We start from the raw sequence: 57,671 nt of genomic DNA on the forward strand, positions 1-57,671 counted from the left end.
GTGGAATCCATCCAGGCGACGTCGAAGCAATTGCTGGTCACTTTGGAAGAAACCCACAAAAACGTGGCGCAGCTATCAGATGTCAATGCCAAGAATGTCACGCAGCTGTCGGGCCAGATGGAAGGCCTGGCCACCGTGATGACCGAAAAGTCGAGACAGCTTTCCGAAGCCATCGACAACGTCATCCAGAAGTACGCGGCAGCCCGTTCGCCCGACGAGGTACTGAGGATCGATGTCTCGCCGGCAGTGGAATCCATCCGGTCTGTTGTCGACGCCCACGCCAAGGCGATCAGCGAGAACGCTGCCGATACCCGTGAGACTGCCAAAAAGGTCTTGGCGGGCATCGTGCCCTTCAAACAGACGGCCGCAAATCTGGCGAAACTTGCCACGGAGGTGACCGCCGCGACTGCTGCTCAGACGCAGTCGTCGGAGACGGTCACTAAGCTGACCTCGGTGGTGGAAGAAATCGTATCAGTGACCAAAGCCGCCAACGAAGCCCACACTGTCAGCACAGATAAGCTCTCCCAACTCATCGACGCGTCGACGGGACGTCACAGTGAGGCGAGGGCGGCTGAGGAGCAGAGCCGTCTTCGTGGTGAGCGGATCGAGCGCACCCTGTCGCAGCTGTCGGTCCAAGTGCCGTCCGAAGAGGTCCCATCCGCGGCTAACGATACGGTGGTGGAGAGCTCAATCACGTCTACGGTCGGCGACACCGAGGATGACAAGCCGCGCAAATCCTGGTGGCAACGATGACCCCGGAGAACGCCGGTCAAATCGAGACCAAAGGCTACAATCGCGGTCTTATCCTCGGCTTTACAATGGCGGAATCCCTGCTCTTGGTGGTCTTCTGCCTGCTGTTGGTTACGGCGGCCATCATCGTGAAGGAACGACACAGGGCCGATGATGCGATCAAGCAGCTATCGACGGTCACCGAAACCTCCCGCCAGCAGGATCGTCAGATCGACGAGCTCAAGGCTGAGGTTGCCGCTTTGACGAGTAGGCTCCCGGAAGCAGAGCAGGCCAATTACGACGAGGATTGGCGTGAGCTCGTCCTTCAGAAAGACACCTACAAGCGCCTCAAGGAGGTACTGGGCAAGAAGGACGCCGGCGACATCCTTGAGCGGGTTGAAACGCTGATGGTTGCCGAGCAAAAGGCTGCCGATCTTGAGAAAGCCAACGAACTACTCAACGAGCAGAAGCGTGATCTGGAAGCCAGGTTGGAGGCCGTGCTCAAGCAATTGCAGACCCGCGAGGCGGAGCTTGCCAAGCTCGGCGCTGCCGGAAAGCCGCACGAATGGCCTCCCATTATCAGCTTGACCGAGGCTAATGGCTATTTCTTCCGATCCGGGAGCGCGGAACTGTCCATGTCGTTCACCGATCAGCTGAATGGATCGATTTCGGACCAGATCGCCCAAAACCTCGAGAGGTACGGCGCTGATATCGTGGAGGTCATCGGCCACACCGACGAGCAGCCGATCTCGCGGCTCAATTCAAATCTCGACAAGAACTCCATCGACGTGTTGTCCGCGAAGAAGTCGATCAATTCTCTCGAACCTGCCGACAACGCAGGCCTTGGGCTCGCTCGCGCAATTTCGGTTGCCAACATCCTCAGGGCCAACAAATCCTTGTCGGGGATTACTGTGCTGCCACTCTCGGCCGCACAGCTCATCCTCCCCGGTGATACCTTGACGGTAGGGCAAGCCGGGAACGTCGAAACACGCCGGCGTATCGAGATCAGAATTCGGCGACGTGAAGCCGCGGTGCAGTAGGGCAATGGGGCAGAGAGATGCGGCGCAAACGTCGTTCGCGGAAACAGACCAAGCTGAGCCCAGGGATCGTCTTCCTGATTCTCTGCGTCGGGCTGGTCGCGGCAGTCTTCCACAAGCCGGAGACACCTGCCGATCCGCAGCCTAGCAGGATCGTTGAGAGCGGCGCAGATGACCCCAAGACGGAAGTCTACGAGGCCAATGCGAAGATATCTCCGACGGAGCAGGATAGTCAGCCAGCGCCATCCCTGCCTCCGCAGGCAACTGAGGCTGTCACTCGCTTTGTGAAGGGCAGAAAGGTTGCGCTCCGGGATGGGCCGGGGAAAACGTCGAGTATACTCGACCGGTACGACACCGGCCGAGAGCTGTCGGTCACGGGAAGCGATGGCGAGTGGTCGAAGGTGACGGACAAGCTGACACAGAGGGAAGGGTGGATTGCAACCGCGCTTCTTTCAGATGAGCGCCCGACCTCTCAGGACAAGGCGAAGCGGGACAAGAAGCCTGCCGCGTCATCGGACACGCCGCCGGAATCGAAATCTGTCGCTCCCTCGATCCCCCAGATTTCCGACTCCGTCGTCGCTCAACGGATAATCGCGGAATCAATCGCAATGTATCCTGGATCGTGTGCGTGCCCCTATAATACGGATCGGGGCGGGCGGCGTTGCGGTAAGCGAAGTGCCTACAACAGGGGTGGAGGATACGCGCCGATTTGCTTCGTTGGTGATGTTTCCGCGGATATGATCCAATCGTTTCGACAGCAGGCTAGCCGCTAGGAGCGAAATCTCGGATCGAACTGCGAATGATCCCTTACCGGCTTGCGGTCTTGATCGACCGACCAGAGGTCCGCAGCGGTATGAACTCGACGCGGCTGCCATTTGAGAAGAACACACCCGCGCGGCCTCCGTCTGTGGCTGGCGACGAGACCGGGACGAATATTCGGGCGGCTCGGTTTTGGGCTGTGATTAGGCTCGTCATCGCGAGGACTGCGCAAATCGTAAACATGGCTGCTCCAATCAGGAAAAGGTGCACGATTTCTGCCTATCGTTTGAGACCTCCAAACTGTAGGCGCGAGCCTTCCAGGCGTAAATTAAACGGAGGTTTAGCTCGCGGTCAGTTTAGGGAAGTGTCGTCGCGGTAGCCGCAGAGCTGTTGGATGCGTCGTCGGGTCGATGCTGTCCTGACGAGTGCGAAACGGTGAGAAACACATCCTCGATCATGCCCCCACGGGTTGAGGTCACCCAAAGGACATCGTCTACCCGAAATATCTCCAGGTCTCCGGAGACTTCCAGCATGACGTGTTCACCTAAGCGAGGAACGCCGGGGCTCGCATGCATCCCGAGGGTCTCTCCGCCAGAAATGAAATGAAGTCGAAAAGGCATGATGGTGCCGACTGTATTGACGGAGCTTGGATCGAGGTGCTCAAGGGTTCTAACCATCCAAGGGCGACGCCGCACCCCAAACTTGAGTTCACCTGACGACGCCATTGATCGTGCTATTTTGTCTCCGGTCCGCGGGCTGACCTGCCGGATTCACGTTTATGCAGCCGCCTGAACTGGCTATCTACAAGGTATAGTGACCGAGATCGTCGATCTTCTTTAACAATACGTCCCCAGCGAACGCGAATAACTCGCGGACTGGAGACCAATATGACTATCGATCGCAAACGTATTTTGGCTGGCGTTGTTGTTCCGGACACAGAAATTGTTCGGAAGGCTTTAGAGTATGCCGGGAAAATCTACGAGCCTTATCTGTTCAATCACGTCATGCGATCTTGGTTGTTTGCTGTGGCATTGGCCAGGATTCAAAACATCGACCACGATGAAGAAGTTGTCGCCCTCGGCACCCTTCTGCATGACGTGACGTTGAACACGTCTTTTCATGGGCCTCGCCGCTTCGAGGTCGAAGGAGCTGATCTGGCTCGAAGCTTTGCCTGGGAGGCGGGGGTTGTGGGGCATCGGGCGCAATTGATTTGGGATAGCGTTGCCCTTAACTCGACGCCGTCGATCGGCCTGTACAAGGAGCCCGAGGTCGCTCTGTGCACCGCCGGTATTTGTCTCGATGTCGTGGGCCTGCAGTATTCGCGGATTTCGGCAGTCGAGATGAGGGCGATCGTCGAGGCGTTTCCACGGCTCGGCCTCAAAAAGAAGATGACGACCTGCTTTTGTCACATGGTCGAGAACGCGCCGGAGACCACCTACGACAATTTCCTGCGCGACTTTGGGCAGCGGTATGTGACTGGTTACGCTGGCCCCTCATCGGTGGACTTCGTGATGGAAGCGCCGTTCGATAGCTAAATTTCGACGAGATGAACGCAGTGAAGAGGGTAGGCTGGGCAAGTTCAAGCACTCGTCCAGCCTAAAAAATCGTGAGTATTGCCGGGTCTTCTCCAGACAAAACCAACGTATAACTACCCCGCAAAACACCAAGCAGTATCCTCCAATCGTCAAGTACGCGGTCCTCCCCCGCCCAAGCGACTTGACCCTCCTCGGTACCCCTCATTGCCGAGGACTGCGGACGCCACGTCCGCACAGTGGGCCGTCTTCCCGCCGGAGACGGCCCCTTTTTGTGGGATTGGCGTTCCGACTAGAAACGGTACCTGACGGCGATTTCGACCGATCGTACAAACGGAGGACTGTAGAGTTTTCCGAGCCGCTCGCCGGCCTTCAGCTGGAGCGCGATGGCGCAGTTCGCCGACACGCAGACGTTACCCGGCACAATCACAGTCGATGCAGGCCGCGACGTTACATCGACGGTCCAACATTGCTTGGCGTCCACGTCCAACAGCATGAAACGCAGCTGAGAGTGCGGTTCCCATTCTGCCAGTCTTTCGGTTGTCCAAGACCAGGTGATGGATGCGATCCGGCTCGGAGCCGGTATTTGGAAGGTCGGGCACAGCGCGACGCCGTTGCTCCATTCCCCACCGGTCAAAGCCACTGGACCGGGGCCGTTTGCTGTCCATTTGGCTAGGCGGGCAGGCGTGCTGTCGTTTCCCCGTTTGATGGGGAAATTGCCAAGCGTCTCGAGGACGTTCTGTTCTTCGGGGGAGAGTGTGAGCGGGATCAACATGACAATACCGGACGTGAGCGTCGTCGAAACTATCGAGCGACACTTAATTTCGCGTATTCGCGCGGGGAAGATTTCTGTGAGCGCTACGAGACTGGATGCCGGAAAGTCTGCCTCTCCGGCATCCAATACTTCAGCGCTTGAGGTTCACGAGAACATCAAGGATGTCCGAGCCGGTCTGGAAAACCTTGGAGTTTGCAGTGTAGCTGCGCTGGGCCTCGACCATCGTCGTCAACTGATCGGCGAGGTCCACGTTCGAGCCCTCCAGTGATCCCGAATTGATGACACCGAGACCGTTCGTTTGCGGAAAGCCGGTCACCGTAACCCCCGATTCTCCGTTGGCCGCATAGACGTTGCCATTGAGTGGCGTCAGAAGGTCCGGGCTTGCGACCGTAGCAAGCGGGATGCGGTAGATCGGCTTGGGGTCGCCCGTCTTGTAGATCGCATAGACCGTTCCGTCCTTGTCGATCTTGATATCGGTGACCGCGCTGGGGGCCTGTCCGTTCAGCTGGCCGTTCCCCGAGAAGTCGGAGGCAACCTGACCCATTTTGCTGAAGTCCATATCGATCGTGTTCCCCGTTACGGGGTCTGTGATGGTGACGTCGCCGGTGCTCGTCTGCTTGCCGTTCTTGTCGAACGTCAGTGTCTGGACCGCCACAGCGTCGCTGGAGTAGGGGAACGGGCTCGTCCCTGCGGCCGCGTCAGCGTGGCGGAACATGGCAACTTCCCAGCTTGCGTCGACAGGAGGAGTTGCCGTCGGGTCGCCTGCGGAGGTCTTGGTGAAATAAAGGTCGTACATGACCGTGTTGCCGAGGTTGTCATAGCCGACGACCGACATCTTCTTCGTGTCCGCCGTCGTGTTCGACGGGTCGTTCGCGCTGGGAAGCGTGTCGGTTCCCGTCGGGGCGACCTTCGCGTTCGAATTCAGGTTTCCTTCGAATGTCCCGGCATCGGACGGACGAGCCACAAGGCCTCCGAGGTTGCGGATATTGATCGGAACAAGGCCATCGAAGCCGTTGACCACCACCGCCGGCGCACCGGATGTGTACGGGTAACCCATCAGGGTATATTGCGCCGAGTTCTTGAGGTTGCCGTTTTCGTCGGGAAGGAAATCGCCCGCGCGGGTCAAAACGGTGGTGCCGTCGTCGCCCTGTACGATGAAGAATCCGTCGCCTTTGATGGAGAGGTCACTGCCGGAGGTCGTTGCCGTATAGTTTCCTTCCGTCGTGATCGAATACCGCGTCGTGCTCTGGACCCCTCCCGAATTGTAGTTGCCGGATGAGCCAGGGACGACGAGAGTGGAGAAAGCGATCGAGGCGCTCTTGTAGCCGACCGTGTTCACGTTCGCGATATTGTCGGCGACCGTGCTGAGACGGTTCGCCTGGGCATTCATGCCGGATATGGCGGTTTTCATGCTGCCAAAAATGCTCATTGGAATTGCTCCTTAAATGTCGATTGGAATGCTTAGGTTCGGAGGTTGCGAAGGCGTTCCGCAAAGCCCTGATCGAGGTGTCCGACGCTTACGGGCAGCATTTTTGCGAGCCCGTCGTTGAGCTCGGTTTCGTTGACCCAGCCTTTGCCGCCGGTGTCGATTTCCGACCACCTTTTTTCATTCCCGGCCGTGTCGTTCGGACGGTCATTGAGTTCCGCAAGTCGCGCTTGGCCGCTCATGTACTCATCCTTTGTCACGCGTCCGTCCTTGTCGGCATCCGCCCAGTCGAGGGATTGCCGAGCCATGCGCGAATGGAAGTCGGCAACGAGTTGGCTGTCGCTTGCGGCAGGCGGAGCTTTTGTTTCGGAAGACGCGGGCAGGACCATCTTCTCGTCGTAAATCGACGGTGGCCTGCGGTTCGCTGTTGAAAAGACGCTGTAAATCGAATTGTCGGGCCCAACTTTCATGACGCTCCATTTCCCGTTGGTGGCGGTAGGTGGGCGCAAGCTGGGGCGATGGCCTTGCTTCAAACTTGCCAAAAACGGGTATTGCGTTGCCGCGTTACAACCGTAACCATTTGCGTATCTGGGGTTGCGGCTAGTCGCTTTCCTCGCGTCGTGATCGGCCACCAAACGAGGGTATAGCTGTACGGGCGGCAATGCTGGTGGCCTATTGCGATCCAAAAGAAGCAAGGGCAAAGACGATGACTCAAGGGAAGCTGACCACCGCCGCGGGAGCGCCGGTAGCGGACAATTTCAACATCGAGACGGCGGGACCCCGGGGGCCGGCGCTACTCCAGGACATCTGGCTTATCGAGAAGCTGGCGCATTTCGATCGCGAGGTCATTCCGGAGCGGCGCATGCACGCGAAGGGCGCGGGTGCCCATGGCACCTTCACGGTCACCCATGATGTCACGCGTTACAGTAAAGCAGCCCTGTTCTCTAAGGTCGGGAAAGAGACGCCGATATTCATTCGTTTCTCGACAGTTGCCGGCGAGCGAGGGGCGGCCGACGCGGAACGAGATATTCGTGGCTTTGCGATCAAGTTCTACACGGAGCAGGGGAACTGGGACCTGGTCGGCAACAACACCCCGGTTTTCTTCTTCCGCGATCCTCTGCGCTTTCCCGATCTCAATCATGCCGTCAAGCGCGACCCGCGGACAGGGATGCGAAGCGCCGAAAACAACTGGGATTTCTGGACGCTGCTGCCAGAAGCGCTGCACCAGGTCACGATCGTGATGTCGGACCGCGGTATCCCCAAAACGTTCCGCAACATGCACGGCTTCGGCAGCCATACGTTCAGCATGATCAACACTGCGAACGAGCGGCATTGGGTGAAATTCACCCTCAAGTCCCAACAAGGCATCGAAAACCTATCCGACCAGGAATCGACCTATGTCATGGGCCGGGATCGTGAGAGCCATCAGCGCGATCTCTTCGAGAGCATAGAGAACGGCGAGTATCCCCGCTGGAAGCTGTTCATCCAGGTGATGTCGGAAGATCAGGCCAAAGCGCACCGCCATAATCCGTTCGACCTTACGAAGGTCTGGCGACATTCCGAGTATCCGCTCATCGAAGTCGGGCTCCTTGAACTGAACCGGAACCCGGAGAACTTCTTCGCCGAGGTAGAGCAGGCGTCCTTTACGCCAGCTAACATCGTGCCAGGGCTGGGGTTCTCGCCCGATCGAATGCTGCAGGCACGCCTGTTCTCGTATGGTGACGCAGCTCGCTACCGGCTCGGCGTCAACCACCATCAGATACCCGTGAATGCGCCACGCTGCCCTTACCATTCTTACCATCGCGATGGCTCCATGCGGATTGACGGGAACTATGGGGCTCAGACGAGCTACGTGCCGAATTCGCATGGAAGCTGGGATGAGCAACCGGACTATCGCGAACCTCCGCTCGAGCTTTCCGGCGAGGCGCGTCGGTATGATCATCGCCTTGATGATGACCACTACGAACAGCCTGGCGACCTTTTCCGATTGATGACCGAAGAGCAGAAGGTCGCGCTGATCGAGAACACTGCACGCGCGATGACCGGGGTTTCGATGGCGGTGAAGGTTCGCCATGTCGACAACTGCCGGCGAGCGGACGTGGACTATGGTCTTAGGCTCGCGGCCGCGTTCGGTTTGGACACCCCGTAGCAACGCGAGATTAGCGTGCAGAGCTATGCCCAGGGTTCCCGGCAGGTATCAGGGGTGCAGCACTGCCGTCCAGGGGCGGCGGTCAGGTTGATTACGATCTGTGCCGTTGCCCCAACAACAAAGCGTCATGTGAGCCGGTGTGCCCGATCGTCTGTTTCACTTTTCGGAGGATGTGGCGATGCAAACTGATCAGACTGCCGAACATTCAGGGCGATCCTATGCCTTGCGAGGGCGCGTCCTTCTGGCGGACCCCGACATCGTGGCCACAGCTTCCATTGCCCGTCAATTCAGGGGGTGCGGCTATGCGGCGGTGATTGCGACAAGCTCGAATGAGGCACTCCAGATCGTTTCCCGGAAGAGCATCGACTTGGCATTGATCGAGTTGAAGTTCGACGATGGTGATTGTCTCGAGCTGATATCCGCAATCAGATTGCACAACCCGTGTAGCAGGCTAGTCGTGCACACCTGGTTTGCCGATGTCAAAGCGACGGTTGCGGTGGTCAAGGCTGGGGCGGACGATCTATTGCCAAAGCCGCTGAATGCGGAGTTCGTCGTGGAATTTCTCGTGAATGGCGATCGGTTGGCGATGTCGAGCCAGACGAGCTTACCCGATACCGAGAGCGTGAGACGCGCTCATATCGAAACGGTATTCGGATGGTCGGGTCGAAATGTTTCGCTTGCGTCCCGCCGCCTCTCGCTCAATCGCCGATCGCTTCAACGGCTCATGCAGCGATATAGAGAAACCGCGTAGATCGCCGGGCCGAGGTCAGATTACCCCAAGCCTCGTCGCTTTCGCGACTGCTTGCGTCCGATTGATAGACTCCAGCTTCTTCATCGCTGATTTCAGATAGTCGTTCACGGTGTGACTGGATAGGCAAAGGATCGCTCCGATATCTTCGCTGCTTTTCCCTGCAGCGGCCCAGAAGAGACATTCCGTTTCTCGTTGTGAAATGTCAGGCCGTAGCGGACGTCTTTCCGTTAACCGGGCCAGATATTCCATGGTCTCGAAGATGGCCTGGCCGATCGCCGCGTCATCGATTTCCGGGGACGGGGACGACATCACGAAGACATACTGCTGACGTGCCGACGTGAAGAGCGTGTAGGCGATGCTGCAAGGGAAGAAGCCACTCAGCGATCTCGTGACATCGGGTGGAGTTTTGATGTCGACCTCTCTGATCAACGCGATGGAGGACCTGAAGTGTCCGAGGAAGCTCCTTTCTGAACGTATGTCGACGTCGGCGTAACCCCGTAAAAACGCAGCTGGCCAGTTCGTCGCCACGATGTTCTCCACCAGTGGTGCGGTGCCACAGTTTGGGTACTGACAAACCAGAAAATGGGTAAAGCCTGACCTGGTGCAAAGCTCTCCGAGGCGGTCGCGAAAGGTCGCCTTCGCGTCCTCAACTACGGCCCTGACGCGAAATTCCATAGAGCACCCAGTTTTTGGCCGCCGCAGCAGCAACATGCGTTGGGTAGCCGTCTATGGTGCCGGTGCCATTTGACAACCTATACTCCCGTTTACTCGCACCTAAGCCATCCACGCGCGATAGGCGGCAAACCGCTCGGCCAGGAGATCGATGAACAATCGAACCTTTGCCGGCAGATACCTTTTGTCCGGATAGATGGCGTTGATCGCGAATTCGACGCCCCGGTGGCTGGGGAGGGCGTTTAGGAGACGGCCCTCGGCGAGGTCGTCGGCGACGATAAAACTAGGGGCAAGCCATAGAGCGTTGCCGCTCAGAGTGAGGTATCGAAGGGCTTCAGCACTATTGGAAAGTGCGGGGCCGCTCACGCGGACTTCGGTGATCTCTCCAAGCTCGTTCTCAAAACGCCACTCGTCTCCACCTGGATAATATGCGTACCTAAGGCACTGATGCTCGGTAAGGTCCTGGGGAGTGGCAAGCTGGGGGTGCCTCGAGAAGTAAGCTGGAGCACCCACGAGCAAGTGACGCCATGGAGTAAGTTTGCGTGCGATCAGCCCCGAGTCCGCCGAAGGGGTCGTCCGAATTGCCAGATCGTAGCTATCATCGATAGGATCGATCATCCTTTCGCCGCTGTCGAGATCGAGTGACACCTCAGGATACTTGGCGAGATACTCTTCAATTACCGGCATCAAAAAACGAACGATAGCTGCCGTGCAGTAGACTCTGATGATCCCGCGTGGTGACGACGTCAGTGCGCCTGCGGCACGATCGGCGTCGTCCAGATCGGCGAGTATCTGTGTGGACCTTTGGTAATAGACCCGTCCGGTTTCCGTGAGCGTGACCTTGCGGGTAGTGCGGTTTAGGAGGCGGACGCCGAGTCTTTGTTCAAGGCTTTGCACGTGGGTTGCCACCATGCTGACGGACATGTTCAAGCTTCGGGCTGCTGCTGAAAAGCCGCCGTTCTCAACCACTCTAGCGAAGACTGATAAGCTCGTAAGTCGGTCCATTGTGTATCCCCAGTCATTGCGGCGAGGGGCATCTTATTAGATTATCCGCTCACGGCGTATAGTCCTTGCGTTTAAGGCCGTATTAACCGGATGCAGGCCGTATGGCACTGCTCCTGACTCCCCGCGCAAAGCGCCCGGGTGAGTTTGCAGGAGCGCACCATGACCATACCAACCATTGATAACCGGACTGCGGTTGTCTTGATGGGAGTCTTCGCGGCAACATTGACCGACGCGATAGCCGGATCGACGTTGTCCTTCATCCGGTTTGACATGATGGGTGATGTTTATGCCTCCGCGGATGAGGCAGCGATATTCGATTACGGATACACGGCAGCGAAAATTGTTGGCTTCATCTTCGCTGCATGGGTGTCATCGGCACAGCCACTTCGGCCGCTTCTGTATGCGACGATAGCGATGACCGTGGCGTGTGCGCTGATTATCACGCCCCTGCCTCTTCACGCACTGGCTGCCTTGCGAATTGCCCAAGGTTTTGCGGGCGGCGTAGCGGTGGTTTCGGCCCAGACACTGCTCCTGTTTAGATTTCAGAAGTCGAGCCAGCCGTGGGTTCAGTTAATTTTTGCTCTCGGGGCTGTTGTCGTGCCGGCAACAATCACTCCCTTTGCACAAGGCTGGGCTCGCGATTTCTACAGGTGGGAGCTCGTCTTCGCGGCTGCGGTGGCTCTTGGGTTGATTGCATCTGTTCTGCTGACCTTCGCTACCCCTGACCTAGACGAGAGCCGGCCGTGTGCGCCTTTCGACGCTTGGGCTTTCGTCCTTGTGGCGATCGCGGCCGGATGTGCAACCTTCGTTTTTAGTCAGGGCAATCGATGGGATTGGATCGAGGATGCAACAGTTCGGATTTGTATCGCCGCCGCTGTTTCGGCTTCAATCCTCTTGGCCGTCTCGGGTTTTCGGCATCGGCTTGATGAATGGCCCGTAAGGTTTGGAGCTTTCGCAAATCCGGGATTTGCGTTTGGATTCATTGCGAGTTTTGCGGCTGGGTTCGCGTTGTTGGGAAGCAGTTTCCTGATCCCGTCCTTTGCCATCTCAATCCTGAGGTTAAGTCCAACTGACCTTGGTCGGCTACTGCTGCCCAGTGCCGCGACCTTCGCTTTCACGCTCGGGCTTACGGCATTTGCGATACGAAGGTTCCGAATCTCCCCCGTGTTGACCGTGCCATTTGGGATACTCGGGTTCATGACCTCGATGTGGCTCATGGGGAGCGGTACGAGCGCCAGTGGAATTTCGGAGCTTATGCCGGCGGTAGTGTTGCGAGGTGCAGCCCTTGGCTTCCTGTTCCTGTCGATTACGCTCGTCGCTCTAGCTGGTCTTGCGCCGCGTTTCGTTTCGTCTGGCGTCGCTCTGTTCAACCTCGGCCGAACTATCGGCGGACTCGCCGGGGTGGCGTTTTTACAGACGTTGATTGAACACGAGGCAATCCGTAACCGTGCAGTGCTCGCAGCACATGTAACTCCCGGCCGGCCAGAGGTAATCGAACGGCTACAACGGGCCGGTGCCTTGCTTTCGACTCACGGCCTGGATTCATCGGAAGCTGGGAGGGCTGCGGCATTGCTTCTGGGAAAACAGCTCATGAGGGAGGCAACCATGATAGCCTTCAACAAGGGATTCATGTCTGTAGCCATCTTTTTCCTATTCGCGGCTCCCGTCATCATCGGCTCGAAGATTCTAATAGGCCGAATTTTATCCGACGGTAGGTAAAGGGCAGGATCGTGCGGGATATCAGTCGAACAGGAGCTTGGTTTTCGGCATGCGTGTTCCCTCGGCGAGCTCTACCCGGCTGGAGACGGGCTCCGGATATTCCACAATCTGAGGAACGAATGATATTCCGCAAAGCCGGCTAATACCCGCCTCCCACAATCCGTATTTCGATGACATCGAAAACGGAGTTCAATCGATGAGATCACTTGAAGGCAAGGTCGCGATCATTACGGGTGGCAACAGTGGAATAGGCAAGGCTACGGCGAAACGCTTCGTGGAAGAGGGCGCGCAGGTCCTGATCACCGGGCGTCGCCAGGATGTCGTTGACGCCGCAGCTGCCGAAATCGGCGGAAATGTCGTCGGCGTCCGCGGCGACGTCGCCGAGATCGACTTCCACCACCGTCTGGCAGACATGGTGAAGGAGAGGTTCGGGGCGATCGACATCTACATGGCAAACGCCGGCGTCATCAACCTGGAGGGGTCGAAGACAGTCACCGAGGGCGAGTTTGACCGTCACTTCGATATCAACGCCCGTGGCGTCTTCTTCGGCGTCCAGGCAATCGAGCCGCTGATCCGAGACGGTGGCAACATTATCGTCACAAGTTCGCTGGCTGCCTCGAAAGTCCTGCCCCAACACACGGTCTATGCCGGCTCGAAGGCGGCCCTGGCTGCTTTTGCGCGCAATTGGGCACTGGAGTTCAAAGATCGTCGTATTCGGGTCAACATCCTAAGCCCTGGACCCGTCGGGACCGAAATCCTTGGTAAGCTCGGAGTCAGCGAGGTCGACCGCCCCGGCTTCGAGGCGCACATGGCTGGGCTGATCCCGGCGGGCCGTATGGGCCGCCCTGACGAGCTCGCGGAAGCGGCGCTGTTCCTCGCGTCGAAGGGAACCTTCGTCAACGGCGTGGAATTGATCGTCGACGGTGGCATGCACCTCACCTGAAGTAGAATCAATCGACCCGTCAGTTGCTGACGGGTCGATCCCAGTTCTCAGTTCAAGCCTTCGACTGCCATGGCCACTCTTACGGCGGGACGCGCACGCATCCGCTCACGAAGCGCCACCAGAGGTTTGGGTGTTTCGAGATCGAAACGTTCAGCCCAAAGGAGCATCACAAAAAGATAGCAATCCGCGGCCGTCAGATTTTCACCGAATAGGTAGTCGCCGGCGAGGCTGTCCGAAAGGAACTGGAGCCGTGTTTGAATGGCGGCGCGCGCTTCGGCCATTTCCTGATTGCTGCTGGAATGCCAAAGCGGCCGCAGGCTGCGATGCAACTCGGTCGAAATGTAGGCGAGAGCTTCGAGCAGTCGGGTGCGGCCCAGCTCGCCTCTCACCCCGAGCTTTGGATGGCGGGATGCAATCCAATCCAGGATTGCCACGTTCTCCGTAAGAATTTCACCGTTGTCCAGTTGCAGGGCCGGCACGTAACCTTTCGACGTCAGTTCGTTGTAGTTGCGGCCGGTCGCCGTAATCTTCGTGCTGAGATCGACTCTCTCGCGCTCATAGTCGACGCCAGCTTCTTCGAGGGCGATGTGGTCGGCGAGACTGCACGCGAGTGGGCAATAAAACAGCTTCATCGTGATGACTTTCGTCCTTCGTGGGATTGCGGCGACGGATCACAATTGAGGTCCGTATGACAGCGGGTCTATCGCTCTGTCCCACCGTAGCCAATTAAACGAGTGGTTGGGTTGCGGTGCTCGATGGGGAGCGCTCCGGCCCCGTGGAACGGAGCGTCCGCCTGTGGTAGACGCGGGGAATGGACAGCGATCCCACCCGAGAAGCACCGAGCTCGAATACCGTAAGACTTGCGCCGCAGCAGAAGCGAAGTCGCGAGGCGCGGGCGCGGATAATGGCTGCCGCTGAGGCCGTTCTCAGGGACGGTGGTGCCGACGGGTTTTCGATGGCTGCAGTGAGTGCCGCGGCGGATATGCCCATTGGGAACATCTACAGGCGCTTCGAGAGCAAGGACGACCTGTTGCAGGCAATCAAGGACGTTGTCTCGGGTCGTATCACAAATGGGATCGCCGAATGCCTGACCGCCAGTCGCCATGACACATTGCAGGAATTTTTTACCGCATTTGCTGGTGCCGTGGCGTTAATCTTCGCGCGGGATGAGCATCTGAACCGAACTCTGTATGATCCAAGGCTGGCAAATCTGAATCTTGCGAGGTCAGGGCAGGCGGCACGCTCTTCGATATTCGAGATTTTCCAGTCCGGCCTCGATGGATATCTCGTTGGTCTTGATGAGCGGGCGAAAACCCCCGTGACAAGGGTTTCGTTTTCAATCGTCATGAACGCGGCCGCTTTTAAGGTACGCGACAACGATCCGATCTCGGCCGGCATTTCATGGCCGGAGCTCGCGGCGGAATTCGGTGGCGCGGCATATTCCTACGTCATGTCGCAGCTCAAACCCACCAAATAAAGTCCGCTATACAAACCTCGGACGACACCAATATACTCGATATGCGAACGCGATTCGCATTCCGTTTAGGTGATCTATGAGCGATTTTGACGGGGTTGTTTGGACAAGTGGTCTCCTGACCTGGGTTATTGGCCAGGATGTCGTTCTCGCGGACGATATCACGTCGAAACTATTTGGCCTCGATCCCGATGAATGCGGAAAAGGCACTCAGATCGAGACGTTTCTAGCGCGGGTAATCGAAGCGGATCGGCCACGGGTCGCGAAAGAGCTGTACCGATGCATCGCTGAAGGATGCGACTATCTCGAAGCCTTCGAAGTTTTGTCCGAGGGCGGCCGCTCACGCCGCTTGGTAGCGAAGGGGTCTGCCGTCGGCGACGTATTGTTTACCTGCATCATAACGGAATGGACGGACTCCCGATCCGCGTTGGAGCGACTTTGTCTCGCTGCATACGAGGCTGCTCGACAGGCGAACAACGACATTGTTGCGTACCGCTTAATGCAATCCGTTGTGGCGCTTGAGGGAACAGGCACAAGAAGTTGTCTGCACTAATGGCATTTGCAAACTTTGGTTTGGGTTGAGCGGCGAGGTTCAGACGATCATTGCTCTGCTCGTCGTTAGAACAGGCCCAAAAGTCCCTTCCTGAATGATCCGCGCATCAGAGCGGTCGGTAGGGACTTCAAGACATCAAAGGAAAAACGAATGAAGAGATTCACACGGCTGGCGGTCGCGACTGGCCTCCTATTAGCGTCCTCTGTCATGGGACATGCGGCATCGCAGAAGCCGACGGTGGTATTGGTCCACGGAGCGTTTGCGGATTCATCAAGTTGGAACCGCGTGGTCACTCTCCTCGAAAGGGACGGGTATCCTGTTGTGGCTGTGGCCAACCCGCTTCGTGGGGTCAAGAGCGACGGCGAATACGTCGCCGGCATCGTCAAGACCGTGAAGACCCCGGTGGTGCTGGTAGGTCACTCCTATGGCGGTTCGGTCATCAGCGATGCCGCGGCTGGCGTTGGCAATGTAAAGGCGCTCGTCTTCGTGGCGGCATTCGCGCCTGAAAAGGGCGAGTCGGCCGTGGACCTGTCAGGCAAATTTCCGGGTAGCACCCTCGCGCCGACCTTGGCGGAGCCCGTGGTGCTGTCGGACGGCGAAAAGGACCTCTACATCGATCAGAGCAAATTCCCGGACCAGTTCGCAGCGGATGTACCAGCCGCTGCGGCTCGCCTCATGGCGGTAGCACAGCGCCCGATCACCGACGCCGCGCTGGGCGAGCCTGCCCCGGAGGCGGCTTGGAAGGTTATCCCATCGTGGTTCATCTACGGCGATGCGGACAAAAACATCCCGCCGAAAACCCTGCAGTGGATGGCGGACCGGGCGAAGTCCCGAAAGACGGTCGCGGTGGCCGGAGCATCGCATGTCGTGATGATTTCGCACCCGGGCGAAGTGGCAAAGCTTATTGAAGAGGCCGCTGCGGCGAATTGATAGTTCCGCGACTGAAGGCAGCCTGACCTGCCTTCAGTCGAACTCCCGGCAAATCGACGCGCAAACAGACGGACGGAGACCGAAGCATCAGATGCTGCAACAGACGGAAACGCCCGGCGCGGCAACGGTATTCATCGTCGACCATGACGACAAGACGAGGCTGTCACTGGTCAACCTCTTTCACCTGGCAGATGTTGTCTCGCAGAGTTTCAGATCAGGCGCGGAGCTGCTTGGCTCTGCTGATCTAGACGTACCAGGCTGCCTGCTCGTGGATATCCAACCAGGAGAGAGCAGCGGTTTTGATCTCCAGGAACGTTTGGCAGACCGAGCCTGTCTGCTGCCCATCGTGTTCACGACCGGCGAGGCGACCGTCCCGATTGCCGTCGAGGCGATGAAGCGCGGAGCGTCCGACTTCCTACCGAAACCCCTAGATGACGCGGCGGTCCTCGATGCCGTGTTCGGTGCCATTCGACAGAACTTGGTCGCACGGGCCCGGGCAGCCGAACGGGAAGCCGTTTGGCGGTCCATCGGAACGCTGACGCCGCGTGAACGTGAAGTCATGAAGTATGTCGCAATAGGTGACCTCAATAAGCAGATCGCCCATCGCCTCGAGGTGAGCGAGATGATGGTCAAGATTCATAGAAGTCGGATGATGAAGAAAATGGGCGCGGGTTCACTCGTCCAGCTGATCAAGAAACTCGAACTGGCTTACGGTAGGGCGCGCTGTTCCGACGCGCCTACGGCGACCGAGACACGAGCTCCATGACCGTCAACAGGTCGTTGTCGCCATTCCTTCCTGTCGACGCAGTCACGCTGAGAAGCAGGTAGGGCATGCCAGTTTTGGCGAGGGCGGCATCGACGTCCTCTATCTCGGCCTCGGTTTCGATGGCGACGAGGTGCTTCTCGTCGGACACAACGCTCGCGAACTGAAGGAGGGCGTACTTCGCATCGAATAACTCCCCATTCGGCAGGTACGCCACGAATTTTTGCAAAAGCCGCTCCTAAGGACTGTCTTCACACGGGGTGCCCAAACCTTTGTTTGGGAAGTTTCGAATATGGCACGGTGATAATTTCTTCGGCAGTCAACCGAAGGAGATTGAAATGCAAGTACTCAAGTATCCCGTCCTAGCCATGGTTTGGTTCAATGTGATCCTGGCCACATGGCTCTCTATCTACATGCTCTACGACCCGGAGGGCTGGTACTATTTCGTGCCCGGCGTGACCGACACCGGTTTTTTCAATCAGCACTTCATTCGCGACATCGGCATCATACAGGGCTTCATCGCTCTTGCCTTCGCAATCGGCACATTCAAACGCGAACGCCGTGTCGAGCTTTGGGCTGCCGCCACCCTCTGGCTGATCGCCCATGCCTTCTTCCATCTCTGGGAAGTCGCGGTGGGCATATGCTCGGCATCCGTGTTGGTCCGGGATTTCCCCGCGGTGAGCCTCCCGGCGCTCTTCGGTATCGCCGGTACGGTCTGGGCCTGCACGCAGTCCAAGTCGGTGAACAAGAAGCTTTCGCCGCTCCATATCTGAAGTCAGCTGCCGCAAATACCCGCCGGAGCCGTCGAGCTCCGGCTTTTTTATTGGTGAAGCGTCCTCGAGAGCCAGTCATGGTAGGTGAGCCTGCCGAGTGCTGCCGGCATCCTGGGAATTAGCCCTTCGGTGGGGACCGAGATGCCGAAGTATTGGGCCTCTGGATCGGACGTTGCAGGACGGTTGTCTTCGTTGACGGTCAGGAGTTCGCTCGCCAGATCGATCAGGTCGGCCGCTTCGGGTCCGCCAATTTCGACCACGGTATTGCTCGGGCTTTCACCAGCGAGTTTCGCCAGCCAGGATGCCGCCTCGTCGCCTGCAATCGGCTGCAGCCGAAGAGCTGGCAAGCGGATCGTACCGTTGTCCGCCGACGATCCTACGATGCCGCTCAGGAACTCGAAAAACTGGGTTGAGCGGACGATCGTGTAGGGGATGCCCGAGGCGCGGATCAGGTTTTCCTGCACGAGTTTTGCACGGAAGTAGTCGTTTTCGACGAGCGTCTCGGCACCCACAACAGAGAGAGCCAGGTAGTGGCCCACGCCGCTCCGCCTCGCGGCCTTCAATAGATTGCTACTGGACTGCTTGAAGAACGCGAGGGCATCGCCACTTCCGAATGAGCCGAAATTTGTAACGTCAATGATCGCGTCAGCCCCGTTGAAGGCCTCGTCCAGCCCTTCGCCGGTCAGGACGTTCACGCCGGTGCTGGTCGATGCCTGTACGACCTCGCGTCCGTCTCTTTCAAGAGACCTCACTGCTTTCGACCCCATCGTGCCACTAGCACCCACGACGACCACCTTCATGTCAAACTCCTTTCAAGCCTGGACGCGCAAAAATACAGCGTCGCGTTGCACGGGGCGACTAAACGAAGTTTTGGCTTGACCGCTCGGGTACATTGGTGCCGTGAATGTTCGGTGCATCCAAAATGCCAGTGTGAGGACACCTAAACCAAGGTTTATGGTCTCCTGTGATGGAAAGCGTGGTATATTAGCTGAGAGGGTCAAGCTTCCGGCGATGAGCACGGTCGAGTTTGGCAGGCCCAAGGCTGAAAGGCGGGTAGCATCATGCAAAACGCGAGCGTGAAAGCGGAAGCCACTGCTGAACCCATCGTCTACGTGGTGGACGACGACGAGAACATGCGGGACGCACTGCTCGATCTCTTCATGGTTACGAAACGACGCGCGTCGGCGTTTGCATGTGGCTCAGAGTTTTTCCGGATTGCAGATACCGCAGCAGCCGGCTGTGTGGTGGTCGATCTGAGAATGCCTGGGGAGACTGGGCTGGACTTACAGGATCGCCTCATCTCAATCGGCAGCAAGCTGCCAGTGATTTTCCTAACGGCGTTCGCCGACATTCCGACAAGCGTTCGCGCGATGAAGGCCGGGGCAACCGACTTCATAACCAAGCCATTTGCCAACCAAGACCTGCTGCAGGCCGTCGAACACGCAATCGAGCTGGATACCAGGCGACGGAATACAGACGCCGAGTTCGAACGGGTAAAGTCCCTCGCGCAGACCCTGACGCCGCGTGAAAGAGAAGTCATGGCGGCCGTCGTCAGCGGATTGATGAACAAGCAAGTTGCCTACGAGCTCGGCATCAGCGAAATGACCGTGAAGCTTCACCGAATGAGCGTCATGCGAAAGATGCAGAGCCGCTCGCTCCCCGACCTTGTCCGCAAGGCCGAATTGCTTCAGCGCGACTGAAATGTGCCGAGAAAGGCCGGGCCGCCCACCGCTCGGCCGCACATCCCAAACCTACGTTTAGCTATACGCTCCAGCGTATTCCCATAGACTCTTCGCAGGTCAGAAAATCATCAATCGGACGTTCAAGGACACCTTCCCAAGGCATTGGGTTGGTCATTTGTGCGGCTAATGCTGACCCCACGCGTCTGTCGCGCCGGCATTCGGCGGCGCTGTACACAGATCACCGCAATAGGAGCGAACAATGAAAATCGTCGTAATTGGCGGGACCGGCCTGATCGGTTCGAAACTGGTGAAGCGCCTTGAGGCAAAGGGTCATGAAGTGATTGCCGCGTCGCCGGCGTCGGGCGTCAACACGGTCACGGGCGAGGGGCTCGCGGAAGTGCTGAAGGGGGCGCAGGTTGTCGTCGATGTTGCGAACTCACCGTCGTTCGAAGACAAGGCTGTCATGGAGTTCTTCCAGGCGTCGGGTCGCAATCTCTTGTCGGCGGAGGCAGCCGCAGGCGTGAAGCACCATGTGGCCCTGTCCGTCGTCGGCACGGAGCGGCTTCAGGACAGCGGCTATTTTCGTGCCAAGCTGGTGCAGGAAAATCTTATTCGGGAGTCGAAGGTTCCTTACACGCTGGTTCACTCCACCCAGTTTTTCGAGTTCATGTTCGGCATCGCTCAATCCGGTGCGCAAGGCGATAAGGTTCACCTTTCTCCGGCGATGATGCAGCCGATCTTCTCCGACGATGTCGCGGATGCGCTCGCGGATGTTGCCGTCGGTTCCCCGTCGAACGGCCTGATGGAGATCGCCGGTCCGGAGCCTATCCGCATCGCCGATGCCGTCGGTAAGTACCTTCGTCAGATTGGCGACAAGCGCGAGATCGTCGTGGACGAGAAGACGCCCTACTTCGGTTCAATTCTCGATGACAAGACGCTGATGCCAGGGGCAGGGGTACTGCTCGGTCGCACTGCCTACTCTGAATGGGTCAAGACCGCGACGCCGCCGCCGGCTCGCTAATAGCAAGGCAACCATCAATCGGTTGCTGAACAGTTCGACGAAGCATGCGGGATCGCGAAAATATCGCGGTCCCGTTTCGTCGTATTTTGATAGGGCCACTAAGGCGACATCTCTCAGATCAAGCCGGCTTCCAGCTTGACCATCTCGCTGACGCGTCATTTCACCCTTCCGACACCAACAGCGGGCCGCAGGTCTGTGCGATGAGCAACGGTGGCCATTATGGGGGTGAGGGAGCGCACGCGGCTGGGTCGTAGCGCATAGTAGAAGAGAGCGCCCGTGACCGAGCGCTCTCCAATTCAGATTAAGCCTGTACGAACGCCAGAATGTCAGCGTTGATGACGTCCGCGTGGGTGGTAGCCATCCCGTGCGGGTAACCCTTGTAAATCTTGAGGGTTGCGTTCTTGAGAAGCTTCGCAGACAGCTCCGCGGAGTCGGCCACCGGAACGACCTGGTCGTCGTCACCGTGCAGGACGAGCGTCGGGACGTCGATGATCTTGAGGTCTTCGGTGAAGTCAGTCTCCGAGAACGCCTTGACACCGAGGTAGTGCGCGTTTGCGCCGCCGGCCATGCCCTGACGCCACCAGTTCTTGATGATGGCATCGACGGGCTGCACACCTTCGCGGTTGAAGCCGTAGAACGCACCGCCTGCCAGATCGTAGTAGAACTGGGAGCGATTGGCAGCGAGCGCAGCGCGGATTCCATCGAATACCTCGATCGGAAGGCCGCCGGGGTTCTCGGGTGTCTTGACCATGATCGGGGGCACTGCGCCGATCAAGACGAGCTTCGCGACGCGTCCCTTACCATGCCGGGCCGTGTAGTGGGCTGCTTCGCCACCGCCGGTCGAATGACCGACGTGGATCGCGTTGTGAAGATCGAGATGTTCCACGACCGCAGCCACGTCGGCGGCGTAATGGTCCATATCATGCCCTTCGCTTACCTGCGCGGAGCGGCCGTGACCGCGGCGATCGTGCGCGATGACGCGATAGCCCTTGCTGAGGAAGAACAGCATCTGGTTGTCCCAGTCGTCGCCGCTGAGCGGCCAGCCATGGTGGAACACGATCGGCTGCGCGTCCTTGGGACCCCAGTCCTTGTAGAAAATCTGGGTGCCATCGTTACTGGTGACGTAGAAATGCTCCCCGCCGGTCGCAGCCTGGGGCTTCTTTTTGCTCGCTGCTGCCACCGGTTGGGCCGCGACAGCGGCTGCCGCCGCCGCGAGCGTCAGTGTTCCCGCCACGACATTGCGCCGGGTTGCGCTAAGATTGGACTTATCCATCGTTACTCTCCAGAATGAAATCGTAGATGCTCCTGAAATCTTGATTAAATCAAGTATTTTCAAGCGGTTAAACCTATCACGATGGTCTGGGAGGGGTAACTTATACATACGTTATATCACCATCGCCATCGCCGTGAGGCTATCGGCGATTCAGGCTAGCCGGGAGCCCTCGCGTCCTGAGTCTCGCCTGGACGCAAAGCGCGGTACTGCGATCGAGGCCATATCGCTGGCGTTCGTTTCGCGCCATTCGTAAAGGTGCGCACCCTGTTGGTGGTCTTCGACAATGAGATCACGCTCGACGGCCAGGAAGAACTCCGCGTGAACCCGGTCGCTGAACCCGGCGAACAGCATGCGCTGCCTCCGCGGGGGCAGCCGCCGTTCGTGTAGTTCGATCTCGACGATCCCGATTGTTGCGTCCCAATGTGCGACGGACAGCGGATTTTTTTCGGCTAGGAGTGCGCGATCCGAATACGCGAATACCTCCGGAAGTTCGAAAAACTCGTCGATTTCTGCGCGGCCGATTTGCTCGTGATCTGGCTGCCATTCGTCAATCCGCAGCGGCCCCATATAGTGTTCGGACGACAAGCGGCCGTCGCGGACCACGTCACGGCACTTGTAGCCAAATCCGTTCTTACACAAGGCCAACTGCACATCCGCGCCGTCGAACTCGAACGGTCTGTCGCGGACGTGGTCAATGATGCGCTTTAACTCCCGCAGGTAGTGCGTGTACGAGGTGACTGCCATGTCATGACTCTCGGAGCATGCATCGGCCTTCTACCGGATTTCGGGTCGGGCAGCGGGCGGATGGTACGGTTGAACGGTTGACTGCGAACCACGCCAGACATGCGATCCATCGCCTGCCTGGGGGCGTCCAGCCTCCGAACCATAAGACCTCCAGGGCCGCCGTTTAAGCTATACGGAGGTTCGGGCTCTCAACATTACGCGCGCGTCCCGTGTCATCGCTTCGGGGTATTCCTGATCTCGATGGAGACGTCGCTGTCGAAGAGATACCCGGACCCCCTGACGGTTCGAACGAGCCGCGGGTTCGCTGGATCGAACTCGATTTTCCGTCGGAGGCGCAAGATCAGGGCATCAAGGCTGCGATCGAAAATCTCGCCTTCGTGTAGCCTGCTCGCCGTCAGAAGGCGGTCTCTGGAGAGTATTTTCTTCGGGTTGGCCAAGAAAACAGTCAAGAGATTGAACTCTGCCTTCGTCAACCCGATTTGCCCGAGTTCCGGATGAGTAAGCAATCGCTGGCGGATCGAGAGCTCGTATCCGCTGAAGCTATACGACCGACGCGCGCGCATGGGATCGGAGGCCAATTTGTCCCGCATGGCGGCCTTGAGCCTGGCTACCAGTTCGCGGTGGCCCACAGGCTTGCATATGTAATCACTTGCGCCGGCTTCGAGGCCAAGTACCTTCTCGTCTTCGATCGTCTTCTCCGCACCGACGACCAAAATCGGCGCGTCGGTGAGAGACGTCAGATGGCGGATGAATGTCGCCATCTCACCGGTCGTGACATCGATCAGCAGCGCATCCACCATCTCCTTGGAAAGTACCCCAAACAGATGCGCCCTCTCGGAAACGTGGGTCGATCGAATACCGTGCTGGCCCATGAGCTCGGTAAGCGCGACCCTCGTTGCCTGATCCAGGTCAAGTACAAGGACGTGCTTCATGGCGATGCACGTCGATGGTGCCGATCGGGGTACATATCAGTGCGGTTATTCGGTTTAATGGTCGATGTCGGTGACCAGGTTCTCTTCGTCGCTGTCGACCACGAAAACAGCAAGAAGGCTTGCGGGTTTGGTCTTGCTGGCATTGGCGCTTACGCCGTGGCGGTCGCCGGGAAGCTCCGCAAAGTTCTCTCCAGCCTTGTATACCTTCTCCGGCCCGTCGTTGACCTTGCTCTTAATCGCGCCGCTAAGGACGGTCGCATAGATGAACGCTGATTTCGGGTGGATGTGCGCGGCCGAGGAACCGCCCGGCCCATACTCGACGAGGACACCTTTCATGCTCTTGCCCGGAACATTCGGTAGGGGTTGATCGAATACGATCGATATTTTCGCGGCCGAGCCGTGAACGTCCGAGGCCTGCACAGGATGCGTTGACAACGAAGCGGCGGCCAGTATCAAAAGAGTTCGGGTGAACATGTCGACTCCTCAAAGTTGATTTTGGGGGACCATGGTTCAAGGTGCCGAAACCCGATAGGCCCAATAAGGCGAAAAGGCGTTGTACCGAATGACGGGTGCATTTCTCCCGGTGGTGAACCGTGAGCATAAAGTCTCGATAACCCAACAGATTTTCCTTGCAATGCGCGGCGCGATATCGAGCGGCGCACTTGAAAAAGGATCAAGGGTGTCGTCTTGGCAGGACCTGTCGGTACAGCTCGGCGTGTCGCGAGGCACCGTGAAACGAGCCTACGACCTGCTGAAAGATCAGGGACTCATCGTAACCAAGGGCAGGGGCGGAACCTGGGTGGCGGCCGAAGTTTCGGAGGTGTCGACCGAGAGCGGTCCTTCAGCCAGGACGCCGCGTGGATTGTTTTACGATTTCGAGGAGGTGCCCCAGTATTTCCAGCTGGGCGTGCCGGCTCAGGATCAATTTCCTTCGAAGGCCTGGCATGGTGCTTGGCGGACGGCCATTGCCACTGAAAGTGCGCGTCCGCAAATTTATCCCGACCCACGAGGACTTTCTTCGCTGCGCCGGGAGGTAGCCGGATATCTCGCGACGGCCCGCGGACTGAGCTGTCATCCAAGCCAGGTCTTCATCACTTCTGGCTTTGCGGGTGCTCTCGGTATCGTTCTCGGCGCAATGGATTTTCGTGGCTGCAAGGCGTTCGTCGAAGACCCAGGGTTTCCCCGTACACGCTACGCGCTCCAGCAAGCCGGGGTGGAAACCATTGCCGCGCCTGTCGACCACGAAGGAGTGATGCTGCCATTCAACGAGAGTGAAGCTCGGCTCGCCGTCATCACTCCAGGTCAGCAAGCGCCACTTGGAATGACCCTTTCGGATGCCAGGCGCGCCGAGGTCTTGAATTGGGCAAACGCAGCCAATGCCTGGATTATAGAGGACGACTACGCAGGAGAACTTCAGCTGTCGGGGAGGGCATCGCCTGCTCTGGCGGCCGACGACAGGTTCGGACGGGTCTTCCACATCGGCAGCTTCAGCAAAACCCTCAATCCTGGCCTGCGGCTGGGGTTCCTCGTCGTTCCGCCAGCGCTGACGGATTTGTTTGGCACCTTCGTTGGCCACCTTGCTCCTGCTGGCTCCGTGGTCGCCCAACAGGCCGTGCAGAACTTCATGGCGGGTGGACATTTTTATCGGCATCTCCGTCGTATGAAGACACTGTATGCGCGGCGCAAAATGCTGCTTGTCGAGAGCCTCCGCCGCGAGCTCCATCCAGGCGTCAGATGCGAATTCGAAGGTGCCCTGTCAGTCCGGCTGTTCTTTCCTCATTCGATCGACGACGTAGCGGTTGCCGTGGAGGCGCAGAAGGCCGGTCTAGGTGTTCTTCCGCTTTCTCCATGGTTCCAGTCGCGACCTCATGGAAAGGGACTCCTCCTGGGGATATCCAACGTCCGCGATCGCACGGTTCGCGAAAAGTGCCAGGCGCTTTCTCGGGTCATGGCATCCCATACCTACGGTTAGCTGATCCACTGCAGAGTTTGAGGCACTTCAACGTTGTGCTCCAAAGTGAACGATGGTCCGCCTCACCATCAGCCTGATATACGATCGAGTTCAAGGTAAGGTGCAGGTCAAGTCAGCAAGAAGCCGCCGTTGCAGTACCAATAGGAGTCAGCAAGGGCTTGATAGGTTGCCGTTTGCCAGGAATTAAGATTTACGCGCCGAGCGCTTTCGGCACGTTCCAGCAGGGTCAATCGGACATCTTCAGGCGTTCCCTTGGCGGCCACCATTTCGAGGGAATATCGGATGTTGCTTATCTCGACGCCCGAATGGCTCGAGTACAAAGTTCCCAGGTCGAATGAGGTGAAGTGCCTGTAAGCTCGTACAGCCTTGGCTTCCGTCCAATGTGAAGGTGCCACCACGAAGAAGCGGATCGCCGCGGGGGTTGTCTCCATCACCTCCGCCGCGAGCCATTGCGTATCGTCGAAATCGTCAAAGTATGGGTGGAAGCCTTGCTCAACCTCGCTCTGGGGCTGGAAGTCGAGCTTCTTCTTGTTACACTCTGCGCAGGCGGGCACGAGATTGAGCGGCACTATCGTTAGGTTCGGGTGAATAGACTGCGCTAGATAGTGATCAAGGGTCGACACCGTTCGCTGGCCGCATAGTGGGCACATGTCATTTTTAGGAGCCGACTTGATTAGATCGTACAGGAAACGCGTCGCTTTGCTTCTGACGAACGTTCCCGCATAAACCCGCATCATCTCGGACGTGGTAAGCAATGATGCGACATCTCCGGAGCCCTGTATCGCGAAGAGGCTCATTGTGTCACCTCGAGCCGAATAGTCGCCTTCTGCCGCAGCAATAGCGGTTGAGGACGATAAAAGACGGTCCTTTAGGGCAGTGTCGCGGATACTTGAGGCGCAGGCGTCCAGAGCGGACATCGCGCCGAACGGCGGCTTAGGTAGCGCTCTCATTATTGGCGATCTCTTTCGAGAACCAGCGCTCTTATGATCGCTTTCGCCTCGGTGCCCAACTGATCTCCGAAGTAGCGCAGGGCTTCATCGTAACTCATCCGACGATGAAATACGGCGTCTACCAAAAGCTTGTGAAACCCGGTCCGAGTTACCTCTAGGCTGAAGACTTCGCGCGTCAGTATTCCGACGTTTTCGCCGAATGTCTCCATAGTGGGACGCTCGGCGACCGAGATGCGACCCGTCCGTCGAAGCTTCCATGTGCAGGAGCTGGGCACTTCTTGAAGCGCGACGGGAGAATGTGTGGCAACGATAGCGACACCGTTGCGTGACACAAGTAGACGGGAAAGGCTGCGGATGAACGCCGAAAGAAGGGGAGGATGAAGATGACCTTCCGGCTCGTCGATCATAACCAGGGTACGCTCGTCCACCAATTCTACCAACCGCGTGATAGTGAGGAGAACAATCGCGTGACCAGAACTCAGCAAGCTGAATCGGTGTTCCGTTTCCTCCGTCCATTCATCTCCAGACCCGCCAAGCAGAACGCCGATCTCGGCTTCGGCAAATAGGTCGTCCGCTTCTAGGCTCGATAATGCCTCGCGCCAACGAGCGGCTCGCAAGCCGGTCTGGCAACGTTCTAGGCTCTTTCGAAAGTCGACAGCGAGGTCCTTGCCGAGTTTGAGCTTCTTCGCTTCGCCGTCATTGACCGGGTCACGAAGGCCAACCTGATGAATAGCTATCCGGTCATTCTGATCCGGTATAACGGCAAGGTCGTCAAACGCACTGAACGAGACGAGCACAAGACTTGAGAATTGGTCTTCGCCGGGTCGCCCTTCCTTGAACTCGACTTTGCCTACCGTGTCGGCGGCTTCGCCGTCCCTGCGCAGCAATGCCTTGACCAGACCTTTCATTGCCCTGGTTTTGCCGACGCCGTTCCTTCCTATCAGCACGTGAACATTGGTGGGAGGCTCCGACTCGGGAATTACATCGAAGGTCATTTCCGGGGGCTGAATAAAATCACCGTTGGGCGTCCACGATGGCGGCAGCACATATTGAAAACTGAACTTCGTTAGTTCTGCATCCCCCGTCGTAAGACGATGGAGGCGACCCATTACCGAAGTGTCGTTCACCGAACGCAGCAGGGAGGTGATCATCGAGGGTTCGTTCCGAAACCTTGCGAACCGGTTGAGATCGTAGGCCACGTCTCGTAAACCCTCGAGCATTCTTTGCCGTTGGGCCGCGCTCAGATTATTGAGGCTTTCATAGTAATCTTCGCCCTGTCCGAGAGAGAAGTATGTTTCCGGAAGCTCGTCGAACTCAAGTAGGAGTTCGGGAGCGCGAACCCCTGGGGCCAGGTTTCGGGAGGGTAGCAACCCCATACGGCCGATCTTCACAGACCCTATCTGGTGTCTGACACCCAGTTCGTCGATTACCAGGACAGTGAACATTGTTCTAAACGCGAACCAGTCGTCCCAACCGTCCACGATGAGGTATGCGCAATCGGTTGCGTTGTCGGGTATAGGACCTTGAAGAATTCTGAAAAACATTTTGGACGAAGTATTCTCTGCGTGAGCGTGCCGCTAAGCTATTGAGAACTACTAAAAGCTGCAACCGTTCGTTTCTCGCATCGCGCCAGCGCGGGAGGAATACACCTAAAAACCCATGTCTTGGGCTGTAAAACTTGTGGAGGAAAAGCGGATTATTGTCGGTATGATTGCATTGTTATTCGATATCCATTGGCAGGATGGGAGCTGCATCGTACTCATTGGCAATGGCCAAGACTATCACGCAGAATCAGATCAGCGGTGAGATCGGTGAGACAGCCACAAGGTTGTGCTTCCTCAAAATGGGCTTCCAGTTCGATGGCCGCTCGCGCTTGGAAGCAGGAATCGACGGAATCGCCGAAGTAATGATCGAAGGCAGGCCGACTGCCGGAATGATAGCTGTCCAAGTGAAGACTACCGGGTCCGGAACATACTCCGGCGAGGACGATCATGGCTTTAGTTATATTCTGCGGGCCGAAGACCTCGAGTACTGGCGTCCCAGCAATCTGCCGGTCATCATCGTCCTGCACCGAATTTCCGACGGTAGCCTCTACTGGAAGGAAGTACCGACGGGTGATGCCTTCCAAGACAGGCGGTTGAAATTCAACAAGGCGGAGGACAGGCTCGGACCTTCCGCAGTGGAGCGACTGGCGTCGTTGACGGTGCCTAAGACCGGTTTCGGCTATTTCATACCCCCGCTTGGCGGGGGCGAAGAGGCTTTGGTTAATATTCTTCCGGTCAAACTGCCGCGAGAAATGTACGTTGCCACTACCAAGCATGACCGAAAACAAGCGAGTGCCATCATCCTCGGCGATGACGAACCGGCGCGGTTCGACTGGGCTACCAAGGGCGGAGGGTTCTGGTCATTCCACGATCCACGACTGAGCGTCTGCCGGAAGTTCGTCGATCTTGATCAGGTCGAAGCCATTGAGGTCGAGCATCTGGCTTTTCACGAAGACGAAAACGAACGGAACAACTTCGCGTTCCTGTTGCGTCAGACCCTTGGTCATCAGGTGCGCGGCAACCTCTCCTGGAGCAAGGAGAAGGGCCTTCACTATTTTACGGCGCGAGCCAAGAATACCAGTCGCGTATTTAAGTATCGGGCCTCGAAAAAGAATACCGAGGCGGAGGTTGTCAACGTCGTCACAGACAAAGACAAGCCGGAGCGGGTATCGTTTGTCCGTCACCACGCGTTCATTCCTCGGTTCGAGAGCCTTTTCAATGAGTGGTATCTGGTGATCGAGCCAACGTACTTCTTTACCTATGACGGCATGAACCCCCATACCGCGCCTGATGCCTTGCTGTCTGGAAAGAAGCGCATGGACAACAGCAGCGCCATCCGTGGCCAGGTACTCATGTGGCACCGCTTCCTCCAGAGTATCGAACCCAAAGCTACCGACCTCTTTGCCGCTCCAACCGGTGAACCGTGGTTGACCTTCGGAGAGCCCCCAATGGTTCAGCTCCCGACACGTGTCCCCGAAGATGTTTGGCGTACTAAAGCCAAATCGGCGGGAGAGGAGGGGCCGCAAGGTGTCTTCGAAATTTAGAACCACAATCTTTCAGGAGCCGCACCTCGAGTTCGGCGATAGCCACCACAACACCGATCCGAGGCGTGGCCTGGTTGTTGGCGGACCGTTGCAGACCCCTATCGGAGATACCATAAAGATCGCCGTGGTCGGTAGCGCCAAGACCGTCGAAGACGCCAAGCGCTTCATGGGCACTGTCGCCGGCGGCGTCGCAGGAAACGGTGGGAAGCATCCGAATATGCACCCTGATTTCCCCGGGTTGGGCAATCAGAATCCTTATAGATGCAAGTTCGAAGTGGATGAGCGCGCAACTGCTGCCATCCCTCAGTCGAAAATCGACAGGATTAAGAAGGAGCCATACACCGATAAGGCCATCGAAATGGCAGTCGACGAGATATTCAAGGAGCTCCAAGCTATCGACGAGAGTGGAAATCGCCCGGACGTCGCCATCATAGCCCTCCCTGTTTCCCTGATCGAAAGGGTGTGGAATGCCCGTCCCGACACAAGCGATGACGATGAAACAGACGCCGCCGAGCGGGCAGACGTCCTGAATTTTCGCGGGCTCCTCAAGGCGAAGTCGATGCATTTGAGCTTTCCGACCCAGATCGTGTGGGAGGATGTATTTGACGAGAAGGTCTCAATTCCGAAAAAGATCAAGGACGACAGCGAACGTAACACTCAAGATGACGCTGATGTCGTCTGGAACCTGATGACGTCGCTTTACTACAAGGGAACTGGGCGCATACCGTGGCGGCGATTGCCTCATGTAGGTGAGTTCACAGCCTGCTACATTGGCGTCAGCTTTTATCGGGAGGCTGGCGGGAAGGACCTGTTCACGAGCGCGGCGCAGATGTTCGACGAGCGCGGCCGCGGCTTTATCCTAAAGGGTAAGCGCGCAGAAACTGAGAGTAGGGGGCGGCATCCTTACATGACCAAGGATGATGCCCGTGATCTGATCCTAGAGGTGCTCGCTGCCTATAAGGCCCACCACCGAAATTACCCCGCCCGTGTTGCTGTCTACAAGACGTCGCGCTTCCGTGAAGAGGAGGCGGAAGGCATCACCGAGGCGATTTCCGAGCTCGCGATCGAGATGAAGGACCTAGTCTGGATACAAGAGCGGACGGCTATGAAGGTGCTGCGCGACGGCAATTATCCTGTAATGCGCGGCACATTCGTCGAGCTCGACGGAAAAGGTTTGCTGTATACGAACGGTAGCATCCCGTACTACGGCACCTATCCTGGTACCTACGATCCCCGACCGTTACTCATTTGCCCTCATGAGTCCAGTGACAACACGGTCGAACAGATTGCCAAGGAGGTCCTCTCCTTGACTAAGATAAACTGGAATTCGACCCAGATGAACCAGAAGCTGCCGGTACCAATCAGGGCAGCCAGGAAGGTAGGCGAGGTGTTGAAATACGCAGGTGACGACAAGGTGAGCTCGGACTATTCGCGCTATATGTGACCGCGGGAAGGCCGGCGTGGGCTGACCTCAAGACGGAACGGCCTGCAAAGCCGGTCGCGCTGTCTTGAGCCTTGACATCCCATACCTACGGTTAGGTTGATCGCTTGCCGATATGAAGACACGCTGTCGTCGTTACTCCAACTCTCCTTGGAGAACAGCAAGACACCGCGGTGTCGGGAAAAGCGTCAACCGGCACCGCGGACATGTTTCCCAGCTTCAGATGTTCAGGGCGTGGACCTCGACCATTTCATCGAACCCCTTGACGCCGTGCATTCCAAGGCAGTCTGACTGGTCCGCGCATCCGGCCGAAGCGACGAAGTCTCCGGAAATCAACACGGGCCTCTTGAGCTTTTTGGTCAAGGTTTCGAGCCGAGATGCGAGATTGACCGCAGGCCCAATCACCGTGAAGTCCAATCGCCGCCGAGAACCGATGTTCCCGTACATGACTTCACCCACGTGAACCCCGGTCCCGAATTGGACGGGAAACTTCGTCGAGGTCCGGCGCGCGGACGCCTCGTATGCGGCCGTCAACGCGGCTATCAGTCTTTGACAAGCATTGGGACGATTGAGCGGGAACACGGCCAGCAAGCCGTCGCCCATGAATTTCAGGATTTCCCCGCCGAATTTCTCGATGGGATCGGCTATCAGATCGAAATAGTCGTTCAAGATGTCGATGACGTGGTCCCTGTGCTGGCTGCCTGATAGAAGCGTGAAGTTCCGTAAATCGCAGATCATGATCGCCGCACTCAAGGTCGTGCCGCTTCCGCGGGTTGTGGCTCCTTCGAGAATTTGCTCGCTTGCATGTGGACCGACATAGGTTTGCAGCAGTGTACGCGCCAACTGGTTTTTAAGGCGTATTTCCGAGATCAGCGAGAACAGGGGCAACGTGGCTTCCATCAACTCGACGTCTGTTGGCTCGAACCCCTGCGGACTATCGGTGGCGAAGGTGATCAGGTGACGACGGCCCTGAGTATGATCCATTGGCCAGGCGACGTAGTCGGTGTGGCCCTGATCGCGCAGCTCCTCGTAGACGGGGTACTTGTGGGGACCGTGTAGCTGGAGCACCTGCCGTATCTGACTGCCCGTCGCGAGCACGAAATGGAAAGGGCTTCTTAGAAAAACCTCAGTCGCCTCTACGTCATAGGCGACGTTCTGGATGTCCACACGGTCGTGACCTCTATGCCAAATGAGGCGTGTCCCCAGCCACTGAGGATGGTGAACTCGCAAGTGCAAGGTTGCGCGGCTCAATCCGATTCCCGCCTGCATTAGCCGTTCGCAGAGCTGAACGAATATTCGCTCGAGCGTCGCCTCATCCCGGAGGCCCTCCGAGAGCCAACTGATAACCTCCGATCGCCTATCGTGACTCTCTCTCATCATCTTCAATTTCCTTGCAAAGCCGTAGACTGCGTTTGACTACCAATACCGCGACCACAACGCCTGGATTGAACGGTGTCCGGTCTCTCTCGCGGCATCCAAGTTCAAGTCCAAGGGGTGACGAAAAGAGCCTGGATCGCCGCATACCTCGATCTGGTCGGGTAGGGGGAAAAACTCGATGCTTGTTACCCCCATCACCGCAAAGATCGTTCTTAGATACGGAATCAGGAAATCGGGGCCGTCCAGTGCCGCATTGCCACGCGAGAAGCTCACAAGCACAGGTCTGTCTACGAGCATCCCGACCATTCTATTGTCAATATAACGGAACGTTCTATCGGGCCTTACAACATGGTCGATCCAGGCCTTCAGCGGCGACGGAACTGTCAGATTGTGCATGGGCGTCGCGAGGACTATGGCTTCACTTCGAACAACCTCCTCTATGAGTTCATCAGACAGAGAATGTGATCCCGATGAGCCTACGACGTGGCCCGGAACACGAGACGACATCGAGAATTCGCGGTCGATATGGGGCATGTTTGAATCATTCAGGCATCTGACGGTGACTTCGACATTCCTACCCGAGGCCACCAATTCCTCGATCATCCGATGGGAGTTACGCGCGCTGGCGGATGCATGTCCGCGCGGGCTACAAATCAGATGCAAAATCCTCATGAACTTCCATTCTCTCGGTTCTCGCGTTCAAGCTCCTCATCCGACGGGCGAGGTTTGCCAAATGGAAATCCATCAGGATAGGCCTGCGGCGCGTACAAGGGAATGACGATGCGTTCAGCCTCCGAGGCTGTTCGCCGATCGCGGAAAATCACCTCCCACAGCGACTTCACCCGACGGATGAAGCGCCCGAAGGCTCGTTCGTCGAACACGTTGATCTACTCCTGTTTCGATAAGGAGGAACCTACGCCGTCCGGAGAAGGATATGCACTATACGTCAGTTTGACCGATGCCAGACCGGCGCGTCTCAGTGCCGGCTTTTCGTCGAGATGAAGGTGAGCAGGTCCGCTGAATTGATAGGCTTTTCGAGAAAGCCCGCCGCGCCTCCGCGGACTGCGGCGGCTCGGGTCCTGCTGTCGGCGAAGGAGGTCATGATACAGACCGGCGGGCCATCCTGGCGGATCAACGATTCCAGCAGTTGCAGCCCGCTCATCCCTGGCATTTTCAGATCAGCGAGCACGCAATGGACGTTATTGACGTCGCCGGATGCCAGGAATTCATTCGCAGAGCGGTAGGTCTTGCTGTCGATGCCCATAGCGTCAAAGAAGTCGTGCAGCGACTCCAGCAAAGACAGGTCGTCGTCAACGATGGCGACCGTAGTGTGTGGCTTGGAACGCATTGAACCTCTGATTGTGGAGCTGGCCATGGCTAGCCTGACATTGTTTCGGTGTCGGGAGGTTGAGATATCCTAGCTGACGAGTTCGAACTGCCGCACGAGGTCGGCCAGCGACTTCGCACGCATCTTTCTCATCACACTGCCGCGGTGAAGTTTCACCATGATCTCGCTGATGCCTAGTTCGAAGGCGATTTGCTTGTTCATCAGTCCACTGGCGACGAGCGCAAGCATTTGCGTTTCGCGCGGAGTAAGGGTCGCGACTCGCGATCTCACCTCCATTCGCTGGAACCTCAGCTGCAATTGACCCTGATCCAGAGCAAACGCGGCCTTTATCGCCTCTATCAGGTCGTACGTGCGAAGGGGCTTCTGTAGAAAGTCCACCGCGCCGGCCTTCATCGCCGTCACGCTGGTTGCCACGTCACCGTGTGCTGTCATGAAGACGACTGGTAGATCGAAACCATTGGCGCTCAGTTTGGACTGAAATTCGATACCGTTGACCCCAGGCAGACGCACGTCGAGCAGAACGCATCCCGACGCAGTCCTGGACGCGTTCTGTAGGAAGGACGGTGCATCTTCAAATGCCTCGGCATCTATGCCCAACGATTGGAAGAGGTCCAAAAGTGAAAGGCGCAGCTCTTCGTCGTCCTCCACGATGTGGACGATCTGCCGGTAGTTTGCCGGCGGTTCGACGGATTCGGCAACGTCTGCCATGACAGGTCCTCCAACCGGATTTGATGGCATCAGATTAGAGCGCATTCTACCACCTTCTCCCCCTCGAACAAGTAAACCAACGTTTGCTATCTATATGCAAATCAACGAGGAAATGTTTCAATTGCAACTTCCCGAGCCCGCTAGACGATAGGCAGTGTGACGTGAAAAACCGCGCCGACGCTTCCCTCGTTGTTAGCTGAGATCGTCCCGCCATGATCGCCGATGATGGACCGGCATATGGCAAGTCCCATCCCCATCCCATCTGCCTTCCGAGAGAAAAAGCCATCGAAAATCTTCTCGATGTCGTCAGCTCTAATTCCTCCACCGGTATCCCGCACTGTGAGCAGCACTTTGTCTCCCGACTGGGTCGTCTCTACCGAAATTTCTCGGGCGCGTCCGTTGCCCGCGGCAATCGCTTGAATGCCGTTGATGAGCAGGTTTACGATCACCTGTTGAAGCTGAACTCGGTCGCCGAGGATGCGTCTCAGGCCGCCCGTGAGACGGGAAGCGATCACGATGTGATGTGCCTGGCTCTCCGACCTTACGAACAGAACGGCTTCCCGCACGATATCGTTGAGATCGATGAAGTCGCGGACTGGGTCGGATTTCACCGCCATGTCCTTGATCCTGCGGATTACCTCGTTGGCTCGATGCGCGTTTTCCATGATACGCGCCATGATGGTCTTCACCTTAGGAAGGTTTGGCTCATCCCTTGTCAGCCAACGTATTCCAGTGTCGGCATCGGTCACAATCACGGACAGGGGCTGACGGACTTCATGGGCTATCGATGTCACCAGCTCGCCAAGTGCTGATATCCGGGCCGCGTGTGCGAAGTCTGCTTCGATCTTTCTCAGCTGCCTCTCGATACGACGTTGTTCGGTGACATCGATCATCATGATCAAGGTCTTGTCGAGTTTCTCCGGATACTGAGGAAACGTCACATAAAACAGGACATCGAGAAGCTCGCCATCGAACGCGAGGATTTTCATCTCCTCGGTGTAGTTTCGGCCGCCACCGAAGTGCGCCATCACCACGCGGGCGGCTGCGGCAGGTGTTCCGGCAAAGAGATAGGACACGTTTTGTAGAAAGTCTTCTCGACGGGTCCCGCGGAAAAGGCGCATCGCGCTTTCGTTGATCTCGGTGACAACAACAGCCTCGCTCGCGAAGCGAACTAGGTCGGGTTGGGATTCAAGATACTGCTCAATGTCGTCAATACCCGACGCCTTCAGCCTTTCAATCACGCCGCTCATGACTCGCGCGTCGACCTGCCAAACGGGGATGGGGATATTGTCGATCAGATGGCGATAGCGTTGCTCGCTCGCGGATATTTCCCAATAGGTTTCCGGATCGGTCCAGGAGCCGGTCACGCTGACCGAAAGCAGGGTAGGGTGCTCAGCACTGGAGCGCCAGACGGTCAGCGTATCAACTCCGACTGTCTGCCTGACGATTGGATTTTCGTGTTCCGACATCACCAGCACTGCAAACGTCATGTCGAGCAGCGCGTCTCTATGGTTTTTCGGCCAGCAGCGGTAGGCGCTCTTCCCGATGACGGAATTCGGGCTTTTCTCGTTTGCGAAGAGTTTGGCCGCCGTCAGGTTCAAATCTTTGATTTTGAGATGGTCGGCTATCAGGCGCGGATCAATCGACGACGCCTCCCTTGAGGCCGCCTTCTCCCCGCCCATCAAGTCACCGAACACCGCGGCGGCATCCGTGACATCAACACTCCAGACAGCGACCCAGTCCCGCTGAAAACCAACGGATTGCCCTTCCACTATACGGGGATCGGCTGGGCGGCCATACTCGATGAACGCACCGGCATGGCTTTCGGTCTCCGGACGAAACTTTATTCGTACATCGACGAGGACTGGCAAACCGTCGGGCTTCCGTCGCTGGACAATTCCCTGCCAAGCGCGCTTCGAAGCAATTTCCTCGAACGCCGGCGCATCGTCAGACGACCCGAAAATTTCTACGGCGGTCTTTCCAACAGCTTCGACATTCACGACGCCATAGAACAACTGGGACGCTTCGTTCCAATGAACGATGCGCCCTTCCATGTCGTAGATCACAATGCTTTCGTTGGAGACGTCGGCGATTTCAACGGTCAGGTCGTCTATGACGGGCCTAGAGAAATCGGCGTCGATCTTTGTCTGTTCGGCCATAACTCTTCTTCGAGAGCCGGAAGGCGGCTTTTGGATCGCTTCAGTCCGGGTCGTTCCGTTGGTTCCGTGGACGTTGTCGAGACGATGCGGTGCGGGTTGATGGAGGGATATCGTGAACGCAATGCGCTTTCCCGAGGTCACCCATCGCCAGCCAGATTTTGGCAATGCGGTTTGCCAGGCGACGAAGGAATGACCGATCCGGCCTTTGACCACGCGGTGCCATGCCATCCTCCTCGACGGAGAGTGCGCCTTGGGGCGCACCCTCATTGTGTTGTCAGGCTGCTGCGCCGGGAATCTTGGCGTGGAGCAAGCCGCGTGCCACGGAGGCGACGCGACGACCTTGGAAACGCGCGACGGCAAGATGATCGTCGTCCGGCTTCTGTGTGTCGCGGGCTGAAACGTGTGTCGCTCCGTATGGAGTGCCGGCCTTGAACATCGCAGGGTCGGCGTAGCCGAGCGGAACGATGATAAGCCCCAGGTGCGCCATCGGAGTGTAGATCGACAGCAGGGTGGATTCATTGCCGCCGTGCAGGGATGAAGTCGAGCCGAAAACCGATCCTACCTTGCCGTTGAGCTTTCCCTGGAACCACAGACCGCCGAGCCCGTCGATATACGCCTTGAGTTCGGAGGAAATGGAGCCGAAACGGGTTGGCGTGCCGAACACGATCGCATCTGCCCATTCGGCGTCTGCTTCGGTGGGGGCTTCGTACTTCTCGTTCATCGCATGGGCGTTCTCGCGCCAGCCAGGAACCTGGGACATGACGTCGTCGCCGACGAACTCGCGCGTCCGTCGAAGGCGCACTTCCGCACCCTCGTCGATGGCTCCCTGAGCGATCGCGTTTGCGAGAATTTCGGTGGAGCTGTTCCGCGAATAGAATGCGATTAGCACTTTGGGTTTCGACATGTCTGCCTCCGGCGTTGCTGCTGTCGGCCCGTGCCGAAGCGTTGACCGGAAAATGGCGAACCTGAGCGGCCGTAAGAAGCCGTCAAAAGCCAGAACGTGCGTCCAAAACTTTGGACGATCACCATGTGGATGTGTCAGTCCAGACGTCGAGCCAGCGGAAAATCGGCAACATTTGGCGCGAGTCCTTTCAGACCACACGCTGTTCACCCCCGCGCGTCCATGTTTTTGGACGCTCCGTCTCCCTTGGACCGACTTCTGAGTCAGCGGCGGTCGCTCTAGGGTTCCCCCCAATCGAGCCAGCGAAGGCCGAGAAGGAACGATAATTCGAAAAGGTGGAACATGAATCAGATGGTTATAAGAGGCGTCAGCAGCCAGACTTTCGTTGCGGCCAACATCAAGCGCACGGAGGACTTTTACGGCAGGGTTCTCGGTCTGCCGGTCGTCAAGCGGACAGTCCATCACCACGATGCTCGTCTGCCGATCGTTACCTTTGGTTTCCAGTTGTTCCAAGGCGAGCCGCAGCGCGGGGAAACCATCACCTATATCGAGTGGAACCCGATCTTCTACATGATGCCGGACCGCGGGTTCGTGGAACAGGCCGCCACGCGCGACGGCGTCGCGAACCCTCGTGTCGGTGATCCTAAGGGTCGCTGGGGTGCCGGGACGAACCATCACCTTGCATTGCACGTGCCGAACAGGGACGGCTTGCTCAAGTGGAAGCGCCGGCTCTCAGACCACGGCGTTCATGTCACTGGCCCCTACAACAGGCATTATTTCCATGCGATCTACCTGCGCGACCCGGACGGGGCCATCATCGAAATCGCCACGACGGAGCCGGGTTTCGGGCACGACGAGACCGTGCTCGGTTCCGGCTTCCGCCGCCAACCCAAGGAAAACCTTATCGGCGGCCGCGACGAGCTGCAGGTGGCGGCGGAGACATGGCCCCAGCCGTTGCCGCTCGTGACAGCAGATTTCGCACTTCGCGGCTTCCATCACATCACGTCGATTTCGAGCGACGCAGAGCGCACCGAGAACTTCTTCGTGGAGAAGGTCGGGCTGCGCCTCATCAAGAAGACCGACTATCTCGACGAGAAGGGCGGCACCCATTTCTACTACGCCTGCGACGAGGAGCTGTCGCCGGGCTCGGTGCTGACGTTCTTCGGGCTGCCTGGATACAAGAGCGGCAGGTTGGGGACCGGCCTTTCTCACCATTTTGCTCTGGAAGTCGAGAACGAGGCCGCTCTCGCCGACGAACATGCTCGTTTCAAAAAGATCGGCATCGAAGTGTCTTCAGTCCAGGACACGGTGTACGCGCGGCAGTTCCTGTTCCGCGATCCCGACGGCCATATCTGCGCGCTATCCACGCCGAACCGCTTTTCGGTCGACGAGGACGCCAGCCATCTCGGTCAGAAGCTTTGCCTTCCCGAACAGCTCGAAGGCGAGCGCCGGGAAATCGAACGGCACATCGCATACCGCCCGGCTCCGGTACCGGTACTGCCGTAGTCAATGATGGTTCCCGAGATGACAGGAGCAAAGCATGCAGCAGCTTGATTTTCTACCACAGGAAAAGGTCATCTGGGGGCAAGAGGTCCTGATCGATGCCATGGGGGCGCTCGGCCGCTATGGTATCGAGAAGCCGATCCTGTTCACCGTCGAGCCGCTGGCAGGGCTGGCGGAAAGGCTGGTTTCGGCGATCGGCTCCGAGGTGGTGGGTGAATTTCTGGACTTGCCGCCGCATGTCCCCGAGGCTGCCGTCAACGAAGCCTTGCGATCGTGCGAAAGTGCGGGAGCCAAATCGATCATCGCGCTTGGCGGAGGATCGGTGCTGGATGCTGCGAAGGCTGCGTCGCACTTTCACCATGTCCGGCATGGACGGTACCTACCCATCGTCGCGCTTCCCACCACGCTGTCTGGCTCCGAATTCTCGCACTACTTCGGTGTTACCGAGACTTCGGGGACCATGAAGTTCAAGCGTAGCTATGCCGTCAGGGAGACGGCACCGCGTGTCGTGATTATAGACCCCGAACTGATCCGAGGCACCCCAAGGACGTTATTGCTGTCGTCCGCCATCAAGGGGATCGATCATGCTGTCGAGGGAATGCGTCTCGTCGACGCGGATCACCCGCACGCTGTCCTCGCCGCAAGCGGCGCTCGGCGATTTCTGAGGGTTCTGAACAAATGGCCCTCCGGAGTCGAGACGAAGGAGGCGCTCAATGCGGGATCGATCACGTTGGATGACTTGCTCCAACTTCAGCTGGCTGCCTGGCAATGCTATTTCTTCCCGGCGTCGGTGATTTACGGGCTGAGCCATCGTATCGGACATATTCTCGGAGGGACGTTCGGCGTCCCGCATAGCGTCACGTCCTGCGTCACGCTGGCACCCGTGATCAGGGCCTGCGCCGGCTTCTATGGCGACAAGCTCACCATTTTTAATGACGAGGCATCGGGCGAAGACGCCGCGGCTGCCCTTTCCCGCGAAATCGCCGGGGCCGTGGAAGTCCTCGGACTACCCTCGAAACTGAGAGATGTCGGCGTCGACAAGGCTCAGCTCGCCAATGTCTCCGAGTTGTTGGTCGAAAACTACCCGCGGGAAGTCAATGATCTCGGAAAGGATGCCCAAGGCAAACTCGCGGACCTCCTTGAGAGCCTTTGGTAGGCCCGGGGGAGCGACATGGCCAAAACGATAGACGAAATGCGTTCAGACTTCTGCTCAGGCCTTCTCCTTCCGTCGGTAGCGATTGAGACGGCGATCGCCGCCGCGCAAGACTGCCGTTCCGAAATCAACGCATTCGCGGAAATCGATGTCGCCGGAGCTAGGCTCTCCGCGGCCGCATCTGACTACCGTTTTCGAGATCGTACCGCGCGGGCGCTGGAAGGCATTCCGGTGGCGGTGAAGGACCTGGTCGATACGGCAGGACTGGCGACCCGCTATGGTTCGTCGGCATATTCGAAAAACGTGCCTTCGGTAGACGCCGTTATGGTCCGTGCCCTCAAAGAAAACGGGGCAGCGATCGTAGGGAAGACCACAACCCATGAATTTGCTTGGGGCGTGACGACGGTCAGTGATCACTTTGGCGACACCCTGAACCCTTGGGATCACGAAAGAACTCCGGGCGGTTCGAGCGGTGGAATGGCCGCGGCCATTGCGTACGGGGCCGTGAGCGCGGGTCTAGGCACCGACACCGGGGGCTCGGTCCGCATTCCTGCTGCTCTTTGCGGAATAGTTGGCTTCAAGCCGACCTATGGGATGCTGTCTACAAAGGGCGTGTTCCCACTCGCTCCGTCGCTGGATCACGTCGGTATCATGGGCGGGTGCGTTGGTGATGTGAGAACGATAGCGAGTGCTCTCGGCATCGCGTGCGAAGACCAACCCTCGGTGGTCCGATATCGTTTGGGGATTGTCATCGAAGATGAAGCGCCGATGTCCGCTGACGTGCGACATTCGTTCGACCTGGCGTGCGCTACCCTAAAACCCTGCCACGACATGACGAGTGTCCATGGTCTGCCATCCTTCAAGCGGGGGTTCGAGGCATTTGGCGGCATCGTGCTCGCGGAAGGGGGCATGGTGCATTTCGGCCGGCGCGATATGGAGCAAATCCGTGCTTCATACGGCTCCGAGACTGCGGGCAGGCTCGCCTTGGCGGCTCAATGCACCATCGGAAGCTATGCAGACAGTCAACGAGCCCGACGAGAATTCGTTGGCCAACTCGAGATCGCGATGCAGGATTTCGACTTCTTGCTTCTTCCCACATGCCCTTGCACCGCTCCTGGACGCCGGACCGAGACGATCGAGATCGGTGCCTGGAAAGGCAGCATCCGGGAGGCATTGATGACCTATACCGCGCCTTTCAACCTAGCGGGATTGCCAGCGCTATCTTTGCCAATTCTTCCGGGGGTGACGGACGGGCTGCCGATAGGACTGCAGATCGTCGCCGGGAGGGGGCGGGATAGCGAGCTCGTCGCCTTTGCGGGACAGGTCGAGCGACTTCTTCGTGGAGACGCCACGGGCGTTCAGTCGAAATATCGATAACAGGGGGAGGACCAAATGTCGGTACATGCAATTTTGATGGAAAAGGGATGCGACGTCGTGACGGCGACGGGTAGCGACACCGTGCAGGATGCCTGCCGATTGCTCCACACCCACCATATCGGCGCAGTCATTATCGTTGATCGGGAAAACCGGATCGAGGGCATTTTCACCGAACGCGACGTCGTTGCCGCAATCGCGCAGCGTGGCATCTCCTGCATGGAAATGCGTCTGTCGGACGTCATGTGGAAGAATGTCTTTTCCTGCAACCGCACAACGAGCATCAATGGTCTGATGGACGCTATGAACAAGCACAAGGCGCGGCATCTGCCAGTCGAGCAGAACGGCCGGCTTGCGGGTATCGTGTCGATTGGGGATGCCGTGCGACATCACATCAAGGCTATCGAATACGAGGCAGAATACATACGTTCGTACATCGCCGGTTGAGCGTATTAGGACGAATACAAACCCAAATTTTATAGCCATACCTGTGGGTTAGGAGCTAAAGTGTGACTCGGTCCAGCAGCAAGGCGAGGGGAACACGAGATGCTTACGCTCTATGACAGCCGCTATTCCGGCAACTCATGGAAAATAAGAATTCTCCTCAATCAGCTGAAAATCCCGTTCGAGAGGCGCACGCTCGACCTGGAATCCGGTGAGACAAAGACGGACGCCTTCTATGCGTTGAACCGGTTTAGCCGCGTCCCGGTCTTGGAACTTGAAGACGGGCGGACGGTCGTCGAGTCAGCGGCCATTCTCCTCTACCTCAGCGAGGGGACAGAATACCTTCACAGCGATCCATACCTGCGATCTCAGGTGATCGGCTGGATGATGTTCGAACAAGGCGACCTTCAGAGGTTTCTTGCCATGGCCCGGGTCTACCACATTCGCGGCTTGGCAGACAAAATGTCCCAGCAAATCGAGCGCCTGCATACCGACGGATACCTCGGGCTTGAGAAGTTGGAGCGCTGGGTCGAAAATCACGATTGGCTGGTGGGAGATCGTTACACCGTGGCCGACCTTTCGGTCTTCACATATGTCTCTTTGGCTCACCAAGGAAAATATGAAATGGACCGTTTTCCCTCGATTGCCTCGTGGCTGGATCGAGTGAAGGCGCAGCCCGGGTGGATCGATATATTCGACCAGAGCCCCTACCAATTGGTTTAGTATCGGAACGGCCCTTCAAGGGATAGGAATGGAGCTAAAAATCCTCTGAGAGGCGATGGGGTAGAGCGATTTCCGCATGCGGCCCGTCGCGCATATAGGCTCCGATGTCTCAAGATACGTTTCTTCTTACCGTGCTGATCAATATACTCGGAATCGCGGGTATCGTCGTCTGGCACCTCCAGGGTCGGTCCCGGCCAAACGAGAGACTGGTCACTCAAATCGCCTTTTTTCTCGGGATGACTGCGACCCTCGTTTTTGCAGGCATTATGCCGTTTCGTTTCGACGCCCCGCATTTGGACGGAACCGGATCGCTCGTTGTCATCGCCAAGATACTATGGTGGACGCACCTGTCGTGGGCGACGATCGGCTTCGTTCGAATCTACATCGTTCTCGACGGGAGACCGAGAGAAGCAAGGCTCATCCAAGACCTCTTGGTCGCCATCGTCTACCTTGGAGTCCTTCTGTCGGTAATGGCGTTTGTTTTCGGCGTCCCGATCGGTACGCTCCTCGCCACTTCCGGCGTGTTCGCCATTATCCTTGGTCTGGCTCTGCAAAATACCCTCGGCGACGTCTTTTCGGGTATCGCACTGACGTTGGGAAGGCCTTACACGATCGGCGACTGGATTTTGCTGCCCGACCAAACGGAGGGCAGGGTCGTCGCGAGCAACTGGCGTTCGACTTACTTGCTGACGGGTGCCCACAATCTGGTGGTTATGCCGAACAGCGTTCTTGCCAAGCAAGGTTTGACGAACGTAAGCAAACCTGACGAGATGCACCAAATCGTATTGGGCGTGCGTATCGTCCCAATGCACACTCCGGCTTTCGTCGTCAAAGTGATGCTTGACGCCCTGAGCAGCTGCAACAGCATCGTCCAGGAGCCTCCGTCCAGCGTTTCCCTCATTGGGATAGACGCCTGCGCGATCGACATTCAGCTCTATTTTAAGGTCACCAGCCTTGCCCAACGAAGTGCCGCCAGGAACGAAGTCATCGATCTTGTATATCGGCATTGCAAGGCCAACGGCCTCGTTCTTGCCATGCCGCTGGGAACCCAGATTTTCCAGGACAGCCAGATCGCTGCTCCTGAAGTCTCGATCCTCACTTTGCTCGGATCGATCCCGCTCTTCTCGGATTTGACGGAGGACGAACGCGCGGCGATTTCCGCAAACGCAGCCGAGAGGAAGGTGGCCGCGGGGGAAGACCTTTTGTCGAAGGGAGCGATATCCAAGAACCTCTTGATCATTCGCGAAGGCGTTGCGTTGCGCCGCGACGAGGGGGAGATAGTGGCGAGACTTGCTCCCGGCGATATCCTTGGGGCCTTGGGCGTCCTAGCCGGCCAGCCTGAGGCCACCCAGTCGCTGACCCTCACTCCCGTCACACTCTTCGAGATACAGAAGTCGGTGTTTGACGAAATACTCGCGGGTAAACCTGGCTTGGTCGACGACCTCACGAGGCGGTTGCATCGGCATGGCTCGCACATCGAAGGCGGCCCACCGGCAACCATCCAGCCGGACAGTGGCCGTGTCGATCTCGTTCACGCGATAAGGAGTATGTTCGGAGGAGGCTAAGCTCGCACGGACGGTTGAATAGCCGTCACCCAGGGGCATCGTTCAACTGTGTTGGATCATGCGTACAAGCTCAGGAACTTCTAAAACTTCCGATAGCCATTACTCTGCTCAACAGCTCAGAAAAACGAAAGGGGAGCTGCTATGCACGCCAATCTAAAGTGGGACGAATCCGATACTGACCGAGCAAGCGTCGTCGATCAAATCATGGTGGAAAGGCGCGCGAAGAGGGGTTTCCTGGGGACGCCTGTGCCGGCTGACACAGTCCATGACATACTGAATGCGGCTCGCTTCGCGCCGAGCTCCAGCAATACTCAGCCATGGCGATGCTATGTTCTGACGGGAGATGCCAGAAACCGCATCACGTCTAAGGCGGTCGATATCTTCCGGGCGGGGCCGGAGAAGCTGGCCCCCGAGTATCCATTCTTCCCGCAGCCCCTCCACGATCCGTTCATCAGCCGCTTCAACCTCTTTCGGGGCCAACTTGGCGATGCGGTCGGCGTTCCGCGGAGTGACAAATACGGCAGGCTGAAGGACGTGGAACGCCAGTTCAGGTTTTTCGAGGCACCGGTTGGAATGATCTTTACCATGGACCGCAAACTCGAATGGGCGAGTTTCATTTGCTATGGCTGTTTCCTCCAAAATCTGATGCTGGCCGCCAAGGCGCGTGGTCTGGACACATGCGCCCAGCAGATTTGGTCGCTTCAGCACGAAATGCTTCGCGAAGAGTTGGGTTTCCCGGAGACGGATATGGTCATCGCCGGAATGTCTCTCGGTTGGGCCGACAACAGCCTTGCCGAGAACAATATGGTCAACCACAAGCTGGCGATCGAAGACTTCGTTGAATTCGTTAGCTGAACACCCTGGTCACTTGGCCTCTTACCTTACAGCTGCCGATTGATTAAGGTCGTCGCGATCCGTCGCGACGACCTTTTTTTTGCCTCCGTACACCAAGGTAGTAGTTGCCCATGCTCGACCTCAAGGACGTGTACTTCTTTATCCAAGTCGTTGACCGCGGAGGGTTTACCGCTGCCGGGGAGAGCCTCCGCGTACCGAAATCCACTCTCAGCCATAGAGTTCGAGAATTGGAGGATTCTCTCGGTGTGCGGTTGATCAATCGCACGTCCCGCCAGTTCGGGATGACGGATGTCGGAGCTGAATTTTACCAGTATGCACTCCAGGTTCTGCATTCCGCAGACACGGCCGAAGAGTTTGTCCGCCAGAGGCTGCATGAGCCGAGTGGGACAATCCGGATCACGACCGCAGTCGAGATCGCGCAGTTCGCCCTTCGGGATGTCATTCCGACCTTCCTGAACCGATACCCGAAAGTGCGGATCGTCGAGATTGCCACCGATCGCTTGGTTGACATGGTGGCCGAGGGATTTGACCTGGCCCTGCGAGGCCACGTGGCGTCGCTTCAAAACTCAACGCTCGTCCAGAGGGGTATCGCCAGTGTGCCTTGGTACCTCTTCGCAAGCCCGGAATACCTGAAGCAGGCAGGCAATGTTGCCGACCCGCAGGCCCTTTCCGTCCACTCCACACTGGCAAATGACCGGCATGGGGCGGATATATGGCGGCTGAAGGGTCCGAGAGGGCAGGAGGTCGAGGTGCCTATCGAACCCCGTTTCCTCAGCAACAACATGATCGCCTTGAAAGAAGCTGCCTGCGCAAATCTAGGGGTCGCGGCTTTGCCTGGATATATCTGTCGAGACGAGATCGAGGCGGGAAAGCTACAGCAGATACTTCCCGGATGGATGGCAGCCGACGCCCGGATGAGCGCATTGATACCGTACCGGAACGGACTTCTTCCTGCTGTGCGGTCACTTGTTGATTTCCTCGCGGTCGAGGTTCCCAAGGTGACGGCCTTTACGCCCCTGCGCGCCGACGAGTAGTGCAGCATGTTGGCTGTGCATACCCAAACATCAGTTTGCTACTCGTGGGTACCTGATTCCGCTATTTTCGGGTTTGCCGGGTAATTCCGGCGTGACGACGCGTGATGCGTCTCCCGGAAGAAAAACATGAGATTGCGAACGCAGGTTCAACAAGCACTTCATTGTTGCGTGCTGATGGCCGTTTCTTCAGACGGGCCGCTCAGTACGAGTTTCCTGGCTGAAACATGCGGACTGCCGAGGGAGTACCTTTCCAAGACCCTCCAGGCGTTGGCTCGGGGAAAGGTGATTTCCGCTACGTATGGGCCGGGGGGCGGTTATCATCTGAACAGACAAGCAGGTGAAGTTTCAATTCTGGAGATCGTAGAGGCGATAGAGGGGCCTACCGATACTCTCAGGTCGAAGGCCAGGGTAGCGAACTTTGGCAGTCGTAAGCCACTGAACATGTTGCAAGTGGTTGGCCGCATAGTTGAAGAGGCTGACGCCGCATGGCGTGCTGTGCTCGATGCGACGAGTGTCGAAGACCTGGTTCGCCAACTGGAATTCGAGAAAACTGAGAGCCCACCACCTGGGACGAAAGTAAGGAGAGGTTCTTTTGCAGGGTCTTCTCAATGAAACCGCGGGATTGCTCGCGTTCTGTCGGGCTGTCGAGACAGGCTCCTTCACTGGCGCAGCGCGTGTCATTGGGACCAGCCCGTCAGCAGCCTCGAAGGCAGTGTCGCGCCTTGAGGTGATACTCGGTGCAAAACTGTTCCGCCGAACGACCCGGACCCTGACTTTGACGCAGGAGGGCGAGGCGCTCTTTCAACGGATGAGCCCGATCCTCAGCCAAATAGAGCAAGCTGGGGATATCGTGCAGTCCACACGACACCCATCCGGCCACCTGCGCGTCAGCCTGCCCGGAGAGTTCGGCCGACTGCTGCTCGCGCCAGTGTTTGAACGCTTCATGGTCCTCCATCCGAGGATAACTCTCGGTCTGGACATGAGCGATCGCCATTCCGACGTCGTACGCGATGGATACGATGCGGCCTACCGCGTTGGATATTCTGATCAGAACTCGCTTGTTTCACGAACCCTGGCACATCTGGAGATGGCGCTGGTTGCTTCGCCGTCGTTCGAAGGTCGTCATGGGACGATGACGATCGAGCACCTGTCCAAGCTGCCATTCGCGCGATACTCGATCGGAGGGCGGCCATATCCCGTTCGGTTTGCCGATGGAACGGAGTTCACACCTACAGGGCGATTGGACCTCGACAATGCGACAGCCATTCACCAAGCCGCAAAGTCAGGCGTTGGGCTGGGTTACATTCTCAAGATGATCGTGCGTGACGACCTCGCTCGGGGCGTGTTGGTCGAGGTTGTCCCGTCCGCAAGCCTCAAACCTATACCATTTCAGGTCTTGCATGCGCTAGGAAGAATGCCCACGCAGCGGCTACAGGCTTTTACGGCTTTCATCGCTGAGACAATTCAGGCTCTGGAGACGACCGATAGGCCGCTAATTATGAGGTAGCTGAGGCTCCTCAACTCCTTGGCTTTCTGCTACGTTGTGACCAGGGCCGTCCGGATCGCCAGACGGAGTTGTTCTTTATTGGAACGTGACCGGGTCATGCCATTGAGTAGTTTGCCATCGGCGACTGTGTTGGCTGGGTTCTCTCGGCTACACCGCGTTGCCGCGGCTGCCGTTTTGGCTCTTTCCTTGGGATTTTTGGTCCTATTTCTGCTTGGGACGTTGCTCGGCTTCTTGCCCGCAATCGCGGCGCTGTTGTTCGCGTTCCGTGGTCGCGCGTTGAACGCCCTGCGTTTGTGTTTATCCGGGATGTTTGTTTGCGCTGTTGTGGCGTTGATCGTTGCCGGCGCGAGCCCGCTCTCCATTGACGTGGTCCTCTTCCTCGCAGCGTCTCTTTGCGTGGCGCTGATCCTGATGTTCGTCGATAACGGCCCAGTGCCGATAGTCTTGTCGAGGGACGAGGGACGCGAAACGATCGAAAGGGGCGGGACGTCGGCAGATGCCGACTTACAACGCCACGATTTCTTGGCTCTCCGCGACAGGGAGCAGGAGCTCCTCGAAATTGTCAATTTTGTCCCAAGCAATCTCTGGAGGCTTGGACCCGACGGAGAACCGACTTTTTTCAACAAGCCAATGGTGGATTTCCTTGGCGTTGACGTCGGGGAGCTGGTCCCAGAGAACGGCAACCGGTTGAGGTCCATGATCCGCGTCGCCGTACATCCCGACGATCAGGAGAGGTTTGCTGCCGAACTCTCCCATTCATTGTCCACCGGAGAGGCTTTCTCGTCCCAGTATCGTCTCCGTCGGCATGATGGCGTCTACCGTTGGATGTCGAGCCGGGGAGCCCCTCTTAAAGACCGCAGTGGCCGGGTTGTGCAATGGAACGGGCTTTGCCTGGACATCGATGATCAGGTTCGGACCGAGGAGGCCCTTAAACGAAGCGAGTGGCACCTTCAGCAACTGATTGATGCCATGCCCGTTCAAATGTGGAGCTGGACGCCGGAAGGCGAGCTCCTTTACGTGAGCAAGCGATATCTGGACGAGCTCGGACTGTCGAACGTCAACCTGTCGGAATTCGCGAAGACAGCGTTGGAGTTCGTTCATCCGGAAGACGTCGGCGCAGTGGAAACTGCTCTGCGCGGTGTGGAACGCGGACAGCCTTTCACCATCCGATATCGAAGAAAGATGCCGGCGGGAGGATACCGCTGGACCGACGGCAGGTTCGAGCCGCTTCGTGGCGACGACGGAAATATCACCGAATGGTTTGGACTTGCGATCGACGTAGATGACGAAGTCTTGGTCCAGGAGGCTCTTCGAGAGAATGAGAGATCATTGAAGGAACTGGTGGAGACCCTTCCGACGATGATCTACTGCGCCACGCCGGAGGGCAAGCCGATCTATCGCAGCCGGAAGCTTCAGGAGTTTCTCGGCTTTGGGATCGAGGCGAAGGATGGCCTACGCGATTCGCGGTTAGACGGGACGCTAGACGCAATAATCCATCCCGACGACCTCGAGGTGGTGCGCCAGCAATACGGTCGATCGCTGCACACGGGCGAGCCTTACGTGATGAAGCACCGGCTTCGACGTCACGACGGGGAGTATCGGTGGGTCGAAACTCGCACCGCGCCCATGCGAAGCTCGGATGGCGCTGTGATCCAGTGGAACGGTGTCTGTGTCGATATTGACGACTGGGTCAAAGATCAGGAGCAATTGGGAATCGCTCAACGCAATCTGGCGCGCGCGACCCAGGCGGCCAGCCTCGCAGAGCTGACTGCTTCAATAGCCCACGAGGTAGGACAGCCGCTCGCTTCCATCGTGTCGAGTTCGGACGCGAGCCAACGTTGGCTGTCGGCCGATCCGCCAAATGTCGAGCGAGCTGTCAAGGCGCTGGAGAGAGTGGTTCGGAGCGCTGAGACAACAATGAATGTCTTTAATCGTGTGCGGGCGCTTTTCAAGCACAGCAATGATGCCAAGGAGCCGAGTTCCGTCGGCGAGGTCGTCAGGTTGGCACGAGAACTGACCCTTGAAGAGGCGATGCGCAGAAACGCAAGCCTTGATATGACCCTTGAACCCGACCTTCCGACCATCACCCTCGATCGAGTGCAGGTGCAGCAGGTGCTCGTCAACCTAATCAGGAATGGACTCGAAGCAGGACACCAGGACGTGGGTCGCCCGAAGGTGTCAATTGGCGCTAAAAGGGACGGGGGGTACATCAGGGTCGAAGTGCGTGACAACGGTCCCGGGTTGACCTCGGCGGATCGCGTATTTGAGCCGTACTTTACGACAAAACCCGACGGAATGGGGATGGGGCTTGCGATCTGCAAAACCATCGTCGAGGCGCATGGCGGGAAGCTTTGGGTGGAAAACGTCGAGCCAAGTGGTGCGCTCTTCATTTTCACGTTGCCATTGGATGCCGAGGTAGAGCAGCGCGAGCCAAAATCGGTCGGCTTGGCCTGAGATGCTAGTCGGAAATGGCGTCTTCGATAGCCGCCTTTAGTTCCTGACCGCCAAACGGCTTGAACAAACATGTGCCGGCTGACTTAGCTTCAGAGATAATCGCTTCCTGTGCATGGCCCGTCATGAAAACCACAGGGATGGCGATGGAACGGCTCTTCAACTCTGCGTTAAGCTCGACCCCGTTCATTCCGGGCATTGAGATGTCGAGCAACAGGCAATCTGCGTCGGACTCCGATGCCGAAGCGAGAAAATCGATGGCAGATTCATAGGACGTCGGGGAAAAGCCGAGAACCTCGAGAAGATCGATCAATGACTCCCGCACCGATTGATCGTCGTCGATGATCGCAATGGTGGGCGGGGAGTGCATGTCGATAACGTCCCCATTCAGGAGCTGAGGTCTGGCAATATGCCGTTCGCTTCAGTGCTGCTTCGACTGCCAAGTGAATTGCTGGCACGTTTGAGGGTAAAAGAAAAGGTCGCGCCTCCGTCGGAATTTGCCGCCGCCCAAATTTCCCCGCCGACATTTTCGATGATCGCTTTGCTGACCGAAAGCCCAACTCCCATGCCGTTGGGTTTTGTCGAGTAGAAGGCTTCGAACAGGCGCTCGAAACCTTCGGGACCGAACCCACAACCGTTGTCGGTGATATCGACGCGAATTTCATCGTCGCCGTGGAGAGTTGTGGAGAGACTGATCGATCTTCCTCCCGGCAGGCACTGAACAGCATCGACCGCATTCAATAGGATGTTCAGCACGACCTGCTGCACTTGAACCCTATCTCCCGACGCTGGCGGGAGTTCATGCGCAAACGACTGGCGGACGAGAATGTTGTTTGTCCGGAGCTCGTTCCCGGCGAGAGTGAGAACCTCGCGGACGACGTCATTCAGGTCGAATGACTCGACCATGGGCGCTCTGGTGCCGAACAGGCCGCGTAAGCGCCGTATGGTCTCTGCCGCACGGTTTCCGTCCCTGAGGCTGCGGGCTGCCGTCCTCCGCGCGCCATCGAGGTTTGGCGGTTCGGAATTGAGCATTACCTGGCAAGCTTCCGCGTTTGCCACGATGCCAAGCAGTGGCTGACTGACCTCGTGCGCGATAGACGCCGCGAGGACTCCCAATGTTGCCGTCCGGGAAACGTGCGCGAGTTCCGCGCTGACGCGGGCGAGTACATCCTGGGTGCGCTGCATTTCGCTGACGTCCTGCAAAGACCCGAGATGCCGACGACTACCATTTCTGTCGTATCCCGTCCGCGTAACAAGACGGACGTCACGGAAACTTCCGTCAGCCAGTTGCAGTTTGAATTGGCGGTCTATGTTGGTTCCCAGGCGTCGAGCGGCATCGACGAGTTCGTGGAAATCCGCTCGCTCCGTCTGTTGGACGAGCTCACCCAGTCCCCCGATGGTCAGGAAGTGATCAGCGGGGAGTTGGCAGATACGGTAAATTTCTTCGGAGCATTCAAGCCTGTCCAGATCGTCGCTCCAATAGAAACTGCCTGTTCGGCTCAGCCGCTGCGCTTCACGCAACCAGGCCTCGCTTCTTTGGAGCTCGGAATACAGTCTGGCGTTCCCAAGCCATATCCCGGCCTGGGACGCGAGAAAATCCAGCACTGATGTCCGGTCTTGGGAGAAGACATCGGAAACGACGTTGTTCTCGACATAGAGAAGGCCAATCAGACTTGTGGCATTGAAAACTGGCACGCATAGGATCGACCGCGGGCGGTTCATCTGAAAATACTCGTCGCCCGGGTCGAGGACGCCCGACACAGTCTCATGAAGTGCTACAGGTGACTGCGACCGCAAGACGAACTGAAGAACGGACAACGGCACTTCCGACGCGGTGGGCGGCCTTCGGTCCTGTCTGACCTCGATCTCCGTTTCCCGCGTGAGCGCGACGGCCTCGATGTATAGGTCGCTGTCGGACAGCAACATCAAGACACCGCGCTCCGCGCCCGAGTGCTGCACGACGAGCTTCATAAGCTTTTCGATCAAACTGGCCAGCACTACCTCGCTGGACAGTACGCGAGAGGCGTTTCCGACGGCATCAAGGCCCAATTGCGCGACCGGCAAGGTCAACGAGTCATGTGACTGAGGTAAGAGCGCACGGTTGGACAGGTTGATGAAGCGCAGGTCCAGAAGTCTCACCTTCGCAAGGGTACCCCACCGCAAATACATCTCCCTCGCGCGCTTCAGATATGCGTCAGCTGCGATATCCAGTCCCTGCGTCATGTAGCAGCTGCCGGCCAATTCACTGGCGATAGCCTCGACCTGCATAAAACCATTCGCTTTCGCGGTCCGGATCGCATCTTCGTATAGGCCCTGGGCGTCCGGGTTTCGACCTTCCAATCTAGCGAGTTCGGCTGCGAGCAGCGTCGTGCGGCAGGCGAACGTGACTTCGCATCCTTTTGTCCATTCTGTCAGGCGGGCATGGTGCCGTCGAAGCGCATCAAGATTTGGCTTCCTTGTTCTTCGCTTCTCTTCGCGCCCAGCTAGAGCAGCTGCCGTGAGGCCGGCGTAGAATTCGTATTCTGCCTCCTCGATCGACGATCGCATTGCCCACTTGATCGGTTCGACGCGGGCGGCCGCCAGCTGCGCGGATGCGAAGTCTTCCGTCAGATAGTGTTCGATCAACCGGAATACCCAGTGATAGCAGATCATCATCGCGGTGCCCGGCTGCGGCTCCGCATTGCCGGACGCCCACGCGTCGAGTTCTCCGTTCGCTGCCGTCTCAAGCCCACGCAATCTCCTGATCAGGCGCGCCTGGCTGAAGAACTTCTCGTGCGGCAGGCCAAGTTCAATGGAACGGGCAAATGCTATGGAATCCTCGGCGCGCTCCTGGACCTCAGCTAGTGGTTTCCCTGACATCAGTTCATGAGTGATGTGATTGCGCGCGTTATAGGCGGCGAAGGCCATGTCGCCTGTCGCTGTGCTAATATTGAAAGCCTCTTCCGTAAGAGGCGCGCTGACGGCCAAGGGTTTGATCCAGGGAACAGCAAAGCCGGCGAAGAGGGAATAGACACGGGCTTTGTATCTGCTGGCGAGACCTTGATCGACGAGCTTTCGCGACAGTTCTCCAAACTTGTAGGCGGTCGAGTAGTCGCCGAATTGGACCCCCAGTGCCATGTTCAGTGCGGAAAACGCGACGCTCGAACTGTCGCACAGCCCATGTCGCAGGCTGAGGACGGTCATTCGCAGGAGAAGGAATTCCATCAACCGCCGATCGACTGCGTAAGCCGCCGGGAAGACCTCCGTCATCACGGCCATGCAAGCCATGATATGAGGGTCGGTCATCGGGGGATAGTCAACGAGCTCTTCGATCGGTTGGTTGACCAGGAGGCGGTGAAGCTCCTCGAATTCGCTGACGACGTCGGTGTGGCTTGGCTGAACCGGCCAGCCAATTCCGGCGTCTGCCAAAAACCTCACCCCGGTATCGACGGCTTCGACATTGCGGCCAGTGGAGAAGAAAAGGAGCACGGTCAGGCAGATCACGGAGGCACGCTCCGCAAACTCATCTGTTCCTTCCATGAGGCCGATGAGGCGCTCCTCAGCGGCGCGGAGCTGTCCATTCACGATGTTGCACTCTGCGATCCCCACATCCAGTTTGAAGCGCAGGGGTCTGCTCCCGTCATCTCGTCGATCTAAAACGGATAACCCTTTTTCGAAATACGACTGGGCGGCGGTGTAGGCGCTGGCCAATTTTGCGCGCTCGCCGGCTGCGAGAAGGACATTGGCAACTGACAAGCGCTCGCTATCCGAAACAAGATCAAGGGCCTTGTCGAAATGCCCCGCGATTTCATAGACCCTGTCATCTAAACCCTGGTGTTCAGAGTTCGGGAGCAGGACGCGGCCGATCCTAAGATGCTCTTCTTTGATACGCTGCCCGTCTCCGATTGAGTGGTGTGCTGCCATCTGAATCTGGTCGTGGACGAACGACACTCTGCCGGATGAGACGCGAACCATCCCCGCCTCGATGGCCGGCCGCAGCATCGGTTCTAAATCCTGCGCCGCTATCCCGAGAACTAGAGCGGCAACCCCAACGTCTGACGAGTTTCCCAATAGGGCCAATACGGCCAATGCGGTTCTTGTCTTTTCAGGGAGACTGTCCAGCTGGGCTCCAAGCAACTGTGCCACGTTCTGCGTGACACTTCGATCTGCTACCTCCTGATCATTCCAGTTCCATTCGGACGTTTCCGAATGAAAGGTCAGTAAGCCGTCCGTTTCCAGCTTCCTTATGAACTGGATGGCAAAAAAGGGGTTCCCACCTGTCTTCTGGCCGACGATGGTCGCCAGGTTGGCCACCCGTTCCGAAGCGCAGGAGAAAATGTTCGCCAGCATGCGTTCGAGGTCGGGAATGGGCAATTTCTCAAGCCGAATTTCGGTCGCACGGACCGGCAGTTTCCTGACATCGGTCAGTACAGCGGAGAGCGGGTCCGACGGGGCGACCTCATCGTCGCGATACGCTACGACGATCAGCGTGTGACTGAGCTGATTGTCCATAAGCAGGCCATGGATCAACTCCAGGGTCGCTGGGTCCAGCCATTGCAAATCGTCGACGAATATTACGAGCGGATGCGCGGCGGTGGCGAAGACACTGAGGAATGCTTTGAATAGGTATCTAAAACGCGCCGCAGCCGTCGTGAGCTCGGCGATGATGGTGGTTGAACTACCGCCGATGACGTGTGCCAGTTCAGGGACGAGATCGACCATCAAGCCGGCGTTGTCCCCGAGTGCTTTGGTGAAGCTTGTCCTCCACTCTTCAAGCTCGAGCTCGTCTTTCGCCAACAACTGTCGAACAAGGCCTCGAAAAGCCTGGACGATTGTGGAATACGGCGTTTCCCATCTGTTTTGATCAAATTTCCCTTGGGCGAAGAGAAACCCTCGGCCCACGAGAGTCTGATGAACGCCGGCGACCAGTGACGACTTCCCGATCCCGGCCGGTCCCGTCACGAGGATGAGCTCACTCTCACCGCCGGCGGCTACTCGTTCCGCTGAGTTCAGGAGGCGTTGGCGAGCGACGTCGCGGCCGTACAAGGTTGCCTCGTAGCCGGAGTGACGGAACAGGTCGCCGCGGGCAACCGGAAATCGATCGACCTTGCCTACCGACGACCATTCCGTCAGGCAGCGCTGTAGGTCACTCTCCGCCGCCCGAGCCGACTGGTATCGCTGCTCCGGGTTCTTCTCCAATAATTTGAGCACGATTGCGTCGATTTGCGGAGGAAGGCCGTGGTTCCTGGCGCTGGGCTTTGGCGCTAGGCTCGTTAGATGGCGATGGGCCCATCCCAGGGCGTCGACCGCTGCGAAGGGCAGGGCTCCCGTCAACAGTTCGTACACTGTCACACCGAGACTGTAGAGGTCGCTACGATGGTCGGGATGGTGGTTGGTTCGCCCGGTCTCCTCGGGCGACATGTAGGCGGGCGCTCCCAACGAAACGCCGGGAAATGGCGTCGACGCGGCGCGGAGCCGTCCCGCTCGCCCGAAGCCGGTCAGGGCGATCTCACCTGTTGCCTTCAAAAAGCAATTCTCAGGCCGGATGTCACCATGGATCAGCCCGCTCTCGTGGACGAGTCGCACCGCCTTGGCTGTCTGACATATCACGTTCAGCCTTTCGCCGGTGGAAAGTCGTTCCCACTCTTGGGTACCGAAATCCCGGCACAGTGGGACGCCGCCGGGATCGTGCAGAACCATTCCCAGCCGCTGTGCGCCTGTTCCGTTGCCTACCGGATGGAGAATGCCCTGATTTTTCGGGAAAGCGCTGAGGAGATCGTACTCTCGAGATACCGCTTCAAGCCACTTGATGTCTGGGTCAGTATTTGCGGCGAGGACGAGTACCGACTGCCCGCTCGCTCCGCTGACCCGATACCACTGCCGCTCCGCCTCGGAGTGAAGCCGCTTGGCTACCAGCGGAGCATCGGCGAGGACATTGGCAGCTATCGAGGCGGCGAACGATGCTTCCGCTTCGGAGGTCAGGTCGGACAACGCGGTAGTGTTGGTGGGCAACATTGACCGAAGCTACACGATCCGCGCCCCCAAACGGAGGTAAACCAACGTTCTATTGCGCTGTTTCCCTCCGCATGCGTTTACGGCAATCCGCACCGGGCTTAGTCCGCCGCTAGACGTGGGCCGACATTTTGCCGGGCCAGGTGAAATAGACGTAATTCTCGTCGACTTTGTCGAAGTAGGCGTTCTGTCCCGTCTTGGCGTCGACATAGGAGCCGTCCGGCGACTTTACGAAGTTGCCATTGGCATCTCGCTTGAGGTGCTCGTCCAGAAATTTGTTCCAGGCCTTCGGTTCGGCCTTCTCCGTTTTCGACCCGCTCTTCGCGTTGGCGGGGTCGTACGCCGTCGATGTTTCTCCGGTGGCCGGATTAGTGACGGTAAGGGTCCCATCCTTCAGCGCCTGGAGCATCGCTTGGTCATTGACGTAGCTCATCGGATCACTGCCGCCATCGGTCAGTCGAGCTTTGAGATTCGTCATGAAATCCCTCGAGCCGATTGTGGCCGTCGCGTGCTGTTGGGAGCCGCCGGCGGACGAACCTTCGCTTTGGTTCTGCAGGGCCTGTAGGATGACGGACAGGGTCTTGGAATCAAGGCGGGTGGATGTCGTGTCCTGGAACCCGAGCGAACTTAGCAGCTTCGACGCGGGACTTGTGTCGGTCTCTTTCGTCGAGTTGCTTTGCAGGACGCCAAGTGCAAGGCGTGCGGAATAGCTGCGGGCGAGCGATAGCGCGGAAATCATGAGGCTAACCTTCCATCGTGCTTCGAGAATGAAGTGGCTGTTCCGACGCTCCGTAGGGGCGGGCGTCGGAACAGACGCGAAGGCATGACCTCGTTGCTATCAGCCTAACGGAGTGTGCAATCTCCGTTGCGCGTCCAACGGCTAGGCAGAGGAGCTTGCGTCTGGCTGGAAATTATGAGCGAAAATTCAATTCAGAGAGCTAGAGCATCTCGATATTTAATCAAGTTTTATCAATGGTTTAATTTGAAAAGTTCGAGCATTTGGGTAGGTATTTGTGTGACGATTGTAACCATATTGTTGGGGCGGGTAATGCGAGCGCGTTCACGCCGCGAGAAGTGAGCGTAGGAGCTCCCTGCGTTGTACCAGGTCGGCAACGGTGTACTTGTCGAAGACCCCGATAAAAGCAGCCGTGGCTTCGGACAAGATGCTTGGCATCCCGCATCCGCCTCTGACCATGCATGAGGGGCAATCCAACAAATCGGTAAGGCCTTCGGTATGCCGGAGCAGTGCTCCAAGGTTGATGTCGGTTGCGTGTCGGGAAAGCCGAATGCCGCCATTGCGCCCGCGAACTGAATCGATGAAGCCGGCTGCGGCAAGGTCTTGGACGACTTTCATCAGATGGTTCTGCGAGATCGAGAAGGCCGTGGCTATAGAACGGATCGAAGACATTTCTCCTTCTCGAGCGCCCAGAAAAATCAAGACGCGGATCGCGTAGTCTGTGTACCGGGTGAGGCGCATCGATGCTC

At 57.7% G+C, this 57,671-nt stretch carries 53 protein-coding genes (2 of these 53 cut by a window edge); 28 read left to right on the top strand and 25 right to left on the bottom strand.

Annotated features, from left to right (window positions below; genetic code table 11):
- The 4 genes from F2982_RS20435 to F2982_RS20450 form a co-directional block, all read left to right on the top strand.
- Positions 1-753, top strand: the 3' portion of a protein-coding gene (locus F2982_RS20435) for a methyl-accepting chemotaxis protein (RefSeq protein ID WP_203430655.1). Its footprint begins 597 nt before the window's first position; the window shows 753 of its 1,350 coding nt (coding positions 598-1,350); its start codon lies off the left edge, out of view; the stop codon is at positions 751-753.
- The gene (locus tag F2982_RS20440) at positions 750-1,769 is read left to right on the top strand and encodes a hypothetical protein (protein WP_203430656.1); all 1,020 of its coding nucleotides are present in this window, start codon (positions 750-752) and stop codon (positions 1,767-1,769) included. The genes F2982_RS20435 and F2982_RS20440 overlap by 4 nt, the downstream gene beginning before the upstream one ends.
- Positions 1,770-1,786: 17 nt before the next feature.
- The gene (locus F2982_RS20445; RefSeq protein ID WP_203430657.1) at positions 1,787-2,539 is read left to right on the top strand and encodes an SH3 domain-containing protein; all 753 of its coding nucleotides are present in this window, start codon (positions 1,787-1,789) and stop codon (positions 2,537-2,539) included.
- Positions 2,540-3,412: 873 nt separating this feature from the next.
- Positions 3,413-4,060: a hypothetical protein gene (locus F2982_RS20450; RefSeq protein ID WP_203430658.1), complete on the top strand. Its 648-nt coding sequence runs from the start codon at positions 3,413-3,415 to the stop codon at positions 4,058-4,060.
- A gap of 289 nt (positions 4,061-4,349) precedes the next feature.
- Here the strand turns inward: F2982_RS20450 and F2982_RS20455 are convergent, their stop codons facing one another.
- From F2982_RS20455 to F2982_RS20465, 3 genes are all read right to left on the bottom strand, one after another.
- Positions 4,350-4,832, bottom strand: coding sequence for a hypothetical protein (locus F2982_RS20455; protein WP_203430659.1), 483 nt, complete (start codon positions 4,830-4,832; stop codon positions 4,350-4,352).
- Positions 4,833-4,962: 130 nt separating this feature from the next.
- Positions 4,963-6,261 carry a flagellar hook protein FlgE gene (locus tag F2982_RS20460; protein ID WP_203430660.1) on the bottom strand — a complete coding sequence of 433 codons (1,299 nt, stop codon included), beginning with the start codon at positions 6,259-6,261 and terminating at the stop codon, positions 4,963-4,965.
- A 32-nt stretch (positions 6,262-6,293) separates the two neighbouring features.
- A complete protein-coding gene (locus F2982_RS20465; RefSeq protein ID WP_203430661.1) occupies positions 6,294-6,728 on the bottom strand; it encodes an EF-hand domain-containing protein in 435 nt (144 codons plus the stop codon).
- A 236-nt stretch (positions 6,729-6,964) separates the two neighbouring features.
- Here F2982_RS20465 and F2982_RS20470 point away from each other — a divergent pair, with 236 nt between their 5' ends.
- Positions 6,965-8,407, top strand: a complete 1,443-nt coding sequence (locus tag F2982_RS20470) for a catalase (protein ID WP_203431137.1) — start codon at positions 6,965-6,967, stop codon at positions 8,405-8,407.
- 178 nt (positions 8,408-8,585) lie between these two features.
- A complete protein-coding gene (locus tag F2982_RS20475) occupies positions 8,586-9,158 on the top strand; it encodes a response regulator (protein WP_203430662.1) in 573 nt (190 codons plus the stop codon).
- A 15-nt stretch (positions 9,159-9,173) separates the two neighbouring features.
- On the opposite strand, the gene F2982_RS20480 is transcribed toward F2982_RS20475, so the two are convergent.
- Both F2982_RS20480 and F2982_RS20485 read right to left on the bottom strand, forming a co-directional pair.
- The gene (locus F2982_RS20480; RefSeq protein ID WP_203430663.1) at positions 9,174-9,833 is read right to left on the bottom strand and encodes a helix-turn-helix transcriptional regulator; all 660 of its coding nucleotides are present in this window, start codon (positions 9,831-9,833) and stop codon (positions 9,174-9,176) included.
- A gap of 99 nt (positions 9,834-9,932) precedes the next feature.
- Positions 9,933-10,835, bottom strand: coding sequence for a LysR family transcriptional regulator (locus F2982_RS20485; protein ID WP_203430664.1), 903 nt, complete (start codon positions 10,833-10,835; stop codon positions 9,933-9,935).
- 159 nt (positions 10,836-10,994) lie between these two features.
- On the opposite strand from F2982_RS20485, the gene F2982_RS20490 reads away from it, so the two are divergent.
- Entirely contained in the window at positions 10,995-12,554 is a 1,560-nt protein-coding gene (locus F2982_RS20490) for an MFS transporter (protein WP_203430665.1), read from the top strand.
- 196 nt (positions 12,555-12,750) lie between these two features.
- Positions 12,751-13,497 carry an SDR family oxidoreductase gene (locus F2982_RS20495; RefSeq protein ID WP_203430666.1) on the top strand — a complete coding sequence of 249 codons (747 nt, stop codon included), beginning with the start codon at positions 12,751-12,753 and terminating at the stop codon, positions 13,495-13,497.
- Positions 13,498-13,544: 47 nt separating this feature from the next.
- On the opposite strand, the gene F2982_RS20500 is transcribed toward F2982_RS20495, so the two are convergent.
- Positions 13,545-14,129 (bottom strand): glutathione binding-like protein, encoded by a 585-nt coding sequence (locus F2982_RS20500; RefSeq protein ID WP_203430667.1) that lies wholly within the window; start codon positions 14,127-14,129, stop codon positions 13,545-13,547.
- Between the two features lie 272 nt (positions 14,130-14,401).
- On the opposite strand from F2982_RS20500, the gene F2982_RS20505 reads away from it, so the two are divergent.
- From F2982_RS20505 to F2982_RS20520, 4 genes are all read left to right on the top strand, one after another.
- Positions 14,402-14,974, top strand: a complete 573-nt coding sequence (locus F2982_RS20505) for a TetR/AcrR family transcriptional regulator (RefSeq protein WP_203430668.1) — start codon at positions 14,402-14,404, stop codon at positions 14,972-14,974.
- Positions 14,975-15,050: 76 nt separating this feature from the next.
- Positions 15,051-15,524 (top strand): hypothetical protein, encoded by a 474-nt coding sequence (locus F2982_RS20510; RefSeq protein ID WP_203430669.1) that lies wholly within the window; start codon positions 15,051-15,053, stop codon positions 15,522-15,524.
- 207 nt (positions 15,525-15,731) lie between these two features.
- Positions 15,732-16,454: an alpha/beta hydrolase gene (locus F2982_RS20515; RefSeq protein ID WP_246777671.1), complete on the top strand. Its 723-nt coding sequence runs from the start codon at positions 15,732-15,734 to the stop codon at positions 16,452-16,454.
- Between the two features lie 91 nt (positions 16,455-16,545).
- Positions 16,546-17,220 (top strand): LuxR C-terminal-related transcriptional regulator, encoded by a 675-nt coding sequence (locus tag F2982_RS20520; protein ID WP_203430671.1) that lies wholly within the window; start codon positions 16,546-16,548, stop codon positions 17,218-17,220.
- On the opposite strand, the gene F2982_RS20525 is transcribed toward F2982_RS20520, so the two are convergent.
- The gene (locus F2982_RS20525) at positions 17,192-17,446 is read right to left on the bottom strand and encodes a hypothetical protein (protein ID WP_203430672.1); all 255 of its coding nucleotides are present in this window, start codon (positions 17,444-17,446) and stop codon (positions 17,192-17,194) included. The genes F2982_RS20520 and F2982_RS20525 overlap by 29 nt on opposite strands.
- A gap of 109 nt (positions 17,447-17,555) precedes the next feature.
- Between F2982_RS20525 and F2982_RS20530 the strand changes: the two genes are divergently transcribed.
- A complete protein-coding gene (locus tag F2982_RS20530; RefSeq protein ID WP_203430673.1) occupies positions 17,556-17,990 on the top strand; it encodes a hypothetical protein in 435 nt (144 codons plus the stop codon).
- Between the two features lie 47 nt (positions 17,991-18,037).
- Here the strand turns inward: F2982_RS20530 and F2982_RS20535 are convergent, their stop codons facing one another.
- A complete protein-coding gene (locus tag F2982_RS20535; RefSeq protein WP_203430674.1) occupies positions 18,038-18,790 on the bottom strand; it encodes an SDR family oxidoreductase in 753 nt (250 codons plus the stop codon).
- Between the two features lie 261 nt (positions 18,791-19,051).
- On the opposite strand from F2982_RS20535, the gene F2982_RS20540 reads away from it, so the two are divergent.
- Both F2982_RS20540 and F2982_RS20545 read left to right on the top strand, forming a co-directional pair.
- Positions 19,052-19,690, top strand: coding sequence for a response regulator (locus F2982_RS20540; protein WP_203430675.1), 639 nt, complete (start codon positions 19,052-19,054; stop codon positions 19,688-19,690).
- Between the two features lie 241 nt (positions 19,691-19,931).
- Complete coding sequence (locus tag F2982_RS20545; protein ID WP_203430676.1) at positions 19,932-20,693, top strand: SDR family oxidoreductase; 762 nt, start codon at positions 19,932-19,934, stop codon at positions 20,691-20,693.
- A 301-nt stretch (positions 20,694-20,994) separates the two neighbouring features.
- On the opposite strand, the gene F2982_RS20550 is transcribed toward F2982_RS20545, so the two are convergent.
- The 4 genes from F2982_RS20550 to F2982_RS20565 all read right to left on the bottom strand — a co-directional run bounded on the left by F2982_RS20550 (position 20,995) and on the right by F2982_RS20565 (position 24,116).
- Positions 20,995-21,966, bottom strand: coding sequence for an alpha/beta hydrolase (locus F2982_RS20550; RefSeq protein ID WP_203430677.1), 972 nt, complete (start codon positions 21,964-21,966; stop codon positions 20,995-20,997).
- 150 nt (positions 21,967-22,116) lie between these two features.
- On the bottom strand, positions 22,117-22,710 hold the full coding sequence (locus F2982_RS20555) for a hypothetical protein (protein WP_203430678.1): 594 nt from the start codon (positions 22,708-22,710) through the stop codon (positions 22,117-22,119).
- 212 nt (positions 22,711-22,922) lie between these two features.
- Complete coding sequence (locus tag F2982_RS20560) at positions 22,923-23,642, bottom strand: winged helix-turn-helix domain-containing protein (RefSeq protein WP_203430679.1); 720 nt, start codon at positions 23,640-23,642, stop codon at positions 22,923-22,925.
- A gap of 54 nt (positions 23,643-23,696) precedes the next feature.
- Positions 23,697-24,116: a cupin domain-containing protein gene (locus tag F2982_RS20565; protein WP_203430680.1), complete on the bottom strand. Its 420-nt coding sequence runs from the start codon at positions 24,114-24,116 to the stop codon at positions 23,697-23,699.
- A gap of 88 nt (positions 24,117-24,204) precedes the next feature.
- Here F2982_RS20565 and F2982_RS20570 point away from each other — a divergent pair, with 88 nt between their 5' ends.
- Positions 24,205-25,614, top strand: coding sequence for a PLP-dependent aminotransferase family protein (locus F2982_RS20570; protein ID WP_203430681.1), 1,410 nt, complete (start codon positions 24,205-24,207; stop codon positions 25,612-25,614).
- A gap of 107 nt (positions 25,615-25,721) precedes the next feature.
- Here the strand turns inward: F2982_RS20570 and F2982_RS20575 are convergent, their stop codons facing one another.
- Together F2982_RS20575 and F2982_RS20580 are read right to left on the bottom strand one after the other, a co-directional pair.
- On the bottom strand, positions 25,722-26,411 hold the full coding sequence (locus tag F2982_RS20575; protein WP_246777624.1) for a hypothetical protein: 690 nt from the start codon (positions 26,409-26,411) through the stop codon (positions 25,722-25,724).
- Positions 26,412-26,563: 152 nt separating this feature from the next.
- Positions 26,564-28,108: an AAA family ATPase gene (locus tag F2982_RS20580; protein WP_203430683.1), complete on the bottom strand. Its 1,545-nt coding sequence runs from the start codon at positions 28,106-28,108 to the stop codon at positions 26,564-26,566.
- 224 nt (positions 28,109-28,332) lie between these two features.
- Between F2982_RS20580 and F2982_RS20585 the strand changes: the two genes are divergently transcribed.
- Both F2982_RS20585 and F2982_RS20590 read left to right on the top strand, forming a co-directional pair.
- Positions 28,333-29,652 (top strand): DUF4365 domain-containing protein, encoded by a 1,320-nt coding sequence (locus F2982_RS20585; RefSeq protein WP_203430684.1) that lies wholly within the window; start codon positions 28,333-28,335, stop codon positions 29,650-29,652.
- On the top strand, positions 29,588-31,096 hold the full coding sequence (locus F2982_RS20590) for a hypothetical protein (RefSeq protein ID WP_203430685.1): 1,509 nt from the start codon (positions 29,588-29,590) through the stop codon (positions 31,094-31,096). The genes F2982_RS20585 and F2982_RS20590 overlap by 65 nt, the downstream gene beginning before the upstream one ends.
- Positions 31,097-31,312: 216 nt before the next feature.
- On the opposite strand, the gene F2982_RS20595 is transcribed toward F2982_RS20590, so the two are convergent.
- The 7 genes from F2982_RS20595 to wrbA form a co-directional block, all read right to left on the bottom strand.
- A complete protein-coding gene (locus F2982_RS20595) occupies positions 31,313-32,260 on the bottom strand; it encodes an adenylate/guanylate cyclase domain-containing protein (protein ID WP_246777625.1) in 948 nt (315 codons plus the stop codon).
- A gap of 249 nt (positions 32,261-32,509) precedes the next feature.
- The gene (locus F2982_RS20600; protein WP_203430687.1) at positions 32,510-33,142 is read right to left on the bottom strand and encodes an NAD(P)H-dependent oxidoreductase; all 633 of its coding nucleotides are present in this window, start codon (positions 33,140-33,142) and stop codon (positions 32,510-32,512) included.
- Complete coding sequence (locus tag F2982_RS20605) at positions 33,139-33,351, bottom strand: hypothetical protein (RefSeq protein ID WP_203430688.1); 213 nt, start codon at positions 33,349-33,351, stop codon at positions 33,139-33,141. Before F2982_RS20605 ends, F2982_RS20600 begins: the two co-directional genes overlap by 4 nt.
- Positions 33,352-33,446: 95 nt before the next feature.
- Entirely contained in the window at positions 33,447-33,818 is a 372-nt protein-coding gene (locus tag F2982_RS20610) for a response regulator (RefSeq protein ID WP_203430689.1), read from the bottom strand.
- A 69-nt stretch (positions 33,819-33,887) separates the two neighbouring features.
- Positions 33,888-34,526, bottom strand: a complete 639-nt coding sequence (locus F2982_RS20615) for a response regulator (protein WP_203430690.1) — start codon at positions 34,524-34,526, stop codon at positions 33,888-33,890.
- Between the two features lie 140 nt (positions 34,527-34,666).
- Complete coding sequence (locus F2982_RS20620; protein WP_203430691.1) at positions 34,667-36,913, bottom strand: ATP-binding protein; 2,247 nt, start codon at positions 36,911-36,913, stop codon at positions 34,667-34,669.
- A 46-nt stretch (positions 36,914-36,959) separates the two neighbouring features.
- A complete protein-coding gene (wrbA, locus tag F2982_RS20625) occupies positions 36,960-37,589 on the bottom strand; it encodes an NAD(P)H:quinone oxidoreductase (RefSeq protein ID WP_203430692.1) in 630 nt (209 codons plus the stop codon).
- 339 nt (positions 37,590-37,928) lie between these two features.
- On the opposite strand from wrbA, the gene F2982_RS20630 reads away from it, so the two are divergent.
- The 10 genes from F2982_RS20630 (at position 37,929) to F2982_RS20680 (ending at position 50,198) form a co-directional block, all read left to right on the top strand.
- Positions 37,929-39,092 (top strand): VOC family protein, encoded by a 1,164-nt coding sequence (locus tag F2982_RS20630; protein ID WP_203430693.1) that lies wholly within the window; start codon positions 37,929-37,931, stop codon positions 39,090-39,092.
- Positions 39,093-39,126: 34 nt separating this feature from the next.
- A complete protein-coding gene (locus tag F2982_RS20635; protein ID WP_203430694.1) occupies positions 39,127-40,245 on the top strand; it encodes an iron-containing alcohol dehydrogenase in 1,119 nt (372 codons plus the stop codon).
- Positions 40,246-40,260: 15 nt separating this feature from the next.
- A complete protein-coding gene (locus tag F2982_RS20640) occupies positions 40,261-41,619 on the top strand; it encodes an amidase (protein ID WP_203430695.1) in 1,359 nt (452 codons plus the stop codon).
- A 15-nt stretch (positions 41,620-41,634) separates the two neighbouring features.
- A complete protein-coding gene (locus F2982_RS20645) occupies positions 41,635-42,063 on the top strand; it encodes a CBS domain-containing protein (protein WP_203430696.1) in 429 nt (142 codons plus the stop codon).
- A gap of 99 nt (positions 42,064-42,162) precedes the next feature.
- Positions 42,163-42,783, top strand: a complete 621-nt coding sequence (locus F2982_RS20650) for a glutathione S-transferase family protein (RefSeq protein WP_203430697.1) — start codon at positions 42,163-42,165, stop codon at positions 42,781-42,783.
- Between the two features lie 104 nt (positions 42,784-42,887).
- Entirely contained in the window at positions 42,888-44,348 is a 1,461-nt protein-coding gene (locus F2982_RS20655) for a mechanosensitive ion channel family protein (protein WP_203430698.1), read from the top strand.
- 141 nt (positions 44,349-44,489) lie between these two features.
- Positions 44,490-45,203 carry a nitroreductase gene (locus tag F2982_RS20660; protein ID WP_203430699.1) on the top strand — a complete coding sequence of 238 codons (714 nt, stop codon included), beginning with the start codon at positions 44,490-44,492 and terminating at the stop codon, positions 45,201-45,203.
- A gap of 110 nt (positions 45,204-45,313) precedes the next feature.
- The gene (locus F2982_RS20665) at positions 45,314-46,237 is read left to right on the top strand and encodes a LysR substrate-binding domain-containing protein (protein WP_203430700.1); all 924 of its coding nucleotides are present in this window, start codon (positions 45,314-45,316) and stop codon (positions 46,235-46,237) included.
- Between the two features lie 592 nt (positions 46,238-46,829).
- Positions 46,830-47,744: a LysR family transcriptional regulator gene (locus F2982_RS20675; protein ID WP_203430702.1), complete on the top strand. Its 915-nt coding sequence runs from the start codon at positions 46,830-46,832 to the stop codon at positions 47,742-47,744.
- A gap of 174 nt (positions 47,745-47,918) precedes the next feature.
- A complete protein-coding gene (locus tag F2982_RS20680) occupies positions 47,919-50,198 on the top strand; it encodes a PAS domain-containing protein (protein WP_246777626.1) in 2,280 nt (759 codons plus the stop codon).
- A 4-nt stretch (positions 50,199-50,202) separates the two neighbouring features.
- Here the strand turns inward: F2982_RS20680 and F2982_RS20685 are convergent, their stop codons facing one another.
- The 4 genes from F2982_RS20685 to F2982_RS20700 all read right to left on the bottom strand — a co-directional run.
- Positions 50,203-50,565, bottom strand: a complete 363-nt coding sequence (locus tag F2982_RS20685) for a response regulator (RefSeq protein ID WP_203430703.1) — start codon at positions 50,563-50,565, stop codon at positions 50,203-50,205.
- Between the two features lie 17 nt (positions 50,566-50,582).
- Positions 50,583-56,189, bottom strand: coding sequence for an AAA family ATPase (locus tag F2982_RS20690; protein WP_203430704.1), 5,607 nt, complete (start codon positions 56,187-56,189; stop codon positions 50,583-50,585).
- 109 nt (positions 56,190-56,298) lie between these two features.
- Positions 56,299-56,925, bottom strand: a complete 627-nt coding sequence (locus F2982_RS20695; protein WP_203430705.1) for a hypothetical protein — start codon at positions 56,923-56,925, stop codon at positions 56,299-56,301.
- A gap of 321 nt (positions 56,926-57,246) precedes the next feature.
- A protein-coding gene (locus tag F2982_RS20700) for an Rrf2 family transcriptional regulator (protein ID WP_348652524.1) crosses the window boundary here: on the bottom strand, positions 57,247-57,671 show its 3' portion. It continues 67 nt past the right edge of the window; 425 of the gene's 492 nt are visible here — the last part of the coding sequence; its start codon lies beyond the right edge, outside the window; the stop codon is at positions 57,247-57,249.

This window comes from Rhizobium sp. BG4 (genome assembly GCF_016864575.1).
Lineage (GTDB): Bacteria > Pseudomonadota > Alphaproteobacteria > Rhizobiales > Rhizobiaceae > Rhizobium.

Excerpts from the sequence above, each read along its gene's own strand:
- F2982_RS20440 (WP_203430656.1), top strand. The coding sequence starts at position 750 with ATGACCCCGGAGAACGCCGGTCAAATCGAGACCAAAGGCTACAATCGC.
- F2982_RS20445 (WP_203430657.1), top strand. The coding sequence starts at position 1,787 with ATGCGGCGCAAACGTCGTTCGCGGAAACAGACCAAGCTGAGCCCAGGG.
- F2982_RS20450 (WP_203430658.1), top strand. The coding sequence starts at position 3,413 with ATGACTATCGATCGCAAACGTATTTTGGCTGGCGTTGTTGTTCCGGAC.
- F2982_RS20455 (WP_203430659.1), bottom strand. The coding sequence starts at position 4,832 with ATGTTGATCCCGCTCACACTCTCCCCCGAAGAACAGAACGTCCTCGAG.
- F2982_RS20460 (WP_203430660.1), bottom strand. The coding sequence starts at position 6,261 with ATGAGCATTTTTGGCAGCATGAAAACCGCCATATCCGGCATGAATGCC.
- F2982_RS20465 (WP_203430661.1), bottom strand. The coding sequence starts at position 6,728 with ATGAAAGTTGGGCCCGACAATTCGATTTACAGCGTCTTTTCAACAGCG.
- F2982_RS20470 (WP_203431137.1), top strand. The coding sequence starts at position 6,965 with ATGACTCAAGGGAAGCTGACCACCGCCGCGGGAGCGCCGGTAGCGGAC.
- F2982_RS20475 (WP_203430662.1), top strand. The coding sequence starts at position 8,586 with ATGCAAACTGATCAGACTGCCGAACATTCAGGGCGATCCTATGCCTTG.
- F2982_RS20480 (WP_203430663.1), bottom strand. The coding sequence starts at position 9,833 with ATGGAATTTCGCGTCAGGGCCGTAGTTGAGGACGCGAAGGCGACCTTT.
- F2982_RS20485 (WP_203430664.1), bottom strand. The coding sequence starts at position 10,835 with ATGGACCGACTTACGAGCTTATCAGTCTTCGCTAGAGTGGTTGAGAAC.
- F2982_RS20490 (WP_203430665.1), top strand. The coding sequence starts at position 10,995 with ATGACCATACCAACCATTGATAACCGGACTGCGGTTGTCTTGATGGGA.
- F2982_RS20495 (WP_203430666.1), top strand. The coding sequence starts at position 12,751 with ATGAGATCACTTGAAGGCAAGGTCGCGATCATTACGGGTGGCAACAGT.
- F2982_RS20500 (WP_203430667.1), bottom strand. The coding sequence starts at position 14,129 with ATGAAGCTGTTTTATTGCCCACTCGCGTGCAGTCTCGCCGACCACATC.
- F2982_RS20505 (WP_203430668.1), top strand. The coding sequence starts at position 14,402 with ATGGCTGCCGCTGAGGCCGTTCTCAGGGACGGTGGTGCCGACGGGTTT.
- F2982_RS20510 (WP_203430669.1), top strand. The coding sequence starts at position 15,051 with ATGAGCGATTTTGACGGGGTTGTTTGGACAAGTGGTCTCCTGACCTGG.
- F2982_RS20515 (WP_246777671.1), top strand. The coding sequence starts at position 15,732 with ATGGGACATGCGGCATCGCAGAAGCCGACGGTGGTATTGGTCCACGGA.
- F2982_RS20520 (WP_203430671.1), top strand. The coding sequence starts at position 16,546 with ATGCTGCAACAGACGGAAACGCCCGGCGCGGCAACGGTATTCATCGTC.
- F2982_RS20530 (WP_203430673.1), top strand. The coding sequence starts at position 17,556 with ATGCAAGTACTCAAGTATCCCGTCCTAGCCATGGTTTGGTTCAATGTG.
- F2982_RS20535 (WP_203430674.1), bottom strand. The coding sequence starts at position 18,790 with ATGAAGGTGGTCGTCGTGGGTGCTAGTGGCACGATGGGGTCGAAAGCA.
- F2982_RS20540 (WP_203430675.1), top strand. The coding sequence starts at position 19,052 with ATGCAAAACGCGAGCGTGAAAGCGGAAGCCACTGCTGAACCCATCGTC.
- F2982_RS20545 (WP_203430676.1), top strand. The coding sequence starts at position 19,932 with ATGAAAATCGTCGTAATTGGCGGGACCGGCCTGATCGGTTCGAAACTG.
- F2982_RS20550 (WP_203430677.1), bottom strand. The coding sequence starts at position 21,966 with ATGGATAAGTCCAATCTTAGCGCAACCCGGCGCAATGTCGTGGCGGGA.
- F2982_RS20555 (WP_203430678.1), bottom strand. The coding sequence starts at position 22,710 with ATGGCAGTCACCTCGTACACGCACTACCTGCGGGAGTTAAAGCGCATC.
- F2982_RS20560 (WP_203430679.1), bottom strand. The coding sequence starts at position 23,642 with ATGAAGCACGTCCTTGTACTTGACCTGGATCAGGCAACGAGGGTCGCG.
- F2982_RS20565 (WP_203430680.1), bottom strand. The coding sequence starts at position 24,116 with ATGTTCACCCGAACTCTTTTGATACTGGCCGCCGCTTCGTTGTCAACG.
- F2982_RS20570 (WP_203430681.1), top strand. The coding sequence starts at position 24,205 with ATGACGGGTGCATTTCTCCCGGTGGTGAACCGTGAGCATAAAGTCTCG.
- F2982_RS20575 (WP_246777624.1), bottom strand. The coding sequence starts at position 26,411 with ATGAGCCTCTTCGCGATACAGGGCTCCGGAGATGTCGCATCATTGCTT.
- F2982_RS20580 (WP_203430683.1), bottom strand. The coding sequence starts at position 28,108 with ATGTTTTTCAGAATTCTTCAAGGTCCTATACCCGACAACGCAACCGAT.
- F2982_RS20585 (WP_203430684.1), top strand. The coding sequence starts at position 28,333 with ATGGCCAAGACTATCACGCAGAATCAGATCAGCGGTGAGATCGGTGAG.
- F2982_RS20590 (WP_203430685.1), top strand. The coding sequence starts at position 29,588 with ATGTTTGGCGTACTAAAGCCAAATCGGCGGGAGAGGAGGGGCCGCAAG.
- F2982_RS20600 (WP_203430687.1), bottom strand. The coding sequence starts at position 33,142 with ATGAGGATTTTGCATCTGATTTGTAGCCCGCGCGGACATGCATCCGCC.
- F2982_RS20610 (WP_203430689.1), bottom strand. The coding sequence starts at position 33,818 with ATGCGTTCCAAGCCACACACTACGGTCGCCATCGTTGACGACGACCTG.
- F2982_RS20615 (WP_203430690.1), bottom strand. The coding sequence starts at position 34,526 with ATGGCAGACGTTGCCGAATCCGTCGAACCGCCGGCAAACTACCGGCAG.
- F2982_RS20620 (WP_203430691.1), bottom strand. The coding sequence starts at position 36,913 with ATGGCATGGCACCGCGTGGTCAAAGGCCGGATCGGTCATTCCTTCGTC.
- wrbA (WP_203430692.1), bottom strand. The coding sequence starts at position 37,589 with ATGTCGAAACCCAAAGTGCTAATCGCATTCTATTCGCGGAACAGCTCC.
- F2982_RS20630 (WP_203430693.1), top strand. The coding sequence starts at position 37,929 with ATGAATCAGATGGTTATAAGAGGCGTCAGCAGCCAGACTTTCGTTGCG.
- F2982_RS20635 (WP_203430694.1), top strand. The coding sequence starts at position 39,127 with ATGCAGCAGCTTGATTTTCTACCACAGGAAAAGGTCATCTGGGGGCAA.
- F2982_RS20640 (WP_203430695.1), top strand. The coding sequence starts at position 40,261 with ATGGCCAAAACGATAGACGAAATGCGTTCAGACTTCTGCTCAGGCCTT.
- F2982_RS20645 (WP_203430696.1), top strand. The coding sequence starts at position 41,635 with ATGTCGGTACATGCAATTTTGATGGAAAAGGGATGCGACGTCGTGACG.
- F2982_RS20650 (WP_203430697.1), top strand. The coding sequence starts at position 42,163 with ATGCTTACGCTCTATGACAGCCGCTATTCCGGCAACTCATGGAAAATA.
- F2982_RS20655 (WP_203430698.1), top strand. The coding sequence starts at position 42,888 with ATGTCTCAAGATACGTTTCTTCTTACCGTGCTGATCAATATACTCGGA.
- F2982_RS20660 (WP_203430699.1), top strand. The coding sequence starts at position 44,490 with ATGCACGCCAATCTAAAGTGGGACGAATCCGATACTGACCGAGCAAGC.
- F2982_RS20665 (WP_203430700.1), top strand. The coding sequence starts at position 45,314 with ATGCTCGACCTCAAGGACGTGTACTTCTTTATCCAAGTCGTTGACCGC.
- F2982_RS20685 (WP_203430703.1), bottom strand. The coding sequence starts at position 50,565 with ATGCACTCCCCGCCCACCATTGCGATCATCGACGACGATCAATCGGTG.
- F2982_RS20690 (WP_203430704.1), bottom strand. The coding sequence starts at position 56,189 with ATGTTGCCCACCAACACTACCGCGTTGTCCGACCTGACCTCCGAAGCG.
- F2982_RS20695 (WP_203430705.1), bottom strand. The coding sequence starts at position 56,925 with ATGATTTCCGCGCTATCGCTCGCCCGCAGCTATTCCGCACGCCTTGCA.